At 41.2% G+C, this 57,253-nt stretch carries 58 protein-coding genes and 2 tRNA genes (2 of these 60 only partly in view); 33 read left to right on the top strand and 27 right to left on the bottom strand.

Translation table 11 applies throughout. The features are described 5' to 3' along the window. The 3 genes in view from MED121_RS13830 to MED121_RS13820 are tightly spaced (at most 25 nt apart) and all read right to left on the bottom strand, a layout consistent with a single transcriptional unit that may run on beyond the window. A protein-coding gene (locus MED121_RS13830; protein ID WP_009834337.1) for a pyridoxamine 5'-phosphate oxidase family protein crosses the window boundary here: on the bottom strand, positions 1-536 show its 5' portion. It extends 154 nt beyond the left edge of the window; 536 of the gene's 690 nt are visible here — the first part of the coding sequence; it begins with the start codon at positions 534-536; its stop codon lies beyond the left edge, outside the window. A gap of 17 nt (positions 537-553) precedes the next feature. Next, on the bottom strand, positions 554-1,141 hold the full coding sequence (locus tag MED121_RS13825; protein WP_009834336.1) for a GNAT family protein: 588 nt from the start codon (positions 1,139-1,141) through the stop codon (positions 554-556). Between the two features lie 25 nt (positions 1,142-1,166). Then, positions 1,167-1,619 carry a GNAT family N-acetyltransferase gene (locus MED121_RS13820; protein ID WP_009834335.1) on the bottom strand — a complete coding sequence of 151 codons (453 nt, stop codon included), beginning with the start codon at positions 1,617-1,619 and terminating at the stop codon, positions 1,167-1,169. A 104-nt stretch (positions 1,620-1,723) separates the two neighbouring features. Here MED121_RS13820 and MED121_RS13815 point away from each other — a divergent pair, with 104 nt between their 5' ends. After that, positions 1,724-3,271 (top strand): PLP-dependent aminotransferase family protein, encoded by a 1,548-nt coding sequence (locus tag MED121_RS13815; RefSeq protein ID WP_009834334.1) that lies wholly within the window; start codon positions 1,724-1,726, stop codon positions 3,269-3,271. Positions 3,272-3,345: 74 nt separating this feature from the next. On the opposite strand, the gene phaC is transcribed toward MED121_RS13815, so the two are convergent. The 3 genes from phaC to MED121_RS13800 form a co-directional block, all read right to left on the bottom strand. Then, on the bottom strand, positions 3,346-5,145 hold the full coding sequence (phaC, locus tag MED121_RS13810; RefSeq protein WP_009834333.1) for a class I poly(R)-hydroxyalkanoic acid synthase: 1,800 nt from the start codon (positions 5,143-5,145) through the stop codon (positions 3,346-3,348). 92 nt (positions 5,146-5,237) lie between these two features. Beyond that, positions 5,238-5,588: a phasin family protein gene (locus tag MED121_RS13805; protein ID WP_009834332.1), complete on the bottom strand. Its 351-nt coding sequence runs from the start codon at positions 5,586-5,588 to the stop codon at positions 5,238-5,240. Between the two features lie 212 nt (positions 5,589-5,800). Next, the gene (locus MED121_RS13800) at positions 5,801-6,550 is read right to left on the bottom strand and encodes an SDR family oxidoreductase (protein WP_009834331.1); all 750 of its coding nucleotides are present in this window, start codon (positions 6,548-6,550) and stop codon (positions 5,801-5,803) included. Between the two features lie 783 nt (positions 6,551-7,333). Between MED121_RS13800 and MED121_RS13795 the strand changes: the two genes are divergently transcribed. The 3 genes from MED121_RS13795 (at position 7,334) to MED121_RS13785 (ending at position 9,735) form a co-directional block, all read left to right on the top strand. Beyond that, positions 7,334-7,831 (top strand): copper chaperone PCu(A)C, encoded by a 498-nt coding sequence (locus tag MED121_RS13795; RefSeq protein WP_009834330.1) that lies wholly within the window; start codon positions 7,334-7,336, stop codon positions 7,829-7,831. A 247-nt stretch (positions 7,832-8,078) separates the two neighbouring features. Continuing rightward, positions 8,079-8,687: a gamma-glutamylcyclotransferase family protein gene (locus tag MED121_RS13790; RefSeq protein ID WP_009834329.1), complete on the top strand. Its 609-nt coding sequence runs from the start codon at positions 8,079-8,081 to the stop codon at positions 8,685-8,687. Then, on the top strand, positions 8,677-9,735 hold the full coding sequence (locus MED121_RS13785) for a class I SAM-dependent methyltransferase (protein ID WP_009834328.1): 1,059 nt from the start codon (positions 8,677-8,679) through the stop codon (positions 9,733-9,735). The genes MED121_RS13790 and MED121_RS13785 overlap by 11 nt, the downstream gene beginning before the upstream one ends. A gap of 90 nt (positions 9,736-9,825) precedes the next feature. Here MED121_RS13785 and MED121_RS13780 read toward each other — a convergent pair whose 3' ends face one another. From MED121_RS13780 to polA, 8 genes are all read right to left on the bottom strand, one after another. Continuing rightward, positions 9,826-10,830, bottom strand: a complete 1,005-nt coding sequence (locus MED121_RS13780; RefSeq protein WP_009834327.1) for a peptide ABC transporter ATP-binding protein — start codon at positions 10,828-10,830, stop codon at positions 9,826-9,828. Continuing rightward, positions 10,827-11,795, bottom strand: coding sequence for a dipeptide ABC transporter ATP-binding protein (gene dppD / locus MED121_RS13775; protein ID WP_009834326.1), 969 nt, complete (start codon positions 11,793-11,795; stop codon positions 10,827-10,829). The genes MED121_RS13780 and dppD overlap by 4 nt, the downstream gene beginning before the upstream one ends. 12 nt (positions 11,796-11,807) lie before the next feature. Beyond that, positions 11,808-12,743, bottom strand: coding sequence for a dipeptide ABC transporter permease DppC (dppC, locus tag MED121_RS13770; RefSeq protein ID WP_009834325.1), 936 nt, complete (start codon positions 12,741-12,743; stop codon positions 11,808-11,810). 39 nt (positions 12,744-12,782) lie between these two features. Beyond that, positions 12,783-13,793, bottom strand: coding sequence for an ABC transporter permease subunit (locus MED121_RS13765; RefSeq protein ID WP_009834324.1), 1,011 nt, complete (start codon positions 13,791-13,793; stop codon positions 12,783-12,785). A 114-nt stretch (positions 13,794-13,907) separates the two neighbouring features. Continuing rightward, complete coding sequence (locus MED121_RS13760) at positions 13,908-15,506, bottom strand: ABC transporter substrate-binding protein (RefSeq protein ID WP_009834323.1); 1,599 nt, start codon at positions 15,504-15,506, stop codon at positions 13,908-13,910. Positions 15,507-16,335: 829 nt separating this feature from the next. After that, positions 16,336-16,962 (bottom strand): SGNH/GDSL hydrolase family protein, encoded by a 627-nt coding sequence (locus tag MED121_RS13755; protein WP_009834322.1) that lies wholly within the window; start codon positions 16,960-16,962, stop codon positions 16,336-16,338. Between the two features lie 149 nt (positions 16,963-17,111). Next, positions 17,112-18,272, bottom strand: coding sequence for a GGDEF domain-containing protein (locus MED121_RS23765; protein WP_009834321.1), 1,161 nt, complete (start codon positions 18,270-18,272; stop codon positions 17,112-17,114). A 327-nt stretch (positions 18,273-18,599) separates the two neighbouring features. After that, positions 18,600-21,362, bottom strand: a complete 2,763-nt coding sequence (gene polA / locus MED121_RS13745) for a DNA polymerase I (RefSeq protein WP_050764588.1) — start codon at positions 21,360-21,362, stop codon at positions 18,600-18,602. 279 nt (positions 21,363-21,641) lie between these two features. On the opposite strand from polA, the gene MED121_RS13740 reads away from it, so the two are divergent. The 7 genes from MED121_RS13740 to znuB all read left to right on the top strand — a co-directional run bounded on the left by MED121_RS13740 (position 21,642) and on the right by znuB (position 26,879). Continuing rightward, positions 21,642-22,592: a homoserine kinase gene (locus MED121_RS13740; RefSeq protein ID WP_036180507.1), complete on the top strand. Its 951-nt coding sequence runs from the start codon at positions 21,642-21,644 to the stop codon at positions 22,590-22,592. A gap of 63 nt (positions 22,593-22,655) precedes the next feature. Beyond that, positions 22,656-23,222 carry a DUF1007 family protein gene (locus MED121_RS13735; protein WP_036180504.1) on the top strand — a complete coding sequence of 189 codons (567 nt, stop codon included), beginning with the start codon at positions 22,656-22,658 and terminating at the stop codon, positions 23,220-23,222. A 37-nt stretch (positions 23,223-23,259) separates the two neighbouring features. Then, positions 23,260-23,892, top strand: coding sequence for a LysE family translocator (locus tag MED121_RS13730; RefSeq protein ID WP_009834317.1), 633 nt, complete (start codon positions 23,260-23,262; stop codon positions 23,890-23,892). A 114-nt stretch (positions 23,893-24,006) separates the two neighbouring features. After that, a complete protein-coding gene (locus MED121_RS13725) occupies positions 24,007-24,621 on the top strand; it encodes a MarC family protein (protein WP_009834316.1) in 615 nt (204 codons plus the stop codon). Positions 24,622-24,757: 136 nt separating this feature from the next. Then, positions 24,758-25,261: a Fur family transcriptional regulator gene (locus tag MED121_RS13720; RefSeq protein WP_009834315.1), complete on the top strand. Its 504-nt coding sequence runs from the start codon at positions 24,758-24,760 to the stop codon at positions 25,259-25,261. A gap of 2 nt (positions 25,262-25,263) precedes the next feature. After that, a complete protein-coding gene (gene znuC / locus MED121_RS13715; RefSeq protein ID WP_009834314.1) occupies positions 25,264-26,043 on the top strand; it encodes a zinc ABC transporter ATP-binding protein ZnuC in 780 nt (259 codons plus the stop codon). Positions 26,044-26,072: 29 nt separating this feature from the next. After that, a complete protein-coding gene (znuB, locus tag MED121_RS13710) occupies positions 26,073-26,879 on the top strand; it encodes a zinc ABC transporter permease subunit ZnuB (RefSeq protein ID WP_009834313.1) in 807 nt (268 codons plus the stop codon). 62 nt (positions 26,880-26,941) lie between these two features. On the opposite strand, the gene MED121_RS13705 is transcribed toward znuB, so the two are convergent. Together MED121_RS13705 and MED121_RS13700 are read right to left on the bottom strand one after the other, a co-directional pair. Next, on the bottom strand, positions 26,942-27,454 hold the full coding sequence (locus tag MED121_RS13705; RefSeq protein WP_009834312.1) for a hypothetical protein: 513 nt from the start codon (positions 27,452-27,454) through the stop codon (positions 26,942-26,944). Positions 27,455-27,464: 10 nt separating this feature from the next. Next, positions 27,465-28,010 (bottom strand): gamma carbonic anhydrase family protein, encoded by a 546-nt coding sequence (locus tag MED121_RS13700; protein ID WP_009834311.1) that lies wholly within the window; start codon positions 28,008-28,010, stop codon positions 27,465-27,467. A 191-nt stretch (positions 28,011-28,201) separates the two neighbouring features. Here MED121_RS13700 and MED121_RS13695 point away from each other — a divergent pair, with 191 nt between their 5' ends. From MED121_RS13695 to MED121_RS13680, 4 genes are all read left to right on the top strand, one after another. Then, positions 28,202-30,232: a M3 family metallopeptidase gene (locus MED121_RS13695; protein ID WP_009834310.1), complete on the top strand. Its 2,031-nt coding sequence runs from the start codon at positions 28,202-28,204 to the stop codon at positions 30,230-30,232. Between the two features lie 104 nt (positions 30,233-30,336). After that, positions 30,337-30,597, top strand: a complete 261-nt coding sequence (locus tag MED121_RS13690) for a YheV family putative zinc ribbon protein (protein WP_009834309.1) — start codon at positions 30,337-30,339, stop codon at positions 30,595-30,597. Positions 30,598-31,248: 651 nt separating this feature from the next. Then, positions 31,249-31,737 (top strand): hypothetical protein, encoded by a 489-nt coding sequence (locus MED121_RS13685; protein WP_036180501.1) that lies wholly within the window; start codon positions 31,249-31,251, stop codon positions 31,735-31,737. A gap of 143 nt (positions 31,738-31,880) precedes the next feature. Beyond that, complete coding sequence (locus MED121_RS13680) at positions 31,881-32,633, top strand: TSUP family transporter (protein ID WP_009834306.1); 753 nt, start codon at positions 31,881-31,883, stop codon at positions 32,631-32,633. Between the two features lie 17 nt (positions 32,634-32,650). Here MED121_RS13680 and MED121_RS13675 read toward each other — a convergent pair whose 3' ends face one another. From MED121_RS13675 to MED121_RS24425, 3 genes are all read right to left on the bottom strand, one after another. Beyond that, complete coding sequence (locus tag MED121_RS13675) at positions 32,651-33,385, bottom strand: GntR family transcriptional regulator (protein WP_009834305.1); 735 nt, start codon at positions 33,383-33,385, stop codon at positions 32,651-32,653. A 200-nt stretch (positions 33,386-33,585) separates the two neighbouring features. After that, entirely contained in the window at positions 33,586-34,425 is an 840-nt protein-coding gene (locus MED121_RS13670) for a 2OG-Fe(II) oxygenase family protein (protein WP_009834304.1), read from the bottom strand. 91 nt (positions 34,426-34,516) lie between these two features. Then, complete coding sequence (locus MED121_RS24425) at positions 34,517-34,672, bottom strand: hypothetical protein (protein WP_009834303.1); 156 nt, start codon at positions 34,670-34,672, stop codon at positions 34,517-34,519. Between the two features lie 252 nt (positions 34,673-34,924). On the opposite strand from MED121_RS24425, the gene MED121_RS13665 reads away from it, so the two are divergent. The 11 genes from MED121_RS13665 to MED121_RS13615 all read left to right on the top strand — a co-directional run bounded on the left by MED121_RS13665 (position 34,925) and on the right by MED121_RS13615 (position 43,646). After that, complete coding sequence (locus MED121_RS13665; RefSeq protein WP_009834302.1) at positions 34,925-35,491, top strand: YqgE/AlgH family protein; 567 nt, start codon at positions 34,925-34,927, stop codon at positions 35,489-35,491. Between the two features lie 2 nt (positions 35,492-35,493). Next, a complete protein-coding gene (ruvX, locus tag MED121_RS13660; RefSeq protein ID WP_009834301.1) occupies positions 35,494-35,952 on the top strand; it encodes a Holliday junction resolvase RuvX in 459 nt (152 codons plus the stop codon). 49 nt (positions 35,953-36,001) lie between these two features. Further along, positions 36,002-36,496 (top strand): bifunctional pyr operon transcriptional regulator/uracil phosphoribosyltransferase PyrR, encoded by a 495-nt coding sequence (pyrR, locus tag MED121_RS13655; RefSeq protein ID WP_009834300.1) that lies wholly within the window; start codon positions 36,002-36,004, stop codon positions 36,494-36,496. A 256-nt stretch (positions 36,497-36,752) separates the two neighbouring features. Continuing rightward, positions 36,753-37,763, top strand: coding sequence for an aspartate carbamoyltransferase catalytic subunit (locus tag MED121_RS13650; RefSeq protein WP_009834299.1), 1,011 nt, complete (start codon positions 36,753-36,755; stop codon positions 37,761-37,763). A gap of 1 nt (position 37,764) precedes the next feature. Further along, positions 37,765-39,042 carry a dihydroorotase gene (locus tag MED121_RS13645; RefSeq protein ID WP_009834298.1) on the top strand — a complete coding sequence of 426 codons (1,278 nt, stop codon included), beginning with the start codon at positions 37,765-37,767 and terminating at the stop codon, positions 39,040-39,042. A 127-nt stretch (positions 39,043-39,169) separates the two neighbouring features. Then, positions 39,170-40,309, top strand: coding sequence for a GGDEF domain-containing protein (locus tag MED121_RS13640; RefSeq protein WP_009834297.1), 1,140 nt, complete (start codon positions 39,170-39,172; stop codon positions 40,307-40,309). Positions 40,310-40,541: 232 nt separating this feature from the next. Next, positions 40,542-41,231 carry a YggS family pyridoxal phosphate-dependent enzyme gene (locus MED121_RS13635; protein WP_009834296.1) on the top strand — a complete coding sequence of 230 codons (690 nt, stop codon included), beginning with the start codon at positions 40,542-40,544 and terminating at the stop codon, positions 41,229-41,231. 64 nt (positions 41,232-41,295) lie between these two features. Then, positions 41,296-42,132: a pyrroline-5-carboxylate reductase gene (gene proC / locus MED121_RS13630; RefSeq protein WP_009834295.1), complete on the top strand. Its 837-nt coding sequence runs from the start codon at positions 41,296-41,298 to the stop codon at positions 42,130-42,132. 2 nt (positions 42,133-42,134) lie between these two features. Further along, positions 42,135-42,680 (top strand): YggT family protein, encoded by a 546-nt coding sequence (locus MED121_RS13625; RefSeq protein WP_009834294.1) that lies wholly within the window; start codon positions 42,135-42,137, stop codon positions 42,678-42,680. Between the two features lie 180 nt (positions 42,681-42,860). Then, positions 42,861-43,367, top strand: coding sequence for a pantetheine-phosphate adenylyltransferase (gene coaD / locus MED121_RS13620; RefSeq protein ID WP_036180497.1), 507 nt, complete (start codon positions 42,861-42,863; stop codon positions 43,365-43,367). Between the two features lie 27 nt (positions 43,368-43,394). Next, entirely contained in the window at positions 43,395-43,646 is a 252-nt protein-coding gene (locus tag MED121_RS13615) for a YfhL family 4Fe-4S dicluster ferredoxin (protein WP_009834292.1), read from the top strand. A 123-nt stretch (positions 43,647-43,769) separates the two neighbouring features. On the opposite strand, the gene MED121_RS13610 is transcribed toward MED121_RS13615, so the two are convergent. Both MED121_RS13610 and trmL read right to left on the bottom strand, forming a co-directional pair. Next, a complete protein-coding gene (locus tag MED121_RS13610) occupies positions 43,770-44,879 on the bottom strand; it encodes a potassium channel protein (protein ID WP_036180493.1) in 1,110 nt (369 codons plus the stop codon). 42 nt (positions 44,880-44,921) lie between these two features. Then, the gene (trmL, locus tag MED121_RS13605) at positions 44,922-45,395 is read right to left on the bottom strand and encodes a tRNA (uridine(34)/cytosine(34)/5-carboxymethylaminomethyluridine(34)-2'-O)-methyltransferase TrmL (protein WP_009834290.1); all 474 of its coding nucleotides are present in this window, start codon (positions 45,393-45,395) and stop codon (positions 44,922-44,924) included. 131 nt (positions 45,396-45,526) lie between these two features. On the opposite strand from trmL, the gene MED121_RS13600 reads away from it, so the two are divergent. Both MED121_RS13600 and MED121_RS13595 read left to right on the top strand, forming a co-directional pair. Beyond that, a tRNA-Phe gene (locus MED121_RS13600) sits at positions 45,527-45,602 on the top strand. A gap of 339 nt (positions 45,603-45,941) precedes the next feature. Continuing rightward, positions 45,942-46,017 (top strand) — tRNA-Phe (locus MED121_RS13595). Positions 46,018-46,266: 249 nt separating this feature from the next. Here MED121_RS13595 and MED121_RS13590 read toward each other — a convergent pair. The 6 genes from MED121_RS13590 to MED121_RS13565 form a co-directional block, all read right to left on the bottom strand. After that, positions 46,267-47,319, bottom strand: coding sequence for a P1 family peptidase (locus tag MED121_RS13590; RefSeq protein WP_009834289.1), 1,053 nt, complete (start codon positions 47,317-47,319; stop codon positions 46,267-46,269). 11 nt (positions 47,320-47,330) lie between these two features. Next, the gene (locus tag MED121_RS13585; protein WP_009834288.1) at positions 47,331-48,350 is read right to left on the bottom strand and encodes an asparaginase; all 1,020 of its coding nucleotides are present in this window, start codon (positions 48,348-48,350) and stop codon (positions 47,331-47,333) included. Positions 48,351-48,534: 184 nt separating this feature from the next. Further along, positions 48,535-49,272: an amino acid ABC transporter ATP-binding protein gene (locus MED121_RS13580; RefSeq protein WP_278043830.1), complete on the bottom strand. Its 738-nt coding sequence runs from the start codon at positions 49,270-49,272 to the stop codon at positions 48,535-48,537. A gap of 28 nt (positions 49,273-49,300) precedes the next feature. Then, on the bottom strand, positions 49,301-50,416 hold the full coding sequence (locus MED121_RS13575; protein ID WP_009834286.1) for an amino acid ABC transporter permease: 1,116 nt from the start codon (positions 50,414-50,416) through the stop codon (positions 49,301-49,303). A 13-nt stretch (positions 50,417-50,429) separates the two neighbouring features. Continuing rightward, positions 50,430-51,581 carry an ABC transporter permease subunit gene (locus MED121_RS13570; RefSeq protein WP_009834285.1) on the bottom strand — a complete coding sequence of 384 codons (1,152 nt, stop codon included), beginning with the start codon at positions 51,579-51,581 and terminating at the stop codon, positions 50,430-50,432. Positions 51,582-51,664: 83 nt separating this feature from the next. Next, a complete protein-coding gene (locus tag MED121_RS13565) occupies positions 51,665-52,699 on the bottom strand; it encodes an amino acid ABC transporter substrate-binding protein (protein WP_036180489.1) in 1,035 nt (344 codons plus the stop codon). A 269-nt stretch (positions 52,700-52,968) separates the two neighbouring features. Between MED121_RS13565 and MED121_RS13560 the strand changes: the two genes are divergently transcribed. The 5 genes from MED121_RS13560 to MED121_RS13540 all read left to right on the top strand — a co-directional run. After that, on the top strand, positions 52,969-53,895 hold the full coding sequence (locus tag MED121_RS13560; protein WP_009834283.1) for a LysR family transcriptional regulator: 927 nt from the start codon (positions 52,969-52,971) through the stop codon (positions 53,893-53,895). Positions 53,896-54,053: 158 nt separating this feature from the next. Then, a complete protein-coding gene (locus MED121_RS13555) occupies positions 54,054-54,659 on the top strand; it encodes a LysE family translocator (RefSeq protein ID WP_009834282.1) in 606 nt (201 codons plus the stop codon). Positions 54,660-54,679: 20 nt separating this feature from the next. Next, positions 54,680-55,498, top strand: coding sequence for an AraC family transcriptional regulator (locus MED121_RS13550; RefSeq protein WP_009834281.1), 819 nt, complete (start codon positions 54,680-54,682; stop codon positions 55,496-55,498). Positions 55,499-55,789: 291 nt separating this feature from the next. Beyond that, positions 55,790-56,644 carry a hypothetical protein gene (locus MED121_RS13545; RefSeq protein ID WP_131470990.1) on the top strand — a complete coding sequence of 285 codons (855 nt, stop codon included), beginning with the start codon at positions 55,790-55,792 and terminating at the stop codon, positions 56,642-56,644. Next, positions 56,644-57,253: the 5' portion of a hypothetical protein gene (locus MED121_RS13540; RefSeq protein ID WP_009834279.1), read on the top strand. 323 nt of this gene lie beyond the right edge of the window; only the first 610 of its 933 coding nucleotides appear in the window; its start codon is at positions 56,644-56,646; the stop codon falls past the right edge of the window. Before MED121_RS13545 ends, MED121_RS13540 begins: the two co-directional genes overlap by 1 nt.

Genomic DNA, 57,253 nt, shown 5'->3' with positions numbered 1-57,253 from the left:
TTTGCAGAAGCTTCATTAATAGGAATGCGTACTAAACCTGTGGCGTTTAGTTCCTGCTCAGTAACTGGCCTTAAGGTTTCCCAACGGCCTGGTGAAACCTTATCCAGGAAGAGTTTAAGATGACGCGTTTTTTCAGTCGGATCTGTGACGGCTTCTGGGATGCCAAATAAAGTCACGGAGCGATAGTTGACCGAGTGATGCATTGCCGATCGAGCCATGACTAGGGCATCTAAATGAGTCACATTGATACACACAGGTTGAGCAAGGCTATTTTTAACATTTCGAGCCGAAGCTAAGCCATGCCAGTAAAAGTAATCACCCTCTCGCCAATGGCAGGTCGGCACGACAAAGGGCTGACCATCAATACTTTGCGCCACATGGCACATGAGCGACTGATCTAAAATATCCAGTATGGTTTGCTTATCATAGCTGGCACGTTTTGCGCCTCGTCTAACCTTACTCTTGCTGCTCTTTAAGCTATCGTTTTTTAAGCTATCGGCCTTTAAGCTGTTGTTCTCGAATGAAGTTTGGCTCATTTTTACTCCTTATACGCTTATTCTGTTTCGTATTTTGATAGCTTTAAATTAAGGTTGTTACGTACCGCTGGCCATTCGCTTTGAATAATGGAGAAACACACAGTATCTCGAAGGGAACCATCTGGCATAATCTGATGATTTCGTAAAATACCGTCTTGCTTTGCCCCTAATCGTTTAATCGCCGCCCTTGATGCATGGTTCATAAAGTGAGTTTGAAACTCCACAGCGATGGCCTGACTTTCTTCAAATAAATGCTTTAATAACAATATCTTGCATCGTGTATTAACACTGGTTCTACGGGCTTTAGGACAATACCAGGTGTAGCCTATCATGGCTCTTCTATGGCTTGCTTTAATGTCGTAAAAGCGAGTGCAACCCAATAGCTCTCCTGTGCTTTTTTCTTTTACCACAAAGCATATTTGATCCTTGGCAGATAATGCCTGTTCAACATATGAAGCGGCCTTATCCTTGTTAGGAATGCTGGTAAACCAAAGTTGTTGAGAGTCTTGGTTGGAAACCGCTTCTGCAATATCTTGTGCATGATGAGGCTCAAGCCTTTCAAGTAATAGATAAGCATCTTCCAGTTTGTTGACATCAAGCCACATATTTATTTCCTTCTGTATCTAATATTTAATTTACTGTAAAACTGTAGTTAAAGAATTTTGTCCCTTGCTCAAATCCAATTTTTTCGTATAGGGCCTGTGCCTTGACGTTATCTTTCGCCGTACTTAGATCAACACGTATGGCTTCTTGCTCTTTAGCAAAGGCTTTTACTCGGCTGATCAAGGCTTCGGCGACCCCTTTTTGTCTATGTTCTGGCACAACAAACAAATCATTTAACACAATAATCTTGCCTAAAGAGACTGAGGAAAAGCTGGTGTAATTCAGTACAAATCCCTGTGCTTCTTGGTGCTCGTCGTAGGCGATAAAAATATCTGCTTCTTGTTTGTCTAACCGCTCTTTTAAATAAGCACGGTATTTATTGGGATTAGAGGCTTGCTCATAAAACACCATATATTGATTAAACAAGGCCGTAACTTGGTTTAATTCTGCTAATGTAACCGGGCTAATTAATGTGCTCATAAAACTCTCTCTTTCTCTTGAGTCAGTATTGAAAAGGCTTGATCAGGATAAGTAAGTCTGGATATATTAAAAATATCCAGAATCGATAATAAAAGGCATACCAGTTGGTTTCTTCAAATGCAGTGCTTAGACTTTCCATTGATCATCAATCCCCTCTTGCTCGCTATCGCCAATTGCTGGAGCAATTCAAAATCTTGTTCAGGGATAAGCATTTAGGTGAAGGGGATAAATTGCCATCAAGTCGTGAACTGGCTGCCATGCTAGGCATTTCTCGATCAACCACCATCAAGGTCTACGACATTCTATTGAGTGAAGGCTTTCTTGTGAGTCAGCCTAAAAAAGGGCTTTATGTGGCGCATATGGCTTCCTTACTGCCGGGGGAGTTAGTTCACAATAAGGCGTCTATTAAGGCTCAGTCTCAACCTGACTCAGTGGCGTCTATAGAGCTTAACTCGGGCATTGATGTGAGCGCATTTCCTAATAAAGCTTGGGCAGCTTCAATGCGACGTAGCTGGCTCAACCCTGATATCGGTGTGATTCAAGGGGCATATCATGATGGTTTACCTAAGCTACAAGAGTATTTAGCTGAATATCTGGCGAATGTGCGTGGGCTTGATTGCGATGCAGAGCAAATCATTATCACTTCTGGCAATCGAGATGCTTTAAGTATTCTGAGTCATGCCTTGTTATCAGATCACCCTGAAACAGGCCGTGTTTGGCTTGAGAATCCGTGTTTTCCCGCCATGTCGCGTTTTTTCCATTGGTTAGGTCGAGATTTAAAACCTTTAGCTGTGGACCAAGAAGGAGCTCAAACCCCCTTAGCGGATTTATCTGAAGCAAATAAGGTACATCTGGCGCTGATTACGCCTAATAGACAATATCCTTTAGGTGTTGCCATGAGCTCCTTAAGACGACAGTCCTGGTTGTCCTTATTAGCCCAAGCAAATAAAGCAAGAGTAGAGCAAAACAGTGTTAAGGACGCTGGGCTTTGGGTGATAGAAGATGATTATGACAATGAGTTTTATTACCAAGGCAGGCTAGGCGTCCCCTTGATGAACCTAGATGAAAGTCGGCGTACGTTTCTTTTAGGCAGCTTCTCCAAGGTCATGTTTAGAGGTTTACGTCTAGGTTATATTGTGTCGCCAAAAGAGCATGTTAAGCGTATCAAAGAAAGTCAAAGACAGTTGGGGCCAAGTGCGTCTTTGCCCATGCAATCGGCCCTATTAGACTTTATGGAATACGGGCATTTTAATGCGCATTTACGCCGTATGAGACGACTATATCGAGATAAGCGAGATTATCTTGATGCCCAAATAGAGGCCTATTTAGGGGCTTATTGTGACTGGCAAAAACCGAATGGTGGAATGCATACACTTGTATATATTAAAGATAAATGGATACAAAAGTATTTATCGATTAGCCTCCAAAAGACGTCATATCTGGATGTGGCCTTGATGGAATCTCTATTGAAACAAACCGTTTTAGTCTCGGCCCTGAGCCCCTATTATTTTGATAAAAGCTTTGACAAAAGCTTTGATAAAAACAATGTAAAGCAAGGGTTTGTATTAGGTTTTACTGAGCCAAGTAAAGAGGACATTGAAATCGTATTAACCCATGTTAGGCAGGTATTTGAAAACTTACTCGCCGATTAATGGCATCGATTAAAAAATGGAAACGCTAAAGCGTCGAGCCGAGTTTGACCTTGGTTCGACGCTTTCGTTTATTGCTAGCTTGCTTTTTCCTGTTCCATCGCGCTTTCAACAGGTAGCTTTTGTAACACATAGCTTCCTGGTGCCGCACCAAGTGAGGCTTCTTTTGCAACCTTTCTCGCGGGTACTTTTTCCGCTGTGTCCTGCTCTTCACTCCAGGCTTGCCAGTGAGTCCACCAAGAGCCTGTATGATGCTCTGCTGACTTCACCCAAGTTTGCGCATCTTGGGCGTTGATATCACCACCTGCCCAATAGCCATACTTGTTTTTTGCTGGTGGATTAATCACACCGGCAATATGGCCTGATTCCCCTAATACAAAGGTTACCTTACCTTTTAGGTACTTACTGCCGGTGAAGGTGCTTTCCCAGCCTGCAATATGGTCATCTTTTGCGGATAAGAAATAAACCGGCACCTTGATCTTAGAAAGATCAATACCAACTCCGTCAATTTCTATGCCTTTAGGTTCTTTTAATAGGTTATTTAGGTAAAGTTTGCGCAGAATATCATTATGACAAGCGGCTGCAATATTGGTCGAATCACTGTTCCAATAAAGTAGATCAAAGTCTAAAGGGCTTTCGCCTTTTAGATAATTCTTCACATAATAATTCCAGAACAGGCTGTTTTCGCGTAATAAGCTAAAGGTAGATTCGATCAGGCGACCGTCCATATAGCCACGTATTTTATTCTGGGTTTCTATCGCTGTAATGGTTGGCTCATTGATGAAAACCCCAATTTCCCCTGGGTTACTAAACTCAAGCATGGTGGTTAAGAGCGTCATACTCTTGATACGCTGTTTCATGCGTTTACTGACCATGTAAGCCGCTGTTGTTGCAAGCAGCATACCGCCAACACAATAGCCAATCGCATTAACATGCTGTTCGCCAGTAAGGTCTTCAATTTTCTCTAGGGCAGGGATAACACCCTTGGTTGCATAATGTCCAAACTCATAATCTGCGAGTGATTCGTCAGGGTTAACCCAAGAAATCATAAAGACACTGTGACCTTGTCCAACCAGCCAACGTACTAAGGAGTTTTGCTCGCGCATATCCATTACATAGTACTTATTGATAAAGGGTGGCACGATTAAGATAGGCCGCTTAGCGACTGTATCTGTACTTGGGTGGTATTGTAGTAATTCAATGAGCTCATTTTGAAACACGACTTCACCTGGGGTGGAAGCCAGATCTGTGCCCACTTTAAAGGCATCTCTATTGGTTAAACGCACTTTTAATACATCGGCGCTTAAGGTCATGTCTTCTTGTAGTTGCTCCATCCCTTTAACTAAATTTTCCCCTTTAGATTCAAAAGTTAAACGAATTAATTCAGGGTTTGTAGAGAGAAAATTAGTGGGTGATAAAGCATTAATCATTTGGCGCGTAAAAAAGTTTAAACGTTCTTTAGTCGATTTTTCGAGGCTGTTAGAGTTATCTATCATCTGCAGCATGTTACGACTAAATAACAGGTAAGATTGTTTTAGAACATTAAATAAGACTTGCTCTTTCCAAGCCGGATCATCAAAGCGTTTATCGCCTTTTTCTATGCTGATAGCATCATCTATTTCTGGATGAACAGCTTGCATCAGGGAGGTTTGCCAAATGTTCATTTGGTCGTGCCACCATTGAATTTGGGTATCCATCATCTTGAGCGGATTTTGTGCGGCTTCTTCAACCCATTGTCCTAAATCTTGGCTATTTAGCTGGACTAATGCTTCTTGCATTGGGTTATTGATAGGCTTTTGCTGCATACTTTTTACCATGGCAGCATTGCACTCACACAGTTTTTCGAATATCTCTCCATACATATTAGGGCTGAACATTTGCACCTCCTGATTTGCTGTGCGTGCAGCGCATCTTGAAAAAGATGGCAGGCAGTAAAGTTTACTGCCCCGCCACCTACACGGGATTGGAATTAAGCAGTGGGTGCTGCTTTTTTCATGGCTGTTGCCGCTAATTCATCCAAATTACCTTTGAATGATTGAGCGATATCAGACATGCGTTTTCCGTCTTCAATTAGCGATTGGCTTAGTTCAGTGAAAGTTTCAGCTTGCTTGGTATTGAACTCAATTAAGCTTGTAACGTCCTTAACGGCAGTTGCATTCTTAATTTGATTAAGGCCAATATCAGCGTATTTTTTCATCGCTTCAAGCTGTAAGTTGGTGGTCTCTTCGATGTTTTTTACTAGCATTTCGTTATAGCTAGTAAAAGGGGACATCATGTTTTCTGTTTGTGAAGAAAAAGTTTTAAATAGTTCGCTATACATACTGAATCACTCCTAATTGCTCGTATACGATAGTTTTGATCTTAGATCACTTAAAATTTCCATAAACCGTATCTATCTCATGCATCTTACTTGTTGGGATGAAGGTGTTTCTGGCCCAGTACTTTTTTCTGATTTCTCTTAATCCTAGGTCATGCCTAGATCACACAATCAAGTAAGGCTTTGATTTGCAAAGCAAACCAAACTGGTTTCGATCAATGCATATATTGTCCACCATTGATCGATAATGTCTCTCCGGTAATAAATCCACTTTCTTTATCTGCCAAGTAGGCAACCGCAGCAGCGACTTCTTTTGGTTCCGCTAAACGATTAACCGGAATTTGTGCCGTAATGGATTCAATGACGGCGGGTTTTAATTCTTCCACCATAGGGGTTTTGGTATAACCTGGAGCCACCGCATTGACGGTCACCCCTTTACGAGCACCTTCCATTGCCAGTGCTTTAGTAAAACCTATCATGCCTGCTTTTGCTGCCGCGTAATTAGTTTGGCCAAACTGACCTTTTAATCCATTGATAGAAGAAATATTAATAATTCTGCCATAACCACGTTCACACATGGCATTAAATACTGGCTGGCTTACGTTAAATAAACTATTTAGATTGGTATCAATAACATCACGCCACTGAGAATAGTCCATCTTTTTAAACTGAGTATCTCGTGTAATACCCGCGTTATTGACTAATACATCAAAATGACCTAGTTCCTTATGAAGTTTATCCAGCTCAAGTGAACATTCTTCATTATTTGTGACATCCATAAACGCAAATTTTACTGAGTCTTTATCAATATCATAATCGCTCAACCATTGGCTTAGAACCTCCGCTGGCTTATTGCGACATATGGCGACGACTAGGTAGCCCTCATCGATTAACTTTTTACATGTAATGCTACCTATTCCGCCAATAGCACCAGTTACTAAAGCAATAGGAGTAAAGTTATTCATAATTCCATCCTTTGACTAGTTGTCAGACTGAGTTGTTTATTGATAAATCGACTGCACCATTTATACGTATAAAATATTTCAATTTATTGACATCTAAAGTCAGGCAATTTATAAGCCATTTCCAATAAATAGCGTAATATTTTATTTATATAACGATTATTTCAAGCATAAATTCTAAATAAAAACATGATGTTATGAAGATAAAAATTGTTTAAATAATTATTTAAAAATAATTTTATCTATATAAAAATCCTTATTTTAAAAATATTAAAAGGCACAATATTAGTGCATTTTAATGTATGTAAATTATTGTTTTTAAAATGAGCGTTTATTCATATTTCAATTATAAAAATTCTTTATATGAGTGAATTTAAAATGGCTGCTCATTATATTTAATTCAGATGACAATATGATTTTAATTATATAAAAGTCATGGGATATAGAGTTTGATTCAAATGATGATACTGGTTAAAAAGCACAAAAAATTACGACACTTTTCTTTTACTCGTAATAAAGCGCTTTTTAGTTCTTTGTGAAAGTGAGGGAAAATGCGAAAAAGCCCTCCCGCTTCAGCGTGTGGACAAAATCCCCTAGATTTATAGCGAGGAGCGCAACTTAATTGCAGGTTCCTTATTCTATTGATATGACTGAGAAGAGATGACTTATATCGCAGGTCTTTTTAAATAAAGTCACGCCCTATTTGAAAACTCAGTTATCATAGCATCCGCTAGTTCTTACAAGGTTCACCGCTTTTATTTAAAATTTTTTGAGGACAAAAACACTATGTTTAAGCAATTGCTTACCTTTGTAACCCTAACCATCAGTACACTACTTAGTTTTAATGCCACTGCTGCTGGGAATATGGGCCTTATGATAATGGATGCTCAAGCGAGAGCCATGCCACCAGGTGCAAAAAACAGTGCCGCCTACTTTACCCTAATGAACCATAAGCAAGAGGCGATCAGTTTAATTAGCGCTAAAAGTGATGTCTCTAAGGTCACTGAATTTCATAATCACTTGATGATTGATGGCGCTATGAGTATGCGAAAAGTGCCTAGCATTGATGTGGCCGCGGGTGAAAGTTTAGATTTTCAGCCGGGGGGCTTTCATGTGATGCTAATCGGTCTAACGAAAAACCTAAAACCGGGTGAGCAGGTGAGTATTCAGCTCAATCTAGCCAATGGTGAAAGTATGATAGTGAAAGCAGATATTGTGATGCCGGATGAAATTAAAATGCCATCAACATCAGGTAAACATGATAAGCATTCAATGAATCATTAAGACGCTACTTTATTTATGACTAATGAAGCCCTGATCCAGTCAGGGCTTTTTTTATGCTCTGAATAAGCTTGTCTTTATCTGACTATTTTTGGGCTAGATATCCCTTATTTGTTGCTAAACGAGTATGATGAGTTTGCTCTATCTCAGTCGGTGAATAAGCGCTAGATTGAGTCAGTTTTTCCATTAATACAGGCTTGTGCCACTTAATTATTCCTTCCTAGACTTGGTTAGAAAGTAGATAGTTTTCATGACAGATAAAAATCGACACTTTATTTTTGGCTATGGCAGTTTAATCAATGCCACAAGCCGTGCTAAAACCGGCGAAACAGGGCAAGTTTGGCCTGTCAAAATTGCAGGCTACCAAAGAAATTGGTCTGTTATGTCAACTGAGTTTGGCATGAGTTCAGTGGCGGTTATTCCCTTAAAAGGGGCTTACTGTAATGGGGTGCTAATCGAAATTAATGAATCTGAAATTCCGTCTTTTGATGAAAGAGAAAGGGGCTATGAACGCTCTCAAATTCAGTCTGAACAACTAAGTGCTTATCAAGGACAGGCTTTACCAAAAGGGACCATTTGGATTTACCATAGTCATGAAATTGCACAACCAACACAGGAATGCCCTATTGCTCTGAGTTATGTGGATGTGATTTTATCTGGCTGTTTGGAGCTAGGTGAAAGTTTTGTTCAAGACTTTTTATCCCTTACCCAAGGCTGGCACTCCCCCTTAATTAATGACAGGCAGACGCCTCGTTATCCTAGAGTTCAACCAGAGTTAAATACACAGGTATTAATCCCTCTGCTTGAGCCTGTAACTAATATATCTAAACAAGAGTTATCTATATCCTATGAGTCTTAATTCTACCAGCTTACTGCTTGAGCGATCTGCATCACAATTTACAGGCAAGGTATTGTTTGCCAATCCAGAGGATAGCTTCCCTCTGACCTTGCTTGAGCAAGCTGACTGTTACGCTTGGTGTCAATCCAAGACAGTGTTTAATCAATTGTCTCGCGCGGGTATGGATGAGAGCAAAATGGCTTTTGCAGCCACTTGGGAACATGACGCTGTCGATTTTGACCATATCATTATTTATCAACCAAAAGCGAAAGAGCTATTAGATTATCTGCTTGCTGCGTGTTTGCCTCTATTAAAAATGGGTGGACAGGTTTGGTTAGTTGGAGATAACAAAAGCGGTGTTAAGTCGGCTTATAAAAAACTCAATACTGGTCTAGAAAATGTTGGCAAGGTAGAAGGTGCCAAACACTGTTTATTGTATGTGGGTGATAAACAAGCAGAAGCCCCAGCGTTTAACTATGAAAGCTGGGTAAAAACCTGGACTCAAGAGGTTGCGGGCAAACGCATTATTCTTAAAAGCTTACCGGGTGTGTTTGGCCATGGTAAGTTGGATTTAGGCACCAAACTATTCTTAGAGCAGCTTGATCAACATCGATTTATGAGCCAAGTGAGTGATGCCCGCATGCTAGATTTTGGCTGTGGTGACGGTATCATTTCTATTTGGCTGGCTATGCATACTAATGCGCGTATTACGGCATTGGATGATAGTGCGTTGGCAATTGCAGCAACCAAAATGAGTTGTGAAGCCAATGGTGTGTCAGAAAAAATGACCTTCTTAGGCTCTAATGGTCTGACTGAAGTGAAAGGGAGATTTAATTATATTTTCTCTAACCCGCCTTTTCACAAGGGAACAGATACGGATTACTCGATTGCCGAGAATTTTATTTTAAATGCCAAACAACATTTAACCTTAAATGGTGAGCTGTTTATCGTTGCCAATGATTTCTTGCGTTACCCATCCATCATAGATGCGGCGTTAGGCACGCATACTCGCCTTAATCGAGCTCAAGGCTTTGCGATTTATCAAGCTCGTCAGAAGAAGCCTAAATAAGGCTTCAGGCGCTCTCAAGATATAAAAAAAGCGGTTTGCTTAAAACAAACCGCTTTTTTATTGTCCGTCATTTAGATCAGAGCTTAACTTTTAAATAAACTCTGCTAAACGGCCTTCTTCAACCGCATGACACGCAATCATTTGGTTTTCAGCTGCTTTTAAAACAGGTGCGACCTGATTGCATTTGTCATTCGCATGCATACAGCGGCCATGGAAAGCGCAACCAGCTGGTGGGTTTAAAGGCGAAGGTAACTCTCCTTCAAGCTTGATGCGAGTACGACGCTTATCTGCATTGAGTTGAGGTGTACTGGATAGCAGGGCTTGGGTATAAGGATGTTTAGGTGAGTTAAAAATATCCTCTTTCTTACCTTGCTCAACGACCTTGCCAAGATACATAACAATGACTTCATCTGCGATATGTTCAACAACAGATAAGTCATGAGAAACAAAGACATAGCTCAAGCCAAACTCTTGTTGCAAGTCCATCATTAAATTAAGCACTTGAGCTTGTACTGATACATCAAGGGCGGATACAGGCTCATCAGCGACGATAATGTTAGGGTCTAGCATTAGGCCTCTAGCAATGGCGATACGCTGACGTTGACCACCGGAGAACATATGAGGGTATCTGTCATAATGTTCTTCTTTGAGGCCTACTTTAGCCATCATGTTCAAGGCTTTGGCTTTACGCTCTGCTTTGCCCATCTTGCTATTAATTACCAAAGGTTCTTCGAGAATCGTACCGATTTTTTTCCTTGGATTCAGTGAGCCGTAAGGGTTTTGGAAAATAATCTGAATTTTTTGACGCAGTTTTTCTTGCTCAGATTTATTCAAGTTAAGTAGGTCAGCCCCTTCAAAGTCGATCTCGCCCGCTGTGGGTGTTTCTATCATAGTCAGCATGCGACCTAGAGTTGATTTACCACAACCTGATTCACCAACAACAGCCAGTGTACGCCCTTTTTCTAAGGTAAAACTGACGCCGTCTACTGCTTTTACGACAGCATCATCTTTAAATAAGCCCTGTTTAACTTGGTAATGTTGCTTTAATTCGCTGGCTTTAAGAATGACCTCAGCCGATGTATTTAACTGGCTCATAGACTTGGTCTCCCTTCTTGATTTAGAGGTGTGTGACATTTAACTTGACGATCCAGATCCCCTTGGGTCGCAGGTTCAATCTCACGACATTCTGCATTAGCATAAGGGCAACGTGGGCTTAATAAGCAACCTTTAGGTCTGTCATATTGGCCTGGTACGACACCTGGTAATGCCTCTAGTCGAGAAGCACCACTTGATGATTCTGGTAACGACTTTAATAGCGCTTGAGTATAAGGATGCTTTGGGCTTTTAAATACTTCACTCGCTGGACCTGACTCAACAATTTGACCGGCATACATCACGATAACCTTATGAGCCACTTCAGCAACCAGAGCAAGATCGTGGGTAATCAAAACCAAGCCCATTTTCTTTTTGCGTTGCAGATCGATAAGCAAATCAATGATTTGCGCTTGAATGGTGACATCCAAGGCTGTAGTTGGCTCGTCAGCAATTAAAAGCTTAGGGTTACAGGCAATTGCCATGGCAATCATAATACGTTGGCTCATACCACCTGATAGTTGGTGTGGGTATGCACTTAAACGTGTTTCAGGAGCAGGAATACCCACTTGAGTAAGTAGTTCTATGGTACGTGCTTTAAGCTCTTTTTTACTGCCACCCTGATGGGTTTTTAATGCTTCCATGATCTGATAACCCACGTTAAAACAAGGGTTTAGGCTTGTCATAGGGTCTTGGAATATCATAGCAATATCTGAGCCAGTTAACTGACGTCTTTTCTTCTCAGGCATGCTGAGTAGATCTTGTTGCTGAAAGCTGAGCTCTTTCGCTTCTACCTTACCTGGGAAGTCAATCAAGCCCATGATAGATAGAGAGCTGACACTTTTACCTGAGCCAGATTCTCCTACTATACCTAATACTTCGCCTTCTTCTACTTTGTAACTAATATTGTCTACCGCTTTGAATTTACCAAAGGTGACGGAAAGATTTTCGAGTTGTAACAGTGACATACAAGCAACCTCCTACTGTTTCAACTTAGGATCAAGAGCGTCGCGCAAACCATCGCCCATGAGGTTAAAGGCTAATACTGTGATCAGTATCATAAGACCTGGGAAGGTAACGACCCACCAAGCACGTTGTACAAACTGCAAGGCATCCGCCAGCATGCTACCCCATTCTGGAATAGGTGGCTGTGCTCCTAGACCTAGAAAGCCAAGGGCTGCCATATCAAGAATGGCGCTGGAGAAACCCAGTGTTGCCTGTACGATTAAAGGTGCTAAGCAGTTAGGTAAAACGCATACAAACATAAGGCGAAGCGGACTTGCGCCTAATACTCGAGAGGAAGTGACATAGTCTTTACTCATCTCAGCTAAGGTTGCGGCACGCGTTAACCTGACATAGTGAGGTAAAGAGACCACCGAAATGGCTAATGCTGCGTTGACTATGCTGGGCCCTAAAACCGCAACAATAGCGATTGCTAACAGTAAGCTAGGCATCGCCAGCATAATATCGACGATACGCATAATGGCTGTATCGATAATGCCGCGGTTATAACCGGCGATTAAGCCAAGAAAGATGCCGACAACCAAGGACGCCGATACTGCAACTAGTCCGACAGAAAGTGACAATCTGGCACCATGCATAAGACGCGATAAAATATCACGGCCAACGTCATCAGTACCTAAGATATATTGCCAGTTTCCACCTTCAAGCCATGCGGGAGGCAGTAGTAGCGCCGAGCGGTTTTGTATGGATGGCGTGTGGGGCGCGATCCAATCGGCAAAAAGGGCCATAAAACAGATAAAAACAATAAAGATAAAACCAGCGAGTGCGCCTTTGTTTGCACTGAAATAATGCCAAAACTCTTGAAATGGCGTCATAGGTGCAGGTGCATTATCGTAAGCTGCGTTTTGTTCTTTTGTGCTTGCTCTGTCAGATGTTTGTGTTTGATTCATCATTTATTCCTAGTGACTTTTCCTAATTGCATTGATGAGTAATTAATTACTGTGTCGAATGCGCGGGTTAATGATGCCGTAGGTCAGGTCGACTAACAGGTTAACTATGATAATGATGGTGGCAACGATCAGTATGCCCCCTTGAACAACGGGATAATCACGACGTCCAATAGACTCAATGAGCCATTTACCAATACCTGGCCATGCAAAAACGGTTTCTGTCAAAATGGCACCACTTAATAGAATACCAACTTGAAGACCGATAACGGTTATCACAGGAATAAGGGCATTACGTAAGGCATGTATAACGATCACACGCCAAGGCGCGATGCCTTTAGAGCGAGCGGTACGGATATAGTCTTCGCTTAAGACTTCAAGCATAGAAGAGCGTGTCATACGGGCGATTACTGCCATAGGAATCGTGCCGAGTACGATACTAGGTAGTATTAGATGAGAAACGGCTGAACTGAATGCGCCTTCTTCATCCGATAATAGAGAGTCAATCAACATAAAGCCGGTGACATCTTCAATCCAAAAAACGACATCTATTCGCCCCGATACAGGGGTCCAGCCCAGATTAACGGAGAAAACCAGCATGAGTAGCAGTGCCCACCAGAAAATAGGCATGGAGTACCCGGTTAATGAAAATGTCATCACCGAGTGATCAAATAGGGTTCCTCGTCTTACCGCCGCAATAATGCCTGCTGGTAATCCGACTAAGACAGCAAAGATAGCGGCACAAAAAGCCAGCTCGACTGTGGCGGGAAATAGGGTTAAAAATTCACTTAAGACGGGTTCACGGGTTACCAGTGAGTTGCCCAAATCACCCTGAAATATGCCTTTTACGTATTGGAAGTATTGAATGTAGAGTGGCTGATCTAAGCCTAATTCTGCACTCAAAATGGCGTGTCTCTCCGCTGAAACGCCACGCTCTCCAGCCATCACCTCAATAGGGTCACCTGGAATAAGTCGAATAAGAGTAAAAGTCAGTAATGTAATACCAATAAAGGTTGGTATGACTAAGCTGAGTCGTTTGAAAATAAATTGGAACATAGTGAATCTCTAGATGGTGAGTTTCTTTGTAAGAAACAGATCTCTAAGAAAAGGAGGGGTAATAAAAAAACTGGAGAACCAAGCCCCACGCCTGATTCCCCAGAATTCTTGCTACTACTTCTCTAAACTAACGTTATAGAAGTGGTGACCGCCAAGTGGGTCGATTTTGTAGCCTTTAACTTCTTTGCGAATTGGTTCGTACACAACAGAGTGTGCCACTGTGATCCAAGGCGCTTCTTGCTTGAAGATTTGTTGCGCTTCTTCATAGTAAGCAGTACGTTGAGATTGGTCAGAGGTTTTCTTCGCTTTGATCAATAGGTTGTCAAAGTCAGTGTTACACCACTGCGCACGGTTAGAGCCCCCTACGCCGTCACAACCAAGTAGTACATATAGGAAGTTATCTGGATCACCATTATCACCAGTCCAACCTAGTAGTACGGTATCATGTTCACCTTTCTTAGAGCGGTTTAGGTATTCACCCCACTCGTAAGATTTGATTTCAGCTTTAACGCCAACTTTAGCCCAATCTTCCTGTATAACTTCCGCCATACGACGCGCATTTGGGTTATAAGGACGTTGTACTGGCATAGCCCAGATATCTGTGCTGAAACCATTTTCATAACCCGCTTCTTTCAACAATTGCTTAGCTTTAACTGGGTCATAGTTGTAATCAATAACCTTGTCATTGTAAGACCACATTGTTGGTGGCAGTGGGTTTTTCGCGATTTTACCAGCACCTTGGAAAACGGTATCGATAATCGCTTGTTTGTTAGTCGCATAGTTCAATGCTTGACGTACTTTCGAGCTGGTGAAAGGTGCTTTTTGTGTATTAAAACCTAGGTAACCAACGTTTAGGCCTTCTTGGCTCATCAAGTTGATGTTTGGATCATTTTTCATTTGATCCAAGTCAGCCGGGTTTGGATAAGGCATAGCGTGACACTCGCCCGCTTTCAGCTTAGCGTAACGCACAGATGCATCCGGTGTAATGGCAAACACTAGACGATCAATTTGTGCTTTACCTTTCCAGTAGTCTTTAAAGGCGGTGTAACGAATCAAAGAGTCTTTTTGGTACTGAACTTTTTGGAAAGGACCCGTCGCAACAGGGTTGATGTCTAGTTGCTCTGGTGTGCCTTTTTTCATCAAGTAATCTGCTTGTTCAGCAGAGAAGATAGAGGCAAAGTCCATGGCTAGGTTAGCTAGGAAAGGCGCTTCTGGCTGGTTAAGCTCAAATTTTACTGTGTAGTCATCTACACGAGTAATATCTTTGATCAGGCTGTCCATACCCATACCTGTGAAGTACTCATAAGAGCCGCCAGATACTTTATGGTAAGGGTGGTTTGTGTCCCACTGACGTGCAAATGTGAAGATGACATCATCAGCATTAAAGTCACGTGTTGGTTTGAATGTTTTTGAAGAATGGAACTTTACACCTTTACGTAGGTGGAAAGTATAGGTTTTACCGTCCTCAGAAACTTCATAACTTTCAGCAAGACCAGGCTCTGTTTGAGTGGTACCTAGTTTAAATTCAAGTAAGCGGTTGAACATGCTTTTTGATGAGGCATCAAAGGTTGTGCCGGCTGTGTAAAAAGCGGGGTTGAAACCTTCTGGGCTACCTTCAGAGCAATAAACAAAGGTAGATGCGGCATTTGCTGATGTTGAAATTGCAGAGGAGGCTAAAATAGCCAGCGACAATGCTGTTAACCCTTTTTTCATTTTCTATCTCCAAAACTTATTGTTATGCGAAAAACGAAGAAGTCGAATCAGGTGTTACTTTTGATATGTAATTTTTATAGAAGGAAGTTCGGCCTGAACTTAAACTGAAGCACCCTACTTCGCACTTCGACATACAAAGTAGGGTGGTAAAGTTCTCATCCTTGAGCCCTCTTTAGCTCAGATCTAACCTCTCCTATGCAGAGATAAGATCTAAAGCCTGTTCGAAGACTACTCAAGCCCATCGCCAAGACCAATCGAAATAACGATATGCGCTATGCACATAATGAATAGGAATAATGAATAGGTCAGTTGTAAGTAAGAGATTTAAAGGCTTAAGAGGAAATTGAAAAAACATAGAAAGTGTCTAAATTTATTCAGTTTTTAGTCAGTTACTGCCACTAAACAGAAATATTTGCTCTAATTTCATGTTTTTCAACAAACTTTTAGTAGCTGCTTGATCTCTTGAAATGTGTTTTTTAGAGCATGGATTGAGAATTTTAAAAGATGTTCTCGCTTTATCATGTTTTTGTCATCATGTCGGTATCAGATGATTTTTCACTCAGATTGTATGGTCAAGCCTGTGGATAAAAATGTTAACGAAATAATCCGTTCGTATAAAAAATATACACAAAACGAATGCTGACTTGTTGGGAGGTAAAAAGAGGTAGAAGAGATTCTATCGGCAATTAGCTAAAGGTAAGTGCTTACTTATAAGTAAATCTTAACCTATATAATAAAGGTTTATATTGATGCTAAAAAAAATGAATGAGAACTAAAACTTATTAGGTCTAGCTCTCATTAACTTTTTTCTAACCTTTAAAACAAGGGCTTAGCCCTTAAAACTGTCAGACACAATAGAGCAAAGCGCTGAGGCTAGTAGGCTATTCCCGTCTGTATCAAGGTGAACCCCATCTTGTACGCTGGGCTGTAGGAGTCCGGCTGCATTGACAAAAAGGCAGTCATTTTTAATGGCTACCTTTTGGTAGGCTTGATGTAAATCACGTGATTTTTCTACGCCACCTTTAAACACCTCTGCGGCTTCGCCTTTTGGGGATAAAATAGTGGGAGGCGCAACTATGAGGATTTTAGGGGTTGGAAATTCATGCTCATTGGGTTGTCTCACTTTTTTGATTATTTGCTCTACCCCTTTAGCCGCTTCATACGCGCTAGCATTAAAGTAGCGTTTTAAATCATTTGTGCCCAGCATGACAATGAGAAGGTCAACGGGCCCAAAAATTTCCATGGCTGAATTGACGTACTTGGCCCCATTTCGACCCTCGTTAAAAGGGTCGTCCCACATGGTGGTTCTTCCTGGTAGGCCGAAATTGATAACATTATGATGATTGCCTAAAAGCTCGTTGAGTATTTCTGGCCATCGGCAATGGGGTGGAAAACGGCCACCATAGGGTGATCCACCCCAAGTAAGCGAGTCGCCATAGCATAATATTGTTGCCATACCTTACCTCCAAACTGCAATTATCTAATTGTTCTTTATAGTGTAGCTAGCAAATTTGAACTGGGTAAAATAAAAGCGTAAAAGAATAGGCCTAATGGCGGGGAGCCTTCATGATACAGGCATTTTGAAGGTTAGTTATTGGCTTGCTATTAGCTAGATAAGGATAGCTCTGAATGGCATGAAACCTGATTTCGACCATTGCTTTTAGCATGATATAAGGCTTGATCTGATTGATTAATAATATCCTCAATCTCAACATCCTCTATTGCTTGATGGGCAACACCAAAGCTGAGCGAAAGGTTAAAGTTTTGTCCATTAATCTGGTATTGGTTGTGATAGATGGACTCTCTTAAAGCGTTGGCGATGAGGTTGGCTTGGTTAATAGAGCTATCAAAAAGTGCAATGACAAACTCCTCCCCTCCCCATCTAGCAACCAAGCTCTCTTTGCTAAAATGTGCTTTTGTATGCTGTTTAAGCTGAAGGGCAATTTTTTCTAAAACCTGATCACCATAAATATGACCATGATTATCATTAATGGTTTTGAAATAATCGATATCGCAGGAGATAACGGCAACCTCTTTATAACGGGTCGATTTATTTTGATAGAGGCTAAAAAACCCTCGACGGTTTAAAAGGCCGGTTAGAGAATCCTGTTTGCTGAGGTTTCGTATGGCTTTGTAATGGGCAAAGCTAAAAGCCGTCATTATGCCGACACTATTAAGGATAATCGCTATGGTATGGGCCACGACTAAGAAGCCAAGGGCCAAGATAGGCTCTATTTTATCAATCAGTAAATACAGTCTAAAAGCTTCAGAGATTAGGATAATAGTGTGAGCAACAACACAGATAATATGGCCAAAGTTGTTACTATTTCTAAATGCTTTATAAAAGATAAAGGCGAAATAGCCATAAACTACGCTGGTCATTAAGGTTTGGGCGTAGCTACGTAGACTCATACTATCACTGGCACCGGGTGACCAATAAATGATTAAGTAGGAAATTACAAAGGCGCTTAAAAAGTAGATATTAGGTCGTTTCTTTAGAAACTGGCAACTGGCAACATAGTAACTCAACATACCCAGATAAAAGAGCAAGGCCGCAAACGCTATCGGCGCGTTTATAAAGCCAAAAACCCTGCCAATATAGAGTATCCAAGCAGCACCAAAAATCAGGAATGAAATGCCATAAAGACTTAAACTGTCTTTTTCATCACGATAATAAGCGATAACATTGATGAGTATGATGTTGGCAAAAATAATGATGCCTGTTCCTAACGTCATACTGATAGAGATGAGGTCTGAAAGCGTCATTTAAGCTCCCGTTCGAATCCTACTATAGGGACTTATTGCACTGTTGAAGTAGATTGAATGTCTCTCATCGTTTTTGTTAAGAGACGAAAGTTTGATCAAGGTGCTATAACCAATAAGGATATCATGTTGTTATTTTATCTCTACAGGTTATGTTTTTTTATGTATCTAAACAAGTAAAAGTTATTATTAATTTTTACTTAAACTCACCTATTTTCAGTGGTTAAAAAACTTTCATAATGTGGTGTTTATTGGGCGTAAAAAAGCCGGACGCATCCGGCTTTTTAATAGTATGCATTTTAAGCTTCTTATGAGGCTCAAAAAACTAAACTAGTGTGCTTGATCCCAAGTGTCACCAATGCCAGCCTCTACTAAGAGAGGCACATCAATGGCGCTGGTATTTTCCATTATGTCTAAGATCTTTTCTTGTGCTGCACTTAAGTCGCTTTCTTTGACTTCAAAAATCAATTCATCATGTACTTGAAGAATCATTTTGATATCAAGGTCTGTGTCTTTTAACCAAGCATGCATCTCAATCATGGCGCGCTTAATAATGTCGGCTGCGGTACCTTGCATTGGCGCATTAATCGCGGTTCTTTCAGCCGCTTGGCGCATCATGGCATTGCTGGCTTTAATATCGGGTAAATATAAACGACGGCCAAATAGGGTTTCGACATAGCCTTTTTCACGGGCCATTTCGCGGGTGTTTTCCATATAGGTTCTCACCCCTGGGTAACGCTCAAAATATCTCTGTATGTATTTTTGAGCCTCAGGACGACCTATACCTAACTGTTTAGCAAGGCCAAAAGCAGACATACCATAAATCAAACCAAAGTTAATGGCTTTGGCTCTTCGTCTCTGCTCACCCGTTACCTCATCTAGTGCCACTTCAAAGACTTCAGCTGCTGTGGCTTTATGCACATCCTTGTTATTTGCAAAGGCTTCAAGTAACCCTGGGTCTTGGGACAGGTGCGACATGATGCGTAACTCGATTTGAGAGTAATCGGCTGCGATCAGCTTATAACCTTCTGGTGCAATAAAAGCTTGGCGAATACGACGTCCCTCTGCAGTACGAATAGGAATGTTCTGCAAGTTTGGATCCGTAGAAGATAAGCGACCTGTTGCGGTCACTGCTTGATGATAAGAGGTATGGATACGGCCCGTTTTTTGAATCATTTCAGGTAACTTGTCCGTATAAGTCGATTTCAGCTTAGACAGACTTCTGTGTTCCATGATTATACGAGGTAGCTCATAGTCCAAAGCCAACTCTTGTAGAATAGGTTCGGCGGTAGAAGGTTGGCCCTTAGGGGTTTTCTTTAATATTGGCAGCTCTAATTTCACAAACAGAATTTCTTGTAACTGTTTTGGTGAGCTTAGATTAAATGCTTGCCCTGCCATTTCATGGGCTTTAATTTCTAGCTCTTCGAGGCGAGTGGCTATTTCGCTGCTTTGCTCATGTAGCAGGTCTGGGTCTATCAGTGCCCCAGTTTGCTCCATCTTAGCTAGTACTGGGACGAGTGGTAGCTCTATCTCTTTAAAAATGGAAACTAGCTCTGGTGTCTTCTCTAGCTTGGCCCAAATTGCCTGATGCAATCTAAAGGTGATATCAGCATCTTCTGCTGCATAAAATGCCGCTTGTTCTAGCTCTATTTGGTTAAAGGTTTTTTGTTTAGCGCCTTTACCTGCGATTTCTTCAAAGCTGACAGACTTATGGGAAAGGAATTTCTTCGCCAAGCTGTCCATATCATGGCGATTCGCAGTCGAGTTAAAAATATAAGACTCAAGCATGGTATCAAACTCAATACCTTTGAGCTCAATGTCATAATTAGCTAAAACATTGGCATCATATTTTAGGTGCTGACCGACCTTTAATTGAGACGCATCTTCTAGCACTGGCTTGATCTGTTCTAAGACCCAGTCTCTATCAAGCTGCTCAGGCGCACCTTCATAATCATGGGCAACAGGGATATAGGCGGCTTTACCGGCTTCAACACTGACAGAAAAACCAACGAGTTCAGCTGCCATATAGTTAAGGCTGGTGGTTTCTGTGTCGAAGGCAAAAAGAGGCGCTTGTTGGATCTTATCTAACCAGATCGCAAAGTGCTCTTTATCTAATACTGTCTCGTAGCTAATTTCGACGGCTTCAATTTGAGTTTCTTCCGTTTCTGCGTCGTTTTCATCTGCGGTTGGTTTATCTAGCTCTTTTAACCAGGTTTTAAACTCTAATTTAGTGAACCATTCTTTTAATTCTGCTTTGTTTTGTGGTGCGTTACATAGAGCTATTGAGTCAAAGTCTAATTCTACGTCACATTTAATGGTTGCCAGCTGGTAGGACAAGAACGCCATGTCCTTGTTGTCTTCCATTTTTTTCGACAAGGTTTTAGCCCCGCGAAAACTCAACCCAGCAATTTCATCAAGACGTGAATAGATGCTTTCTAAGTTACCTAAACCCTGAAGTAGGCCCAGCGCGGTTTTTTCACCCACCCCTGGCACCCCTGGAATGTTATCAACCTTGTCTCCCATTAGAGCAAGGAAGTCGATAATGAGCTCTGGACCAATACCAAATTTGTTTTTAACTCCCTCAATATCCATAAGGGTATCTGTCATGGTATTTACTAAGGTTACTTTATCTGTAACCAATTGAGCCATGTCTTTATCACCGGTGGATACGATGACTTCTCGTCCTGTTTCACCAACGATTTTAGCAATGGTACCAATCACATCATCCGCTTCTACCCCGCCGATACTAATCAGCGGCAAGCCCATAGCTTTGATAATGCTATGGATAGGCTCGATTTGAAGACGTAAGTCATCAGGCATAGAAGGACGTTGCGCCTTGTATTCAGGGTACATGTCATCGCGGAAGGTTTTACCTTTAGCGTCAAAAATAACCACAATTGGAGAATCGGAATAGGTCTTCACCAGACTCTTAATCATGCTAGTCACACCGCGGATGGCATTGGTGGGTTGTCCATCACTTGTACTTAAGGGTGGTATTGCATGGAAGGCTCGATATAAATAAGACGACCCATCAACAAGTATCATAGGGGCTGTGGTATTTGCGGGCTTAGTGGTTTTGTCTTCGGCCGACATGGAAGCTGTCTCCATCAGGGTGCTAATCAAAAAGAAAATATTCTAAAAACTTGGTGCTTAGATTAACACAGGCACGAGGGGAAGATGTAACAGCTTATGGGATAATTGGCTTTTATAATAGGCAAAGGATAAAGCAAATTTATAGGCAATATGGCAGAGGAATTACCGCTTCTTGATTGACCTTTACGGGAAGATTGTGGAGCATAGGCAGCTTCTTGGCGCTGGCTCACTTTTTGTGGCCAACACCACCCATATATATCCGTATTAATAGGTAACAAATTGGCTGTTTACACTTCCCTCACGCAAGATGACATGTTGGCCTTATTGGCAGAGTATGATTTAGGTGATCTAGTATCATTTAAGGGCATTTCGGGAGGCGTTGAAAACACCAATTACTTTGTAAATAGCACGCAAGGTAAGTATGTACTAACTATCTTTGAAGAGTTTGAAGCAGAGGAAGTTCCTTATTTTTTAGATGTGGTTGCTCATTTCAAAAAAGCAGGCTTTAACGTGCCCGCTGCTATTTTTGATCAGCAAGGGGAACGTTTAAAAAGTGTAAAAAATAAACCTGCCATCATGGTGGATTGCTTTAATGGAGATGAACTAGTCAGTACATCTGCCAATGCCTGCCAACAAATGGGTAAACAATTGGGGTTGCTACATAAAGTCGGTCAGTCTTTTCCTGATCAAAGACCTTCTCATCGGGGTGTGGCTTGGTGGCAAGCAACGAGCCAGTCTCTGAATGCCCAGTTACCTGAAGATGAAGCAGAGCTTCTAGCTGAACAAGTCGCTAGTTTCGATACCTTTTTAGAGCAAGCAAATACCTTACCTATGGGTACTATTCATGGTGATTTGTTCTATAACAATACTTTATTTGATGGCGATTCCCTGTCTGCCATCATTGATTTCTACAATGCATGTCATAGTTGGCTCATATATGATTTAGCTATCGTGGTCAATGACTGGTGTACCGATAGAGCAAGCGGCAACATTGATATGGATAAGTATGAGGCGTTGATCACGGCTTACCGAGCTGAGCGCAACTTGTCTGAAGAAGAGATACAAGCTTGGCCACATATGCTTAGAGTGGCAGCGATGCGTTTCTGGTTGTCTCGTTTGGAAGCTTGGTATGGTGCCATTAATGACCCTGAGCGACTTGCACAACAGCACGACCCTAAAGAATTTAAACGTATTCTTCAGGCTCGTTGTGAATCAACACCTGCACTTTAGTTTTTGACTCACTAAGATATTGGGTGCAGTAAGTAGAATATAATAAATAAAGGATACAAATATATGTTCCGATATTTCTTACTCACTGCCCTGATATGCTCTTCCTCATTAAGTTCTATTGCCTCAGCTGACCCTTTGATGACACTGGGGTCGGGCTTTGATATCAAAGTTAATAAAGCTCAAATAGATGCTTTTGAAATAAGTTGGCACTTTGATAAAAATGCCAGTACCAGTTTGTTGATTGCCTTTGATACTAACTCGGATGGCCAATTTAAAGGGCAAGAGAAGCTTGATCTGATTCAAATGTTACAGCAGTTTGAAGATGAAGATTACCTTTTACAGGTTCAGAAAAATGGCATTAAGCTTGAACCTGAATCCATTCAAGCGATAGGGATTCAAGTGTCTGATGCTTTCGTCTCAGTTAACTTTGGTGTTCTGTTAAAAGAGGCTGTAGACCTGCAAAAATCAGGTATGCAATTAGCCTTTGTTGATAATAACAGGGTTGGTGTAGATCAAAATGCGATAGTCCCAAAGATTGGGGGTATGCTTGCAAAAAATTGTGATGTAAAAGTGCTCGAAAAGAAGGCCTTAGAGAGTCATAATTGGCATTATATTTTCTGCACTAAATAATTTTACTGATGAGTGCCTAATTAATAGAGAAGTACCTATGTTAGAACAATTTCAATGGCTGCCCTTTCTTGCTGCAATCACCTTACTGACGATGAGCCCAGGGGTCGATACTATTATCGTGATGCGAAACTCTGCAGTGGCAGGGTATCAAAAAGGATTATTAACCAGCTTTGGTATATGTCTAGGGTTATTTGGACATGCAGCGGTTTCTGCTTTGGGGCTATCTGTTATTTTATTAGGGTCGGCCAGCATGTTTACTGCTTTGAAATTAGCGGGTGCTGCTTATCTGGTTTATTTGGGTTATCAAAGTCTTAAAAGTGCTATGCGACCCCAAGGCTTGGTGGTATCGCAAGATGGAATAACGGGTTTAAGCCACATGGCTGCCTTTAGACAAGGGCTTTTATCTAATGTGTTAAACCCTAAGCCCATCATTTTTTATATGGCGTTTTTACCTCAATTTATTAACCCTGAGTATTCGGCCTTACAACAATCTTTGTTTATGGCATTTATGCACTTCTCCATCGCTATGATTTGGCAAGGTGTGTTGGCATTACTGGTCCACAGGGCGAAAACTTGGTTAGCAAAACCACAGGTCTCTCGTGTTATTGATGGTTTGTCAGGTACCTTATTACTTGGTTTTGGCACCCGTTTGGCTTTACAAGAAGCTTAAGCTTGAATCAACAGACTAGACTATCCGTTTAGTCTGATTTCATGGATGAAATACCCTTTATATATAGCCATAAGCTAGATATGTATTTTATGAAATTCAAAATGAGTTGTTCGAATGAGTTTGTTGTTTGCTACCTGGATTAAGTTCTTTTTCCTGTTTGCGCCCTTTTTTGTGTTGTCCATGTTCTTAGCTTTAACCCGAGGTGAAACGACCCAATCTAGAAGGCAAGTTGCTAATAAAGCGATTATTGCTGCTGCGGCGATTTCTGTTGTTTTGATATTTTTTGGTGGCAGTTTGTTCTCTGTACTGGGGATTACCTTAGATTCATTTCGAATTGGTTCTGGTATCTTGCTGTTTATGTCGGCTTTAAGTTTGGTCAAAGACGGGACTCGAAATCACGCCACAGGCATGCCAAAGGAACAAAGAGAAGATATCTCCGTGGTGCCTTTGGCTGTGCCAACAATTATTGGCCCTGCCACCATAGGTACTATCTTAGTTTATGGTGCTGATTTTCATGGGTGGGATTTATTAATTGGCTTGTTGGGGCTTTTCTTAGCCTTGTTGTCACTTGGGGTGATTCTTTATTCTGGTTCTTTGATTGAAAAACTATTAGGGCCGACAGGGTTAAATATCTTAAGTAAAATAACCGGACTCATTTTGTCTGCTATGGCCGCTCAAATTTTTATGGGTGGTGTAATGGGATTCTTAACCCCCCTTACACAAAGTTAAGTGACACTTTTAACGCTTAGTTAAAGCCTGTGGTCTTATTCACAGGCTTTTTCTTGTGGCTTAAATTGTTATCTTATAACATTGCAAAAAACATTTTACTAATGCCCCTTGATGACTGGGTGGCGGAGACTCATCTATGGCAGAAACTCACAACCATAATCATGGCGAATGCATTGAATCTGCGTTAGCAACAGCTGAGGCCTTGTGTAAAAATCAAGGTCAAAAACTGACTAAAGTAAGACGTCGTTCCCTTGAACTTATTTGGCAGAGTCATAGGCCGCTAGGGGCTTATCAACTCTTAGCTAAACTTGCCGAAGAAGGTTTCAACTCAGCTCCTCCCACTGTCTATAGAGCGTTAGACTTTCTATTGTCGGCTGGTCTCATTCATAAGGTTGAATCTATGAATGCCTACCTAGGATGCGCTCATGCAGACAAGGCTCACAAAGGTTACTTCTTGATTTGTGATGCTTGCCATAATGTGATGGAACTTGAGTACCAGGATATCCATACCTCCTTATTGGCCAAAGCAAAGCAGCATGGGTTTGAGATTAGAGCCAATACCATAGAATTAACTGGTTTATGCGCCGCTTGTTTAGAGCAAGAGAATAGTGCTGATCAGCTGCAAGATAAGGCGAATTAATCATGCTGACTCCTGCTACCAATGCGCTGGTGAGTTTTGATAATATTGGTATCGAATTTGATGGTAGAACCTTACTCAGTGATATCAATATGACCATACATCAAGGTGAAATAGTCACCTTGATTGGTCCAAATGGCAGTGGCAAAAGCACCCTGATTAGAACCTTATTAGGCCTACAGCAAGCTACGTCAGGACGTATTCAGCGTCATGCGCAAATGCGTATTGGCTATATGCCCCAAAAACTTCATATCGACCCTACCCTTCCTCTTACGGTTAATCACTTCTTAGGCTTGGTAAAAGGGGTAAAAAAACAAGAAATTCCTGCTGTATTGGCTCGTCTTGGTATTAATCAACTAGCTAAAAAGCAAGTGCATTTTTTATCTGGTGGAGAAACCCAGCGAGTATTATTGGCACGCGCCTTATTAAATCGTCCTAGCTTATTAGTCCTAGATGAACCTGTGCAGGGTGTTGATGTCAGTGGCCAAATTGAACTTTATAACCTGATCGCATCCATTCGTGATGAGCTGGGTTGTGGTGTACTTATGATTTCTCACGATCTACATTTAGTGATGGCAAAAACCGATACTGTGGTATGTATTAATCAGCATGTTTGCTGCTCTGGCTCTCCTCAACATGTGAAAGAACATCCTGAATATCAAGCTATGTTTGGTGTTCCTGGGGCAGAAGATTCTCTCGCTATTTATTCTCACCATCATGACCATACCCACGATGAAGAGGGGAAGGTGATGCCGAATGACTCACACTCCCACTGTAATCATTGAGATTGTCTCTAAATTTGGAATAACTAACTATGTTCGATTTGTTGTTTAGAGCCCTTTTAGGCGGTTTAGGTGTTGCTGCAGTTGCCGGCCCTTTAGGTGCTTTTGTGGTTTGGCGCCGAATGGCTTATTTTGGTGACACCTTAGCTCACTCTGCGTTATTAGGGGTTTCCTTAGGTTTTTTGTTTGAAATTAACCTTAACCTAGCTGTTATCGCCCTGTGTGTCGGGTTAGCCTTAGTATTAGTCACACTGCAAAAGAAACATATTATTGCTACGGATACCTTATTAGGGATTCTTGCTCACTCTTCCTTATCATTAGGCTTAGTGGCTGTTAGCTTTCTGGATAATATCCGCATCGATCTTATGGCTTATCTTTTTGGTGATTTACTTGCCATAGGGACGCAGGATTTATATTGGATTTATAGTGGTGGCTTATTGGTATTGGCTTTATTAGCCCTCTTTTGGAAACCATTATTAGCAGTGACGGTAAATGAAGAGTTAGCCAAGGTGGAAGGTTACCCTGTCGAGGCGATTCGCCTTTTACTCATGTTGTTAGTTGCCTTGGTGATTGCTGTGGCGATGAAAATCGTGGGTGTATTACTGATTACATCCTTGATGATTATCCCTGCTGCTACTGCTCGTAAGTTGTCCCGTTCACCGGTGCAAATGGCCAGTGTTGCTAGCTTGCTAGGTTGTTTAGCGGTTTCTGGTGGTTTATTGGCTTCTTTTCAATGGGATACACCAGCAGGGCCTAGTGTCGTTGTATGTGCCGCCGTTTTGTTTCTTTTAGCTTATAGTTTGCCTCTAGGTAAATCAAAAAACCTAACTAGACCATAGAGATAAAAGGCTCCTCCTATTGGTGAGCCTTTATTTTATTCGTTTGATTTATGGTTTCTTTTTCATTGATTGAGGCGCTTATCTAATGCTTGCCAATGGGCGAGGTTATAAGGCGCAATGATACTGCCTGCAAACTGCCCTTTTGGATTTATCAATAAGATACGATCAAAATGTTGGCTATAGCCAGGTGAGCGAATGAGTGATAAATACTCTTTGTACCCACTTATTTGATTATTAATAACCTGTATCTCAAGGTTGCTTGTTACCTTTGCTACTTTAGCATCAAGCTCAATTTGCTCGAGTTGAGCTAATGTGCGTACACATAAGGTGTCACAATTTTCTGGCTCAACATAAAAGCTGGTCCAGCTTTGGCTTTTAAGGTTCTCAATTGGCTTCATATTGCGCGGAAATTCTAATAAATCGATGCCTAAACTTTCTTGCTCCGCTGGGGTGATTTGTATTTGATTAAAGTGCTTCTGGTAGGCTTTATTGATAACCCAAGCGCCAAGCAATACTAAAGCGATAAAAAAGAATAAAAAGCGGCCTCGTGAAACGATTTTGTAAGTATCTATCATGACTTGTCTTCTATTTGCCTGCTGCTTGCTCTGCTAGGTATTCATCTTTCAGTTTGACATAGTTAAGGCCAGCGTATTGAAAGTAGGTGATTTCAGACTCTTTCAAGGCTCTCACTTTTTTCACGGGAGATCCTAAATACATAAAGCCAGATTCTAAGCGTTTGCCTGGTGGTACTAATGAACCCGCGCCAATAATCACTTCATCTTCAACCACTGCCCCATCCAGAATAGTGGTTCCCATACCCACTAAAACTTTATTACCGATTTTACAGCCATGTAGCATGGCCATATGGCCGACAGTCACATCATCACCAATCTCTAATGGATGTCCTTCAGGCTTGTAACTGCTGGCATGTGTGATGTGCAGGCAAGAGTTATCTTGAATACTGGTGCGTTCGCCAATACGAATACGGTGCATGTCGCCACGAATTGCCACGAGTGGCCAAACTGAGCTGTCTTTGCCTATTTCAACATCGCCAATAAGAACGGCAGATTCATCCACCCAGACTCTTTCTGCAAGCTTGGGGGTATTACCACGAAAGGACTTCATCACCATGTTAATTGTCTCTCTAATAAAGGGTTCTAGCGCTTTCTGTCTCAATATAAAGAGCAGATTGCCATTCTTGACTATGATTTTAAATCACCCTAGCCGTTGAAAATAGAAAATTATCACCAATCTATCTTAGATAATGAATTTTTACATATTGCCTTAAGGCGATAAAGCCAAACAAATAAGGATACCTGTTTATGTCTGTATCAGTATGGGATGCAACTAAGTTACCTGAGTTTTCAAACATTGAACTGAGTCGTGTTGAGGCCGAACTAGACACCTTGCTTAGCAAGAATAGAGATAAGATTAAGGCGTTAACAAAAACGGATCTTGCTCAAATCAACTGGGCCAATTTTGCTGCGCCCATGGAAACCCTAAGCGATGAGCTTAATCAGTTTTGGTCGCCTTTTAGTCATCTCAATATGGTGCAAAATACACCTGAATTAAGGGATGTTTATAACGCCTGCTTACCTAAACTCACTGAGTACTTTACTGAATTGGGTCAAAATAAAGCCTTGTATCAGGCATATAAAACCTTAGCAGAACAAGATGAAGGATTAGATACGGCACGAAAAGAAGCCCTAAGACAAAATATTCGCTCTTTTGAGCTTTCCGGTGTGGCGCTAGAAGGTGACGAAAAGCAAAGATATGGCGAAATTAGCACGCGCTTATCTGAGCTTAGCAGCAAGTTTGGAGAAAACGTCCTAGATGCAACTCGAGCATGGACTAAGTTGATCACAAATGAGGCGGAACTGGCTGGTTTACCTGAGTCTGCTCTGGCACAAGCTAAACAAATGGCGCAAGCAAAAGAGTTAGATGGTTGGCTGTTTACCTTAGATGCACCTTCTTTTATGCCTGTCATGAGTTATGCGGACAATCGCGAGCTAAGGTTTGAAATGTATCAAGCTTTCTCTACTCGTGCCTCTAATCAAGGGCCAAATGCTAACGAATTTGACAATGCGCCCCTTATTGATGAAATGCTGGCGCTCAAGAAAGAAAAAGCAGGCATTCTAGGTTTTGATAATTACGCTGAATTATCGGTAGCAACTAAGATGGCGGATAATGGTCAGCAAGTTATCGATTTTCTTGAAGATCTAGCCGTTAAATCTAAACCCGCTGCAGCACAAGATCTAGCTGAGCTAAGTGCCTATGTGAAGGATGAATTTGCTGTGACTGAGTTAGAAGCCTGGGATGTAGGTTACTACTCTGAGAAGCTTCGCGAGCATAAATACGCTATTTCCCAAGAAGTACTAAGACCTTACTTCCCAATTGATAAGGCGTTAGCTGGTTTATTTAAAGTGGCTAATAGCCTATTTGATGTAAAAATACGTGAAGAAGCTGAATTTGATACTTACCATGAAGACGTGAAACTCTTCACCGTAAGTAAGTCTGGTGTCGATGTGGCGCGCTTCTATCTTGATCCTTTTGCCCGTGAAGGCAAACGTGGTGGTGCTTGGATGGATGATTGTCGTTGCCGATACCGTATGGAAGATGGTCGCCTACAGTTACCTGTTGCTTATCTTGTCTGTAACTTTACCGCGCCGATCGATGGCAAGCCTTCTTTACTGACACACAATGAGTTAACGACTTTGTTCCATGAATTTGGCCATGGTTTACATCATATGCTGACACAAGTGGAAGTATTAGATGTGTCTGGTATTTCAGGGGTGGCTTGGGATGCGGTTGAGTTACCCAGTCAGTTTATGGAAAACTGGTGTTGGCAGGAAGAAGCGTTAGCCTTCATTGCTTGTCATCATGAAACCGGTGAAACCCTACCCGCAGAACTGCTTGAAAAAATGCTGGCAGCGAAAAACTTCCATGCAGCCATGCAAATGGTGAGACAGATAGAGTTCTCTCTTTTCGACTTTAGATTACACAGAGAATATCAAGAGGGTACAGATGTTCAGAGCTTGTTAGATGAGGTGCGTTCAAATGTGGCTGTGGTTAAAGCGCCTGCATTTAATCGTTTTCAAACAGCCTTCTCTCATATTTTTGCTGGCGGTTATTCGGCCGGCTATTACAGCTATAAGTGGGCTGAAGTGCTCTCTGCGGATGCTTTTTCTAAGTTTGAAGAAGAAGGTATTTTTAACGCTGAAACAGGTTTAGCCTTTAGAAGCACGGTACTAGAAAATGGAGGTTCTCGCCCTGCTGCAGAGCTTTTCGCTGCTTTTAGAGGCCGTGAACCTAGCATAGAGGCATTGCTGCGTCATAACGGTATTGCGGCCTAGATTTACTATTAATAAGGGCTAATGATCATATTAGCCCTTTTACTTTCTGTCCCTCGACTGTGTTAATATATTGTTATCCTTGAAATGCTCTTGAGAATAAACCTATGACGATAAAACGTTTTATTGCGGGGGCTGTTTGCCCACGCTGTAGTGAGATGGATAAGATGCGCGCTTGGCGTGATGATGAGTTGGAAGTTCAATACCGCGAGTGTGTTTCATGTGGTTATAGTGATGAACAATCTACTGCCATTCAAGCGCAACCAACAGAGCTTGAAACCCGTGTTAATCGGCCCCATGTTAGTGAGCCAGACGCAGAAGCTTCTGTGATTCAGTTCGTGCCTAACCCGAGTACCACTAAGCACTAATTTACCCAGGGAAACTGCGATTAAGTCTCCTATTCTCAGTCTTATCAGAAAAAGTAACAAGCAAGGCGTCGCTTTGAAGTAATGTAGGTACCTTTCGAGAAGTGACAACGCAGGGTGTTATTTTTTCTGAAAGGCCCGAAGGGCGTGGTTTAAAAGCCCTATCTTTACGTTAAGGTCCTTATCAATAGAATAACTATTAAGTTGCGTCCCTTGCCATAAATCTAGGCACTTTTATCCACACGCTGAGGCGGGAGGACTTATTCGCAGCTTCCCTAGGGGCTGTTCTGCCCCTTTATGTCACTTTTCCTAAAAGAACAAAGCGGCCTTGCATCAATTCTTATTTTATAAGATGCTAAATCCTTACAAACAACTTACATAATGATTGCATCATTTTGAGATTTAATTAGCTTTTTCATTATTAATTCATTGATTTTAAAAGCTAAGTTAAAGTTTTGTGGTTAGTTAAGCCGTTTCTGAATATGGACTGAATCAGACCTAATGCTGTCCATAAAGAGCAAAAAACATGACAAACGACTAGTTTTAAGAGAGAAATTAATTCATTGGAGGAGGCGAACTCGTATGTCTTTTTCTACATTTTCCCGCTTTATAGCGATCACAGGAGTGACTTTTTTACTAATAGGATGTGTATCGGTGCCCAATTTTGAAGGCATGTTTTTACCCTATAAAAGTGCCAAGCTAGAGGGTGAAAATATCAAAATTGAAGCCGAGGATGACTCATTTGAAATTTTACCTGGCCAATTTGAACCCCCTTTTCAAACTTCGCCTATGTCTCCCATCATCTGGACCTCAATTTACAGTGAAACCCTACCTGATGGTTCTATTTATGATATTAGATTAGCGGACTCAGCCAATCATGCATTAGTCTACGGAGCGAAGAAAGTGAGGCTTTACCACCCCATAATAGAGAAGCCTTTGTACGGCGTGTTACTTTTAAACCAAAAGCCTGTGACAGCCGTGGGCCCCGCTGCTAATTTTTATTCCATTCAAATACCTGAAGATAAAATAGAAAAAGTTAAACAGGGTTCTGTTCAGGTGTTATATGAATCTGTTGATCGCACTGACTACAGCATTAGCATGTATGCTTGGGTGCTATGGGTGTCTGATAAACCCTTTGAATAAATCCGTTTATTTTTCTAATTTTTTCAGATCTATTATCGAACAAATCATGTCTATCCGTTTCTTTAGCGCGTATAGTGTCAAATTAAGTCTTATATAAGACTTAATTTGACGAGTAATACTTAAAAGCGAATTAGGGAAGAAACATGCTATTCGATCTCAATATTTTGTTTTTGCTGGTGGTATTTGCACTAGGAAGTTATGTTCAAGCAACAACGGGCTTTGCTTTTGGCCTCATTGTTATCAGTAGTATTTCTGCTCTGGGTTTAGCGCCAATTGAAGTCACAGCTTTTGTGGTGAGTTTTCTCAGCTTATTTAACTCTATGATTGGCTTACAAGGAGGGCAATGGCGCAAAGCTAACTTCAAGGCCATTCTATGGTTTTCTATTCCCTGTTTACCTGCCACCTTTTTAGGAATTTGGCTGCTCGGATTTCTTGGTGAGAATGCTTTAAATTTACTCCAGCTTATTTTGGGTTTAACCATAGTCGTGAGTAGTCTGTTAATGATGTTACAGACAAACCTGGCTAAACAAGGATCGAGTATTCCCGTCTTTCTCTTAGGGGGAATGTCCTCTGGAGTGATTGGTGGACTTTTCTCAACTTTTGGCCCGCCATTAACCTATATTATGTATCGTCAGCCGGATAGCTTAAGAACAATCAGAATTACCTTATTATTAGTGTTTGCTTTGACCTCAATAATGCGATTATCTTTTGTGATATTAACGCAAGACGTTAGCATGCAAACTTATTTGCTTAGCGCTATCGGCTTTCCGGCCGTTATTCTTGCCGCTATTGCCGCTCGTTATTATCCCCTTCCAATTTCAGCGAATGCTATGCGACGCTTTGCCTATGCTATCTTGCTTGCTTCTGGGGTGAGTTTGATCATTCAAGGCTGGTAATTTATCAAAACAGTAAGCTAATTAAGATCAACTAGATAGTGAAGCTGTTCACTATCTACCCTACTGATACGATATTCAACTAAACGCCCGTCTAAGGCTCTTGCCCTGCGAGTGACTTCTAGCAAGGGGTTACCTGGACGAACCTTGATAAGGGCTTGGTCAGACTCATTAGCAATGACAGCTCGTATTTTATCGGCAGCTTTATTGATGGTGATGTTAAAGCTTTCTTGGTAATAGTGATAAAGGGAGTTTGGCAAACTGTCATTGATATCTAGTTGAGTGAAAAAGTGTTGGGGTAAATATATCTGCTCTGCTATGCAAGGTTTGTCAGCTAGCTTACGAATACGAATGATTTTAATGACGCCATCCCCTCGGGTAAGCTCTAGTTCGCTTGCTATTTCAGGCGATGCATCGATGAGTTCAATATCAATGAGTTCAGCACTTGGAAGCCCTTTATCTACACCATCATTGGCCTTGTAATGAAAGAAATGGAATAACATATCTTTTAAGGTGTTTTCAGACACAAAGGTACCCACCCCTTGGCGACGATAAACCACATTTGATTGAGTTAATGCTTCTAAAGCTTTTCGTACCGTACCTTGGCTAACACTTAATAAGTCAGCTAATTGAAACTCGCTGGGTAGCATGTCACCAGGGCCCCATTCACCAGCAATTATCTTATTGGTAATCGCCTGTTCTATCTTTTGATAAAGGGGTTTAAATGCATTGCGACTTTGTTCTTTAGGGGTCATCTTGCTAGACAGTCTCTAGGTTAATTTAGTTGAGAGGAATAAAGTATAAATAAGTTTTTGGGCTTTAAATACCGTGAAAGATTGAGCCTTTAATCCGATATAGGACAAACACATCATTCCAGTAAATTAAAAAGCCCTTTAATACACAGTACTAAAGGGCTTGGTAGACCTGTGAAGGTGATGAAACCTATCTAATAAAATTAGATGACACCTAGTTCAACTAGGCGCTCATGAAGGTAGCTGCCTGCGGTGTGGCGTTCAGACAAGACAACTTCAGAGTGAGGGTGTAAGAACAAAGGCAAAGAAATACGAGATCTTGTCTTATCCGCACCTTCAGGGTTAATTACGCGATGCGATGTGGATGGGAAGTATCCGTCAGAAGCCTCTTGCAGCATGTCACCAATATTGATGATCAGTGTTCCAAAGTCACAAGGTACATCCATCCAACTACCATCTTGAGTTTGAACCTGTAATCCTGGCTCGTTAGCAGAAGGCAAAACCGTTAGCAGGTTAATATCTTCGTGGGCACCCGCTCTTATGGCTCCCAATTCCTCATCACCTTTTAGTGGTGGGTAATGCAAGACTCGCAATAGAGTCTGTTCACTATCTTTAACCATGCTCGATAGGTTTTGAGAGTAGTTTTTAGCGACATCTGCAGGAGTATGCTTTTCTACCCAACTCAGTAGCTCCCCTGCGAGTTGGTTTGCTTCTTTGTAATATTGAGCAAGTTGATCTTTTAGTTCCGCTGGACATTGGCCCCAAGGGTAATAATGGAAGTATTCTTTGATGTCCTTCTTGCTATGACCTTTGGCTGTTTCTGAAACATCTGGTGGAAAGTAACCATCTTGAGTGCCGACGTTATAGCGATAGTCATGTTTTTCTTGGCTATCAAAAAAAGCCTGCCAAGCTTGATATATTTTGCTTACAAGTTCTTGTTGTATAGGGTGATTTTTTAAAACGCCAAATCCTGTTTTATGAAGAGATTCAACAAAGTCTTGCTGTGCTGTAGCACTGGTATAATCAACGGCTTCTAATTTCATGGGGTAGATCCTAAATTTTCAAAACAAGTTATCACACGTAACACCCATTAGGTGACGTGAATCATGGTTTAACTCTAGTTGAAATAAGGCTTTAAGATGACCAACCGCTATGAAAGAACATCCGCATGTCGATGGCTTCAGCGAAGTAATGACGTTGCCAACTTGCTAAATCCACCGCATCTAAGCGTAGGTTAAACAGTAAAGACTGACCTTGCCTCGATGTTGGGATGAAGTCTGCGATTTTCATTACGGAATTCCTAAAATGGGGTAAAAAGTGGAATTTTTTGAGATTACTTCTGGTAAGTGTACCTTTAGGTAAGTTAGTTTTAAAGCGCTAGTTTAGGAAAAAAATCATTTCAAGTCTGGGGAATTGACAGACTTGGCCTATACTGCAAAAGTTAATATCGAGAGTTTACTCAAGCTGTTAGCAGTTATTGTTTGCTAACTTCGGCTTGTTTTATGTCTGATTTTTTATTGTTAAAAATAAGAGGGTCGTATTATGAACAATGCATTTGAGTCCCTGAAAAATCACTTTTTGATTTCCATGCCCCAGCTGAATGATCCAAATTTTCAGCAAACGGTTACCTACATCTGTGAGCATACTGCAGAAGGTGCCATGGGGATTATTATCAACCGTCCATCTAAAATAGACTTCACTGAATTAGCAAATCACTTAGGCATACAAATTAATACTCCCCACCTAGCTAATGAGCCAATATTTAGTGGTGGTCCAGTTGAATCTGAACGAGGCTTTATCTTACACACGAGCGATAAAACTTGGGTTAACACACTACCCGTTACAGAGGAGGTTGCGTTATCTGCTGCACTTGAGACCTTAGAAAATATTGCCCATGGTGAAGGTCCTGAATCTTTTTTAATTAGTTTGGGGTGCGCTGGCTGGCAAGCAGGCCAATTAGAGGAGGAAATAAGTAATAATGTTTGGCTGGTATGTGAAGCCGATTTGGACGTATTATTTAATACACCAAGTGATCTTCAATTCTCAGCAGCCACCAAGGTGTTAGGGATTGATATGAATTACCTTTCATCGGATGTAGGACACTGTTAAGTATGAACGCAACGTCAACCAATGACGTCAACACCAACACAGCTCGAACCCTGTTAGGGTTCGATTTTGGCACCACACGAATCGGCATTGCGGTTGGACAAGAAATAACCGCAACAGCCACTCCAATCAATCCTATCAAAGCCCGTGACGGTATTCCTAATTGGGATACCATTGCTGAGGTGGTAAAAGAATGGCAACCTGATGGTTTTGTCGTCGGTTTACCCCTTAACATGGATGGCACTGAAAATGAGATGTGTCAAAGGGCAAGAAAGTTCGCCAACCGTTTACATGGACGCTACAACAAGCCTAGTTATATGATGGATGAAAGACTGTCCTCTTATGAAGCTAAAGGGCAAGTGATAAAAGAAGGTGGAAACCGTAACTTTAAAGCTAACTCGGTTGATGGTTTAGCTGCCCAAATGATTTTAGAATCTTGGTTTTTAGAAAATCAGGGAAAATAATTTAATCGTGATGCAAGACGTGTCATAGCGAGCAAGTAGAGATTAACCCATGAACTTGGATATTGAAGCGACTTTAGGGCAAATGTCACAGGCTCTAGTAGCATATTGTGATGAGAAAAAAATAGAAAACCCCGTGGTTGTGGGTATACATTCCGGCGGTGTTTGGGTCGCAGAGCGCCTCATTAAAGCTTTGTCAACGAATGTGCCATTAGCGACTTTGGACATCACGTTTTATCGAGACGACTTCACCCGCGCGGGCTTACACCCAAAAGTAAAACAAACATCCCTCCCCGCGATTGAAAACCAACATATTATTTTAGTGGATGATGTGCTTATGTCGGGAAGGACCATTCGTGCTGCCATGAATGAGATTTTTGACTATGGTAGACCTGCCAGTATTAGTTTGGCGATCCTATACGATCTTAACCAAGGAGAGCTGCCCATTAAGGCTGATGTGGTTGGGCAGGTATTAACGCTTAATCCTGACCAAAGGGTTAAGCTATCTGGGCCTGATCCGATCAAAGTTTCCTTAATTGAGACATAAACTTAGGCTTTCACGCTTTCTTTTTAATGCTACAAGTACGACAATTAGAGTATGGCGCTAGCTTAATTTGCGCAAAATAATTCAGTTATCTATGGCACTAAGTTTGAGTTATAAAAGACGTAAATTTAGACATTATCATTAAAGAGTTCACGTCAATTTAGTCATGCCCAGGGTAGTTTCTACACTGGGCATTTTCCTATCATCTTACTAGGTGATTAGAATAAGGCGGGATCGTCTTCCAGTTGAGGACTTAACCATGATGCGCTCCGAATCTCGGGCATTACAATTAACCGATCAAGGTCAGCTTAAGCACTTTTTAACACTTGATGGATTAGATAAATCCATATTGACCGAAATTCTCGATCGAGCCGACTCTTTTTTAACTATGGGTGAACAGTCGGTAAAAAAAGTCCCCTTATTACGAGGGAAAACAGTCGTAAACCTCTTCTTTGAAAACTCCACTCGTACCCGCACTACTTTTGAACTGGCTGCAAAACGTTTATCTGCCGATGTCATTAACCTTAATATAGAAACGTCAGCGACATCAAAAGGTGAGTCTTTACTGGATACTCTACAAAATCTAGAAGCTATGCAAAGTGATATGTTTATTGTGCGTCATGCCGACAGCGGTGCACCGCATTTTATCGCAGAGCATTGTACGCCTAATGTTGCCATCATTAATGCGGGAGATGGTCGCCATGCCCATCCAACCCAAGCCATGCTAGATATGTTGACAATACGCCGTCACAAAAAAACATTTGAAGGATTAAATGTTGCCATTGTTGGAGACATTCTGCATTCACGTGTTGCTCGCTCTCAAATACATGCGCTAAACACCCTAGGTGTGAATGAAGTGAGGTTGATTGGTCCAAAAACTTTGGTGCCTGAATACTTCAAAGAAATGGGGGCTAAAGTTTGTCATGAATTAGAAAACGGTCTTGAAGATGTGGATGTCATCATAATGTTGCGTTTACAAAAAGAGCGAATGCAAGGCGCTTTGCTACCGAGTGAAAGCGAATTCTATCGCCTATATGGTTTGACCCAAACCTCCCTTGCTTGGGCAAAACCTGATGCCATAGTCATGCACCCGGGCCCAATTAATCGAGGTGTAGAGATTTCCTCTGAGGTTGCTGATGGTGAACATTCCGTTATTTTAAATCAGGTAACCAATGGTATAGCGGTGCGAATGGCGATTTTATCCATGGCCATGAGTGGTCAGTTGCAAGAAAAAGAGCAGCAAACCTCAGCCGCAGGAGAAATGGTTTAATATGAAAACGTGTATTAAAAATGGCCGTATCATTGATCCTAGCCAAGGGTTGGATGCGGTACAGAATCTTTATATTGAAGATGACAAGATTATTGCTTTAGGTGATGCGCCCGAAGGCTTTGTCGCAGATGAAACAATAGATGCTGCTGGTTTATGGGTCTTACCTGGTCTAGTCGATTTAGCTGTGTCTTTACGTGAGCCTGGTTATTCTCAAAAAGGCAATATCGCATCAGAAACATTGGCTGCGGCATCTGGCGGTATCACGACCTTAGTGTGCCAGCCAGATACCAGCCCTATTGTCGATACACCTGCTGTTGCAGCTTTAATTCAAGATAAAGCATTTGAATCAGGTCGGGCTAATGTACTTCCTATCGGAGCATTGACCCAAGGTCTTGAAGGTGAAAAGTTAAGCAATATGGTGGCTTTAACGGAAGCAGGTTGTATTGCTGTCTCAAACCATAGAAACCCTATGGCCAACACCAAGGTGCTGTCTCGTGCTCTAGAGTATGCGGCAACCCATGACCTTCTCGTTATTTTTCATCCAGATGAAACCAGTTTATCAGATGGCGGCTGCGCCCATGAGGGGGTTATTTCTACCATGCATGGTTTAGCTGGTATCCCAGAAACGGCAGAAACCATTGCCCTAGCAAGAGATTTAATGCTGGTGGAAAAAACCAAGGTTAAAGCACACTTTGCTCGCTTAAGTTCGGCAAAATCCATTGAGCTTGTAGCTGATGCTAAAGCGGCTGGCATGGATGTCACGGCGGATGTGGCCTTACATAACTTACTTTTGACTGATCAGGTGTTAAGTGAATTTGATGGTCATTATCATGTATTACCCCCGTTAAGGTCAGAAGAAGATAGGTTAACCTTAATTGAAGGCATTAAAGCAGGTGTGATCTCAGCAATTTGTTCTGATCATCAGCCCCATGAAAAAATGGCTAAGATAGCGCCTTTTGCTGCTACAGAGCCTGGCATGGCCAATCTCGAAGTATTATTACCATTAGCCATGACGTTAATGGATGAGGGTGACTTAGATTTTAATTTGTTGTTAAGCTGCTTAACTCAGGGGCCAGCTTCCTGCATAGGTATTGACGCAGGCTCTTTAGCTGTGGGAAGTTATGCAGATATTGTGTTGTTTGATAGTACAACTAGGTGGGAATGGTCTCAAAACCATCGTAAAACCAAAGGACAAAACTCACCATGGATAGGTGAAAGTTTAATAGGTAAGGTGGTTTCTACCTATTTATCAGGTCAAAAAGTATTTCCTATCAATTAGTTACCTCGCACGTGTGGTTACTTTTTGTAATAGAAATAAATAAAAGCTTACGCTTGATTGCTTTACTTTTAACTGCGTAGAGTTACTCTAGCTTAGGGGATAGATTTAACCTAACGGCCAGGATTACATGACAAACGAATTATCAGAGCATGAGATGCAAGTGAAAATAGCCCAGCTAGAACAACAACTGGATCAAGTGCGTAATGAACGCGATGCAATGTCGCTCATTTATGACTCTAGCTATCAAATTTTACACTACATTGCAGAAGGTGCGCCCACATCAACCATTTTTGATGGCATGATGGATCAAATTGATCGCTACTTTCCAAGCTACCAAGCCTGTCTTATGTTGGTTGATGAAACGGGTGCACAGTGGCGTATTGAAGCTGGCACTGGTATTGAGCATGACCTGGCGACACCTTCTGGTGTGATTGAAGACTATCCAATGCAGTACTTCACCTCCCATCTAGAGCAATCAAAGGAATGCTTACTTTTTGTTCCTAATCTGACCCAAAACCCTAGTTGGAGTGATTGGAATAAAGTCCTTAATCAATATGATGTTGATGTTTGTATTGCGCAGCCGTTTGAGTTTAAGGATGAAGGCCTTCTAGGTTATATGGTGGTTTTTGCACCTAGTTCAGAATCACAAAATATCAATGTCTTTAAGCGCTTATTAGATTGCTTAATGCATATGCTTAATTTGTCGAATCTACGTCAAAATGCTCAAACTCGTTTGTTAAACTCGGCTAACCATGACCCTTCTACTGGGCTTGCGAATCGTTATAACTTTAATACTAACTTCTCCATGATGCTCAAAGATGCTAAGCGTCATTTTCAGCGTCTTTCTGTGATTGTTATTGAAGCTAATCAAGCGAAAGATTTCAGCGCGCCTGCAGCAGAAGAAGTAAAAGATAGCATGCTAAAAGTGGTGGCTAAAAGGTTACAAAAAAGTGTGCGTGATAATGATTTACTTGCTCGCTTTACCGATTCTGAGTTTGTGATGGCATTACGCATTAAGCACCTTGAAGACTCTGAAATCATTGCCAATAAAATTTTGCAAAGTATGGAAGAGCCTGTCGTGATTGATGGTCAAAGCTATAAAATTTCTTTGTCGTTAGGGATTAGTTACTATCCAGAGCATTCAAGCTTTTCTGAATTGTATTCGGCGGCGAATAATGCCAAAAATAATGCAACCGAAACGCAAAAATACTGTATTGAATATCACGGTCGTTTTTGTCGAAACAGTGCTGACTTATACGATTTCTAACGCTAGTTTCCCTAGACCCTTTATCGCTAAGGGTTAATGCACTAAACAGTTCGATAGGCTTACTCTTTTTTGCGATAAGCCTTCGATTTACAGTTGAATTTCTCGCTCGTATGTTCAATATTAATGAGCGAATTCAATGATTTTAGAAACATTCTCAAATACTAACAGGAAGGCAGATTCAAGCCCTTCTCAATATATACAACTACATACTCGTTAGGAGATAGTCCCCTCCATGGCAATTGCCGAAAATATTGAAAAGACCCAAGCTGAAATAACGTCATTTGAACAAAAATATCAAAGAGCATTGGGTAGCGTAAAATTATTAGCCGTCAGTAAAACCAAACCCGTCAGTGCAATTGAAGAAGCCTACGCACAAGGACAACGTTTGTTTGGTGAAAACTATGTACAAGAGGCTGCGGATAAAAGTCAGCAATTGACCCACCTTAAGGGAATAGAATGGCATTTCATCGGTCCAATTCAATCGAATAAGACCCGTATCCTTGCACAGTCCATGCATTGGGTTCATACCTTAGAAAGAGCTAAAATTGCACAACGTTTAAATGAACAAAGACCTGCTGATTTACCTAAGCTCAATGTGTGTATTCAAATAAATATCAGTGGTGAAGAGTCTAAATCAGGGATTTCTCTTGCAGAATTAGACGAACTTGTTGAAATTGTACGCAATCAGCCCAATCTTATTCTTCGTGGCTTGATGGCGATACCAGCGCCACAAGTCTCCTTAGCGGACCAACTCGCCACTTACCAGCCGCTTTACGAGGCTTATCATGCTTTGGCTGAATCGGTTGAGACAGTTGATACCTTATCAATTGGTATGTCTGGTGATATGGAAGCTGCCATTGCGAGTGGTAGCTCTATGGTTAGAATTGGCACCGCAATTTTTGGCGCAAGAAATTACGCTTAGATTAAACAAATTTGTATTATCATGGGTGCCAAATTGGCCTTGATGAAGAAGATTAGGAAGTTACATGCAACAAAGCATTGCGTTTATTGGTGTCGGCAATATGGCTGGGGCTATCATTCGAGGTTTGATTGAAACTGGCTATCCTGCTGATCAAATTACAGGAACCGCTCGTAATGACGAAAAACGAGCGGCTTTCGCCCAAGAGCTTGGCATTCATATGACCCATGATAATGCCGCAGCGGTGAGTGATGCTGATGTGGTTGTATTGTGTGTTAAACCGGCTCAAATGGCAGAGGTCATTGCAGGATTCAAACCGATGGTGAGTTCTGACCAAGTGTATATCTCAGTAGCGGCGGGCCTAGGTTTAGACAGCTTGGCTGATTGGCTCGGTGATGTTGCCATAGTTCGCAGTATGCCTAATACACCTTCACAACTAGGCTCAGGTATGACAGGTCTGATTGCCAATGATAAGGTGAGCGATGCTCATAAAGATTGGGTAACTGAGCTCTTTGCCAGTGTCGGCGACTCCCTTTGGGTTGATGATGAAAAGCAAATGCATACTGTCACCGCGCTCTCTGGCAGTGCGCCTGCTTATTTCTTCCGTTTTCTAGAAGCCATGATCAAAAGTGGACAAGCGCAAGGTTTAGACGAAGCATCTTGTCGTAAATTAGCATCTTATACCATGTTAGGTGCCGCTAGAATGGTGACCGAAACCCCTGAAAATATCGCCCAATTACGAAAAAATATCACGTCTCCAAATGGCACAACAGAACAAGCGTTATTGTCATTTGAGGGGAGTGACATAGATAAAATTGTTGATCAAGCAATGCAGGCATGTATAACAAGATCGAATGAAATGGCGACTTTATTTGCCTCAACAACTGAGAAAAAGGACTCATAAACATGACGTCAGATCCGATTGTTTTTTTACTTAAAACCTTAGCGAATATTTATCTATTTGTTGTGTTATTAAGGTTAGTCTTACAATTGACCCGTGCTGATTTTTATAACCCAATTAGCCAAGGCATTGTAAAAGCGACAAACCCTCTAATTTTGCCTATTCGTAAGCTTGTGCCTTCGATTGGGCGAGTTGATTCAGCTTCAGTAGTCTTAGCTTTGCTCGTGCAGCTAGTCACAGTGGCGGTGGTATTTTTACTTAAAGGGTATGATGCGAGCCCGGCTCAGTATCTGATTTATACTGTGATGGGAACCATATATCATTTATTAGATCTTTATTTCTGGGCGATGCTGATTTCGGTTATTTTAAGCTGGGTTGCCCCTAATGCGAATCATCCCGGAGCCTTATTAGTGTTCCAAATTACCGAACCTTTATACCGTGTGGTAAGAGGCTTTGTGCCTAATTTGGGGGGGTTAGACATCTCACCAATTTTTATTTTCTTAGGTATTTCCTTTGCTAAGCAAATGCTGTCTGGCTTTGGTGGTATCTAAGTTTCGTCGGGTTATGCTTTGTAATTAATGACAGGTATCTAATCAGGTGAATTGAGTACCGAGGCGTAATTCGATATGATGCGCGCCTTTGATGGAAAATATGTGTAGAAATAATGCCTGTAGAAAACACAGTGTGTTATTCACTTTTTCCTCCTTTAAATATAAGTTCGGATGAGTGCTATGAGTGCAATTGCGGTTTACCCAGGAACATTTGACCCTATTACCAATGGCCATGCCGACTTGGTTGAAAGAGCTGCACGTTTGTTTAGCAAGGTTGTGGTTGCGGTCGCAGCGAGCCCTAAAAAACGTCCTGTTTTAGATCACGATGTACGTATCGCTCTAGCACGTAATGTATTAGGTCATTTACCTAATGTAGAAGTCGTTGGTTTTGATAACCTGTTAACTGAGTTTACACGCTCAGTAAATGGTCAGGTTGTTGTGCGTGGTTTACGTGCCGTCTCTGATTTTGAGTACGAATTTCAACTTGCCAACATGAACCGTGTTATCGCCCCAGATGTGGAAAGCTTATTCTTAACGCCTTCAGAAAAACACTCTTATATTTCATCTACACTAGTAAGAGAAATTGCCTCATTAGGGGGTGACTTTGGCCTGTTCGTACATCCAGAAGTAGAATCAGTGCTAAAAGCACGTTACTTGAGTTTAAAAGCGGAAGCCGCTGCTAAATAAGTGGGTGGCTAGCGTTAGGAAGTTATTATGTCTCTAAAAATTACAGACGAATGCATCAATTGCGATGTGTGTGAGCCAGAATGCCCCAACGAGGCTATTTACCCTGGCGAGCTCATCTATGAAATAGAGCCTGCAAAATGTACCGAATGTGTGGGCCATTATGATGAGCCCCAGTGTCAAATTGTCTGCCCTGTTGACTGTATTCCTCTAGACCCTAATCATAAGGAAACAGAAGAGCAGCTAATGGAAAAATACCTGACCTTAACTGGCCAGCTATAACACCATTTTAGAGCGCGACAAGGTGTACAAAAAAGCCAGTCTTGGAAACAAGACTGGCTTTTTATTTTTGCGTGTATCTCTTTATGAAACGCCTCGGCCTGAAGCGTCACCTAAGCATAAGAGTTACAGCTCAGTATCAAAGAGTGCTTGAAGACTTTGGCTATCTGGCAAGTCAATATCTTCATCAACCATCACAATTAAAGAATTGGCTTGAATTAGCTGTTTGGCTTTTGGTTGAGTCACGATTTCACCTTTTGTATCCTCAAAGCCTAAAGCTGTCCCTATGCCTGCTTGCATCAAGGTGATAACAACCTCGGCCCAGCTTTTATCTCGAATACTGACCGTGAGTCTTACCGTATGATCACCTTGATGACGGAATAAGTCTTCCAGTACCTGTTCTGTACCAGGTGCAATTAGAGAACGCACCAGCATCTCAGGGTAAGCTCTTACTGGGCGAATCACAGCATTTGCTCCTGCTGCTTTAAATCTAGCGCGATTATGATCGTCGACAGCCTCTGCTAAAACATAAGCCGTGCTATTCAATGCTTTAATACGATGTAAGGTGTCAAAGACGAGACTGTCACTGTGAGCGTTTTGGCTATCAGGGCTTAGCACAACAATAAATTTTGCTTTATCTGCGCTACAGGCTTCTAAGGCACCTTGATTAGTCGCTTCGCCTGTTTGGTGAACCGCGCCATAACTGCGTAAGCTTAAAGGCAGGCCTTCAGGGAAGTCAGGGGTTAAGAATTGAATTGGCGTATGAGCAAGGTCTGGCGTATTGCAAATTTGATCAACCAAGCGCTCTAAATAAGACTCTGTATACAGGGTCGGGGTATTAATAATTAATAAATGGTCATGCATGTTTTCCCACTCCAATTGGCCTTTAATGCCCATTTCTTTTTTTTGAATTCTAAGCTCAATATAGTCACTGGCAATCTGTGCTAGTAAGGCAATGCCTAAACCATAAATGAGCACGATAGTGGCTGCTTGTCCCCAAAAACTGGCGGCAGAAATGTCACCATAACCAGTAGTACTGGCTGAGGTCATGGTTAACCAAAATGCCTGCCACCAATTCATGTCTTCAAACATGACCATGGCGATACTATGGGCTGCTAAAACCAGCGCTAATAATAAAAAGCGGGTTTTTAAATCTCGACTAGCGTGCATATAAACCCGCTTACGAAAATCCTTACGCCCCTTCTTTTTTCTGAACTTTGTCCATAATGAATTCATCTTAGTGAACCACCCTTCTCACTGATTACTCAATCTTAAGGTTTATTCAGCCTCTAAAGGCATTGCATAATCTAGCTGACGCCAAGATTCATACACCATGATAGCAACTGTATTTGATAGGTTTAAGCTACGACTATTAGGTTGCATTGGTAACCTAAGTCTTTGTTCTGCAGGCAAGGCTTCAATAAACTCTATGGGTAAGCCACGGGTTTCAGGGCCAAACACCAAAACATCATTGGCTTCAAATTTAGCCTCGCTTGGAACCTTGCTGCCTTTCGTTGTTAACGCATAGACCTTGCCAATCTCTTGCGAGTCGACAAAAGCTTGCCAGTCTTTATGGCGCTTTACACGGGCAAGCTCATGATAATCTAAGCCAGCGCGACGGACTTTCTTTTCGTCTAAATCAAACCCTAAAGGTTCGATTAAGTGAAGTTTATAGCCTGTATTGGCGCACAGGCGAATCACATTGCCTGTATTGGGTGGAATTTCTGGTTGGTATAAAACGATATTAAGCATAAATCGGGCCTCTTTATATGCGGATCATTTTATCAGAATTATTACCCTAGCTAAGTCATTGTTAAAAAAATCAAAATTAATTTAAAAAGTGGTTGACGGCTTCTGCTTCTCATATATAATACGCCGCACTTGCCCTGATAGCTCAGTCGGTAGAGCAGAGGATTGAAAATCCTCGTGTCCGTGGTTCGATTCCGCGTCAGGGCACCATTATTTCCGAAAAAGGTCAGCTTTAAAGCTGACCTTTTTTCGTTCAGTCTTTCGCAAATAGAGCAATTTGCAAAAGCAAAAAGCCCCATAGGCCTTGGTCTGTGGGGCTTTTTTATTATCTGGCTTTCTGATCTTATGAATTGGTGTTTTGATTATGATTAGCAGTGCTGCATTTGCTTTTATCTTTGGTTTGTATAAAAAATGAACGCTTTTAAAATTCAGTCTGGTGCACGGACAGAAATGCCTGACTCTTTATTTTGAAGCAGCGCTTCATCTTAAATAAGATCCTGAAAATAAGTTAGCGATTCAATAACTTATCCTATATAATGCTTCGCGATTGCCCTGATAGCTCAGTCGGTAGAGCAGAGGATTGAAAATCCTCGTGTCCGTGGTTCGATTCCGCGTCAGGGCACCATCATTTAAAAAGGCCAGCTTTTATAGCTGGCCTTTTTTGTTTAATTTACGCCTTTTAGGCGTCGCATTATTTGTTATCGCCATGACAGTATAAGGAAGAGGCTAAGCTTTATTAAAAAAGCGTACGGCATTAAAGTTGTGTGGGATTTTCACCGTACGCAAGGGCTTAAAAGGGATAGATTAGTTCATAGGGTTTTGGAGTGAGTAAATACCTGTGTATTGGCCTTTAAAGTCATCTAAGTTTTACTCTTTAGTTGTCAAACAAGTGGGCAAATTCTGTTAGTGAACTTCTTGTATGACCATGACGTCCTGTTGTCCTTTTGGCGGTAATCATAGAGTTAAGAATGGCTTCTTCTGTTGACTCTGCTGCTGCTCTAAATAAAAGATCCAGCTCTTTTTCATGAATACGATTAAAACTCTCTATTGTGGCCTGTTTGTAATGGGAAACTGAATTTTTTGTGGTGAAAGCTAACACCACTTCACCGCTACCGTTACCTATATAAGAGCCTGTTCTACTTAAGCCAAGGATGGCCCTTTTTGCAACTCGTTTTAATTGCCGTTCGGTTAAAGGTAAGTCTGTGGCGAGAATAATAATAATCGAGCCTTCATCTGGCTGTTTATCATCACCATCAGTATTAATGATGTCTTGTCCAATCTGCTTTCCTGCGATTGTTAAGTCGCGTTTTTGTCCCATATTTGTCATCACTAAAGCACCTAGATGACCTTCTTCTTCACCCAGTTTTATGCGTCGTGAAGCCGTGCCAATACCGCCTTTTAGCTTATAGCAAGACATGCCAGTAGCTGCGCCAACAGAGCCTTCTTTAAAGTCTGAATCAGCGTTATTGAGTGCATTCATGACATGTTCTGGTTTGATATGACTACCCCGAATGTCATTCAGATAGGCATCATTGCATTCAAAGACCATAGGATTAACCGTACTGGTTGTATCGCCGATATCCTTATTTTGATCGAGCATATACTGAATAAGTACATTACTGGCGACTCCTATGCTTAAGGTATTTGTGAGTAGAATAGGGGTTTCAATAACCCCCATTTCCTCAACTTGCATTAGCCCCATCGATTTTCCAAAGCCATTGATAACATGAACCGCAGCGGTTATTTTATTTTGGAAAAGGTTTCTATCCTGGGGAAAAATTGCTGTTACACCCGTTTGAGCTGACCCATGGGACACTGTTGTGTGTCCCACCTTAATGCCTTCAATATCTGTAATTGAGTTTTTAGCACCTGGCTCCATCTCACCTATGGTGATACCAAAATCGCGGATACGTTTTTGTTCTAGCATAGTGGCAGACCTTATTTTTTACTCATTAGCGGGGCCGCTGGGCGAATTTCCCCTACTTTTTCGTTTCGAGAATTTAAAACGTCTGGTTTGATATGCTCTTGCAGTTGCTGTTTATGTGAATCAGACAAGACACCTAGCTGATCTAAAATAGCAAGCAAGGCCACACTGCGGCCTCTAGGGTTGCCGTCGGAAATTTTTAGTGCAACTCCCAAGCCTTGTTCTGGTAAAGCGGCAACAAAAACACCTTCTGCGCCATTCTTAGCGAGTACTGTACCTTGAGTGACCTCGATTAATTCACTCGCTGTTGAACCATGACCTGCGATATAGAGGGGCGCTTGTGCTAACGCCTTGTGTATTCTTTTAATTGCTTTAGCACGATCATCAGATAAATCTACTGGATTGGCAAAACGAGCCATAGCAGTACCAAGGCTTTTCAGTGGAAGTGTTATGGCTGGAAAGCCACATCCATCTACTCCGATAGGGTGGTTATGCGGGTCGAGCTGTGTAAGATCGGCAATAATCTCAAAGGAAAGCTTTTGAACCGGGTGATCGAGTTGATGGTAATTCTCTACCGGTTGCTTTAGATATTGCGCGGTTGTAAGAAATCCCGCATGTTTTCCTGAGCAGTTATGATGTATTCGACACGGGCTCTGATCTTGCGCCAATAACTTATGAGCACTTTCTGTGTGTGAAGGTAGTTGAGAGCCACATGCTAGATGATCTTGATTGAGACCAAGGCGGTCAAGCCATTCTCTTACTACGTCAACATGGATATCTTCACCTAGATGAGAAGCACAGGCTAGGGCGATTTCTGCATCGCTAAGCTCATACTGGCTACTGGCACCACTTTCGACCAAGCCAATTGCTTGTATGGGTTTAAGTGCTGAGCGTGGGAAGACTAATTGGTCAATATCACCCCATTGGTGAAGAATATTTCCTTTATAGTCACAAACAACAGCGGCCCCAAAATGGCGGCTTTCAACGGTATCTCCGCGAGTCACTTCAGTGAAAAGCTCATATAGTTTGTTCATGATTTTCCTCGGTTTTATTTAGAGGTGATAGGCTAGTAAGCTCAATTGATAACTGTTTATGAGCTGTGATTACCAAGCTATCACCTGTTTATTCATTTAAATGAGATAAGCGTATCCACTCCAATTGTTAAACAATAAAAATTGGAGGTACAAATCACTTGCTTTTTTTAGGCTGTTTTTGAAATCAGTGTTGGAGTATCTGGCTTAGGAAGTCTTTACCACGTTGTGATTGAGGATTAGCAAAAAAACTATCTGGATCTGCTTCCTCAACGATTCTTCCGGCATCCATAAAAATGACACGATCTGCTATCTTCTTGGCAAATCCCATTTCGTGAGTAACACAAAGCATGGTCATGCCTTCTTCAGCGAGCTCAACCATGGTATCAAGCACCTCAGAAACCATTTCAGGGTCTAATGCAGATGTGGGTTCGTCAAATAACATGACTCTTGGTTTCATACAAAGTGCCCGAGCAATAGCGACCCTTTGTTGCTGACCTCCAGATAGTTGTCCAGGGAACTTATTGGCATGAATATCAATATAAACACGTTTTAAAAACTGCATGGCGACTTCCTTTGCCTCTTTTTCTGGCATCTTACGAACCCAGCGAAGGGCAAACATACAATTTTCTAGTACCGTCATATGGGGAAATAAATTGAAGTGTTGGAAAACCATGCCTACTTCACTGCGGACAGCTTCAATATTTTTAATATCGTGAGTTAGCTCAATATCGTCGACAATAATAGAGCCTTCTTGGTGCTCTTCTAGGCGATTTAAGCAACGTATCATGGTTGATTTACCTGAGCCTGAAGGGCCACAAATGACGATTTTTTCACCTAATGAGACGTTAAGTTCCACATCTACTAGAGCATGAAAGTCGCCGTACCACTTGTTTAGTTTATTTACTTTAATGATAGATTCCAAAATACTTTTCTCCTCTGAGGGCACTTAATTAATGACCAGTCTCAAGCTGCTTTTCCAGAGTTAGGGAGAACCTGGAAATAGTAAATAAAATGACAAAGTAAATCATTGCCACAAAAATATAGACTTCAATACCGTATTTACCCCACTCGTCACTATTCATGGTTGCCATACCGACCGATAAGAAATCGAGCAAACCAATAATGGCAACCAAAGAGGTATCTTTGAACATACCGATAAATGAATTCAACATAGCGGGAATAGACACCTTTAGTACCTGAGGCATAATGACCATTGACATTGTTCGCCAGTAACCCACACCTAAGGCTGCAGAAGCTTCAAACTGGCCTACAGGGATTGCCTGTAATCCGGCTCGAATAATCTCTGCTTTACTTGCCGCAGAGACAAGTACAAGGATGAAGACCACACGTATCATCTTGTCGACTTCCATGCCATTAGGTAAAAATAGCTGTAACACTAACGCGCCCATAAACAGCCAGGTGATCATTGGCATAGCACGAAATAGCTCGATCACTGAAACACAAAATATACGAATGACAGGGCGTGTTGAGCGGCGACCTAAAGCGAGAAAAATACCCAAGGGTAAAGAAAGAATTGACCCTATTAACCCAAGAAAGATAGTGATGATTAATCCACCAAACTTGTTACTTGAAACACTGTCTAGGCCAAATACACCGCCGTAAAGTAAGACAAAAATTAAAGCGGGTAGGAATGCGACGATATAAACGAGTTTCAGTTTCATACTGATACGTCGCCATACTAAGACAACTAAGGTGAAGAAGCTGGCCGCAAAGACTAGATTGACGCGCCAAGTTTCCGTCTCAGGATAAAAGCCATAAACAAATAGGTCAAAGCGAGCTGCTATAGGTAACCAACAAGCACCTGCAGCGACTTCACAAGCTTCTTGGGTGCTACCTATAAAAACGGCATCGAAAATAGCCCATTGTAATAATGGCGGCAAAATTAAGATAAAAGCGATTATGACACTGAGAGTTAAAAAGCTATTGAGCAAATTTGAAAAGTATCGCTGACGCGCTTTTTGGAGCAAGGTCATTTTGTTTTGGGGACGTGCCCGACTTTCAGGTGGTGTTAAGTTCACTTTACTGAGTGTTTTATGTGTAGCCATTTTTTATCTCCTATTAGCGCTCAACAATGGCGACGTGTTTATTAATTTGGTCCATAATAGCGGCAATGATAAGGCTAATAATGCCGTAACTAACCATCATCAACAGTATGCATTCGATGGCTTGTCCTGTGAGATTTAGCGTTGTTCCACCTGTTGTTGCTGTCATTTCTGCGTACCCAATCGCTACACCTAATGAGGTGGTTTTTAGGATGTTTTGATACACATTTGTAAGTGGTGGCACTATGACTCTCATCGCTTGAGGTATCACTACCATTTTCATGGTAATTGAGTACCTAACTCCTAAAGCTGAGGCCGCTTCAAATTGACCTTTGGAAACTGATTGAACACCACCTCGTACTAATTCAGCCACATGTGAAGAGAAGTAAATGGAAAGAGCAATCCAAATAGCAAATAGCTCAGGTGCAATGGTAATGCCACCATCAAAATCAAACCCCGACAGCGTTGGAGCCTGCCAAGTAATGGGTAAACCAAATAATAGATAAGCACAGATAGTTCCCCCCCAAATGATTAAAGTATTAGATAAAAAGGTGGCTTGATATTTACCTGTTTCACGCATCAACTGCTGGGCTTTACGCTTACGAAAAAAAGCGTATGCGAGCAGGCAAATAAATAGAAATAAAACCCCCCACATACCTGATTCAAAGTTTGGATCCGGAAGATAAATCCCTCGATTGCTGATGAATACTGTGTTGTAAATATCAAAGCTTTGGCGCACTGGTGGCAAATGTAACGCAAGTGAAAACCAAATTACGATATGAACAAGAGAAGGGATATTTCTAATTACTTCAATGACATAACGAATAGAGTTGGTCATCAAAGGGTTAGGGCTCATTCTGAGAATACCAATAATAAAGCCCAGAATGCTGGCTGAAACAATAATAAGAAATGTCGCAAGTAGGGTGTTTAGCAAACCAACAATATGAGCTAAGGCATACGAATCGGTATCATCAAAATCGATTAAAGCACCGCCGATTTGATAACCAGCTTCTTGCCATAAGAAGCTAAAGCCAGTAGAAATGCCTAAGCGGTTAAGGTTCTCGATTAAATTGGCGCTTAAGTAATAGATGAAAGCACTAACAATGACTAAAAAAAGCACTTGGTCAAAAATGGCTCTTTTTCGTTCATCTCTTAATATCATCAGCATAGTTTGGGGCTACTCAAATTAAGTTATTAGGTAAATTGAGCAGACAAACGTGGTTTGACTGCTCCTTTGAATGAGTGGAAGGCTTAACGGAACGGAGGTGCGAAAACAAGACCGCCGTCATACCATTGTTGATTGAGGTTTCTTGTTAAACCCATACGAGTTTGTTCGCCAACATTTCGTTCAAATATCTCACCATAATTACCTACCGCACTAATAGCATCGTGAGCCCAAGTATTCGGTAAACCTAGCATTTCTCCATAGGCTCCTTTTGCACCTAATAGACGGGCTACTCTTGGGTCAATCGGGTGTTTAGCATGCTGCCCTACATTTTCTTGTGTTATCCCTAGCTCTTCTGCTTCCACAAGTGCATTACGGGTCCAAGTGATGACATCTTTCCAACGGCTATCATTTTGACGTACGTAAAGGGAAAGAGGTTCTTTTGCAATATTGTCTTGCAATACAACAAAGTCATCTGGGTTTGTGAACTTCTGTCGATCAGAAGCAAGCGCAGAAAGGTCATTGGTTATCACATCACAGCGACCTTTTTGTAATGCATCAAGGGTTTCAGGGCCTGCCTTAATGACAACTGGCTTGTACTTCATGTCATAAGTTCTAAAAAAGTCGGCGACATTTTTTTCTGATGTGGTGCCAGGGGAAATGCAAATTGTTGCACCATTAAGTTGTTTTGCAGATGTAACGCCAAGTTCCTTTTTGATTAAAAAGCCTTGTCCATCAAAGAACCAATAGGCAGCAAAATCGACACCGAGTTTTGCATCTCGAGAATAAGTCCAGGTTGTGCCTTTGACTAGTACATCAATTTCGCGTGATGTTAGTGACGTGAAGCGAACTTTAGAAGTAACAGGTACTACTTCAAACTTAGTCTCATCTCCAAAAACAGCACTAGAGAGTGCTTTACAATAATCGATTTCCATCCCTTGCCATTGGTTATTGTCGCCAGGCATAGCAAACCCTGCTTTTGCCTCACCAGTCCCGCAACGAAGAAAGCCTCGTTTTTTGACGTCATCAAGGGTGTCAGCAAACACAGGAGCAGTGGCACCCATTCCTGTAAGAAGCGTGACACTTGTAATCGCTGATAATATTGTTTTTATTTTGATCATTATTAACCTCGTCTAATAAGTTTCGCTGTGAACGAAGAGGGTAAGGCAAATGATCCTAACTGCTGATTTCATTTGGATTCTTTATCAGAAACGCTGACTTACCCTCTGCGTTTCACTTAACATTAAGCTAGCCATTTGCTTGAATCCAATGCCGTTATCAATGTGACTCATGCAAAATATGCATTGTTTGAGTTTGCTCTTTAACTTTCTTATACTGATTTTAGGGCTAACCACCTCCTACCTTCCCTAGAGCATAGAGAGTTTTATTGATGGAAATTAAGTTACTCGAAGATTTTCTCAGTTTATGCAACTCAGGTAATTTTCGTATTTCTTCAGAACAGCGCTTTGTTTCTCAGCCAGCTTTTAGCCGCCGTATTAAAGCATTAGAGACTTGGTTAGGTGCAGAACTAATAGATCGTACGAGTTATCCTGTTCAACCGACTGAAATAGGAAGAGAGTTTAAAACGACTGCTCAACAAATTGTTCGCCTTGCTTATCAGGCGCGAAATGATATAAGGGCGCAAACAAGAGGTAATGAAGAGAAGCTTTGCATTTCTACTTTAAATACCCTTGCTCAGTTTTTTATTCCTATATGGATAAAAGAGCTTAATCCTTATATAGATACAGAGTTTTTAAGTGTGAGGACGGATTTTAGAAGCGTTGATGCCTATTTAAGTTCTTTAGATGAAGGTATCGTTGATTTTTTTATCAGCTATGAAGATAAATATCAGTTTAATTTGATTGATAAAGAAAAGTATCCATCATTACTTCTTGGAAGAGAGTCTTTAGTACCAATTGTAAGTCCTGATGAAAATGGTAACCCTAGTTGGCTGCTATCAGGTAAAAACACTCAGCCAATACCCTATCTACAATACAGTGTGAGTACTCAGCTTAACCGTTATGTAACACATAAGCTTGAAACGAGTTATAAAAATTTAAAGCTAAAGCCTTCTTATGAATCTTCTGTGACAATGAATTTAAAAGCGATGGCACTTGAAGGTTATGGCGTCGCCTGGTTACCGCTTTCAATCATAAAAGATGAATTAAAAGATGGCCGTTTAATGCGAGCCGATGAAATATCTGAGGATATTCAAATGATGATTAAAATTTTTAGATATGGTGATAGTACTGAACCAAGAGTAGATAAAATTTGGCAAGTACTCGTAGAGAGAATCGCTCTTCATGATGAGTATTAAGATCAAGTTACTATAGGTGAGGCCAGCTTTTATAGCTGGCCTTTTTTCGTTCTAAGCACTAACAAAATTTAAAGCGCAATAACGTTCAATCTTTTCAAATGAGGCTGACTTAAGCTGCAGGCATTCATATTGTGTGAGAATCGTTTGAGGATGCTTAAATGTTTGTAGTCGTTATTTCTATGATGTTGTTTGCTCTGATAGGCGCAATTTCCCCAGGGCCTGTGAATATTATCGCGACAGGCACTGCCGCAAGTTTTGGTTTTAGACGTACCCTTCCCCATGTGATTGGCGCGACTTTGGCGTATACCTTGATTGTATTTTTAGCGGGTATTGGTTTAAGCCAACTGCTGTTTGCCTTTCCTAGCTTGAGCCAAGCGTTACAGGTGTGTGGCTCTGCTTTTCTGCTGTATATGGCCTATAAAATTGCCTCTGCACCTGTGCAATCCATGGAAGACGATACCCAGAAGCAATCACCTCCTAGCCTATTACAAGGGGCTTTAAGCCAATGGCTCAACCCTAAAGCTTGGTTAGTCTCTATGTCGGGAGTCGCTGTATTTGTTAATGTGAATAACCCTTACTATCTGTACCTCTTAGCTTTTTGTCTTGTCTCATTCTTTATGTGTTTTATTGGGATTGGCTCTTGGGCCTTGATGGGCGATGTGATTCGACGTTTTTTATCTAACGCTAAGCAGCAGGTGCTATTTAATCGACTTATGGCCATCTTGTTAGTAATCTTAGTTGTCTTAATGACGGTTAGTTTTTAACCAAAGAAAGGAGGTAGTAAATGGCTCAAGACGATACGGTCTTTTTTAAAAAAAGCCCCTTGCTGCCCTATGCCGAATTGCGTCGTGCCAATGGTTCAAGCGCTTGTTATCAAACCCATAGCCATGATGAATTCTCTTTTGGTGTTATCGACAAAGGTAGGGCTAACTACCAAAACCTAAATAAGCACAATGACATCATTCAAGGGGATACGGTTACCATAAATCCTGGGGATGCCCATTCCTGTAACCCTGCCGATGGCGAGTGGTCCTATCGTATGCTCTTCATAGATGCGAATTATATGGGCCAGCAACAACACGAGATTTTCAAAGGAGATACATGGGATTTCTTGCCATTTGATGATAATTACCAGAGAGATAAGAAAAGCTACCATCTTTTCGAACAAGTCTTTAACAGTCTTTTATCGCAAAATGACTTGTTGGCTGCCGAGTGCTTGTTACTAGACTATATACAGCATGCTTTTGAAGCTAAATATGCCATACACTCAGACCTGATTCGCCCTGATATTAATCGCGTCAGTCGTGTTAAAGACATGATAATGGATGCCCTAGAGCAAAATATCACCTTAGATGACTTCTCCCAAGAAGTAGGTTTGAGTCGTTATCATCTGGTGCGCAGCTTCAAACAGGCTTATGGTCAGTCTCCCCATGCTTTCCAGCTCGACCAACGTATCAAAAAAGCCAAACTGTTACTGCAAAATGGCCGTAGTCTTATCGATACCGCAAGTGATTTAGGCTTTGCGGATCAAAGCCATTTTCAACGACATTTCAAAAAACGCATGGCCATCACCCCAAGGCACTACCAGTCTTTTTTTGTGTGAATATTATTATTTAGTGCCTTTGCTGCAGGGTTAGAAATAGCTCCCTAACAAAAGCCGAGGCATAGGAGAAATAATGGGGTTAATTCAAAGTACACTGCCCCAGCAAAGCGGCAAGACAAAAGGCCAGCTAACGCCCATTGGTTAGTTAACCTTAAGCATTACAAAGCCCTTTCTATAGAAATATAGAAAGGGCTTTTTTGTTTCAAAACAACGGCCTACTACCTTGACTCAAATAGCTAAAACGTTTCTGATAGGTTGCTTTAGTAACTACCAAAGCTTTCAGGGATGAATATGCGGTCAAAAGAACATTTATGGAATTTACGAAGCTTTTGGGTAGCTATCTGCGTTCCTGTCGCCTTAGCATGTTTTGTGTGGGGAGCAATGTACCGTAGTGGCTTGCCTGACCTTTGTTGGTCGCCTGATTGCTTTAACTACGCTTTCGAATTATTCAAAGTGCCTTTAGCTATACTAGCGCTTATCTTTCCGGCAGTAGCTTTAGTCGCTTCACATCATAGATCTGTACAAACAGCTGCTCAAATTGAAAAGGCTGAATCCCAAATTGTTTTAACTGAAGCAAAAAACAATTTTGAAAATTACTATAAGCATCAGGAATATTTCCACGAATATATTAATAATATTAAAAATAGGCAAACGGTAGAATTTGAGTTTTTTAATATTTATGGTCTATATAAAAAAATTCATCCAAAAAATAACATTAATAAATTTGAAACCTTTGTTATTGATGATGGAGTTTTGAAACAAGTTTCATTTTTTGTTTTCCGCTTTGAAAAACTTCTTTCTGAAGACAGTTTTGATGAAATAAATTCAATGGAATGCTATTCAAATATCTATCATATTTTTAATTTATTAAATATAAATAAAATCAGAGTTTTTTCTGATAGTTGTTGGCTAGAATTTATAACTAATGAAGGGTTAAGTGTTAAAAATGAAAGCGAAATTGATAATTTTATAATTGTCATGAGAAATTATATTGTTATCATTTTAAATGAAATTATCTCTTTCTTTTCACCTGATGACGTATACATTACAGACCTATCTTCTGGTTTTTCTACTGCTTATATTACTTGGTCAAAAGAACAAATTATTAAGCAAAGACTTCTTGAAGTTGAAAAGGAAAATTCTTAATGCCACACTCTCAAAAACTAACCGAACTAAAAGAGTTTAAGTGGGCACTATGGGGGCCGCTTGGCGCTGCTTTTATCGTAGCGATTGTCATCACTTCTGCAGACTACTACTCACCCGAAAGCCTTCAACTTTTCTTAACTTCTGAGTGTTTTAATGATGCGATTAAAAGGCATAAATTTAGTTTAGGCGTAGCTGCGTTAGTCTTTCCGTTAGTTGCACTTGTAGCTTCTAATCACAGATCTATTCAGACTGTTGCACAAATTCAAGCGACAGAGCAAAAAAACAGTTTTGAAAATCATATTAAACATAAAGAAGTATTCAAAAGTAAAATTGAAACGCTAAGCAAAAAGTATGGTTATGAAAAAGTAGATGTTGAAGAACTTTATAAAGCAATATTTGTAAAGAATAGCGCTAGTTACTTTGAGCCATATGTTGATATAAACCATAAAACTCTTTTGAATTATTTAGATGAATGTTTTATAAATATTTCCTTTTCGCAAAAGGAAAATACTCACTTAAGTTATCTTTATTTTTTAGAGTCTATTTTTGAAATTAACAAGCTATTATCTCCTTACTATGAAGATTCAGATTATCGTCTTACAAATATTG

The sequence above is a fragment of the Marinomonas sp. MED121 genome (assembly GCF_000153025.1).
Lineage (GTDB): Bacteria > Pseudomonadota > Gammaproteobacteria > Pseudomonadales > Marinomonadaceae > Marinomonas.
Note: the sequence above shows the minus strand (reverse complement) of the source record. Positions and strands in the feature narration are given on the sequence as shown.

Coding starts and splice junctions, on each gene's coding strand:
- dppC (WP_009834325.1), bottom strand. CDS start 12,743: ATGATGAATCAAACACAAACATCTGACAGAGCAAGCACAAAAGAACAA.
- MED121_RS13625 (WP_009834294.1), top strand. CDS start 42,135: ATGACGTCAGATCCGATTGTTTTTTTACTTAAAACCTTAGCGAATATT.
- MED121_RS13705 (WP_009834312.1), bottom strand. CDS start 27,454: ATGATAGATACTTACAAAATCGTTTCACGAGGCCGCTTTTTATTCTTT.
- MED121_RS13795 (WP_009834330.1), top strand. CDS start 7,334: ATGTTTAAGCAATTGCTTACCTTTGTAACCCTAACCATCAGTACACTA.
- MED121_RS13825 (WP_009834336.1), bottom strand. CDS start 1,141: ATGTGGCTTGATGTCAACAAACTGGAAGATGCTTATCTATTACTTGAA.
- MED121_RS13590 (WP_009834289.1), bottom strand. CDS start 47,319: ATGCTAGAACAAAAACGTATCCGCGATTTTGGTATCACCATAGGTGAG.
- trmL (WP_009834290.1), bottom strand. CDS start 45,395: ATGCTTAATATCGTTTTATACCAACCAGAAATTCCACCCAATACAGGC.
- MED121_RS13730 (WP_009834317.1), top strand. CDS start 23,260: ATGTTAGAACAATTTCAATGGCTGCCCTTTCTTGCTGCAATCACCTTA.
- MED121_RS23765 (WP_009834321.1), bottom strand. CDS start 18,272: ATGACGCTTTCAGACCTCATCTCTATCAGTATGACGTTAGGAACAGGC.
- MED121_RS13635 (WP_009834296.1), top strand. CDS start 40,542: ATGGCAATTGCCGAAAATATTGAAAAGACCCAAGCTGAAATAACGTCA.
- MED121_RS13555 (WP_009834282.1), top strand. CDS start 54,054: ATGTTTGTAGTCGTTATTTCTATGATGTTGTTTGCTCTGATAGGCGCA.
- MED121_RS13570 (WP_009834285.1), bottom strand. CDS start 51,581: ATGCTGATGATATTAAGAGATGAACGAAAAAGAGCCATTTTTGACCAA.
- MED121_RS13675 (WP_009834305.1), bottom strand. CDS start 33,385: ATGACCCCTAAAGAACAAAGTCGCAATGCATTTAAACCCCTTTATCAA.
- MED121_RS13575 (WP_009834286.1), bottom strand. CDS start 50,416: ATGGCTACACATAAAACACTCAGTAAAGTGAACTTAACACCACCTGAA.
- MED121_RS13755 (WP_009834322.1), bottom strand. CDS start 16,962: ATGGCAACAATATTATGCTATGGCGACTCGCTTACTTGGGGTGGATCA.
- MED121_RS13665 (WP_009834302.1), top strand. CDS start 34,925: ATGAACAATGCATTTGAGTCCCTGAAAAATCACTTTTTGATTTCCATG.
- MED121_RS13560 (WP_009834283.1), top strand. CDS start 52,969: ATGGAAATTAAGTTACTCGAAGATTTTCTCAGTTTATGCAACTCAGGT.
- dppD (WP_009834326.1), bottom strand. CDS start 11,795: ATGTCACTGTTACAACTCGAAAATCTTTCCGTCACCTTTGGTAAATTC.
- MED121_RS13800 (WP_009834331.1), bottom strand. CDS start 6,550: ATGAATAACTTTACTCCTATTGCTTTAGTAACTGGTGCTATTGGCGGA.
- proC (WP_009834295.1), top strand. CDS start 41,296: ATGCAACAAAGCATTGCGTTTATTGGTGTCGGCAATATGGCTGGGGCT.
- MED121_RS13700 (WP_009834311.1), bottom strand. CDS start 28,010: ATGGTGATGAAGTCCTTTCGTGGTAATACCCCCAAGCTTGCAGAAAGA.
- znuB (WP_009834313.1), top strand. CDS start 26,073: ATGTTCGATTTGTTGTTTAGAGCCCTTTTAGGCGGTTTAGGTGTTGCT.
- MED121_RS13615 (WP_009834292.1), top strand. CDS start 43,395: ATGTCTCTAAAAATTACAGACGAATGCATCAATTGCGATGTGTGTGAG.
- polA (WP_050764588.1), bottom strand. CDS start 21,362: ATGTCGGCCGAAGACAAAACCACTAAGCCCGCAAATACCACAGCCCCT.
- MED121_RS24425 (WP_009834303.1), bottom strand. CDS start 34,672: ATGAAAATCGCAGACTTCATCCCAACATCGAGGCAAGGTCAGTCTTTA.
- znuC (WP_009834314.1), top strand. CDS start 25,264: ATGCTGACTCCTGCTACCAATGCGCTGGTGAGTTTTGATAATATTGGT.
- MED121_RS13785 (WP_009834328.1), top strand. CDS start 8,677: ATGAGTCTTAATTCTACCAGCTTACTGCTTGAGCGATCTGCATCACAA.
- MED121_RS13790 (WP_009834329.1), top strand. CDS start 8,079: ATGACAGATAAAAATCGACACTTTATTTTTGGCTATGGCAGTTTAATC.
- MED121_RS13640 (WP_009834297.1), top strand. CDS start 39,170: ATGACAAACGAATTATCAGAGCATGAGATGCAAGTGAAAATAGCCCAG.
- MED121_RS13695 (WP_009834310.1), top strand. CDS start 28,202: ATGTCTGTATCAGTATGGGATGCAACTAAGTTACCTGAGTTTTCAAAC.
- MED121_RS13805 (WP_009834332.1), bottom strand. CDS start 5,588: ATGTATAGCGAACTATTTAAAACTTTTTCTTCACAAACAGAAAACATG.
- phaC (WP_009834333.1), bottom strand. CDS start 5,145: ATGTTCAGCCCTAATATGTATGGAGAGATATTCGAAAAACTGTGTGAG.
- MED121_RS13565 (WP_036180489.1), bottom strand. CDS start 52,699: ATGATCAAAATAAAAACAATATTATCAGCGATTACAAGTGTCACGCTT.
- ruvX (WP_009834301.1), top strand. CDS start 35,494: ATGAACGCAACGTCAACCAATGACGTCAACACCAACACAGCTCGAACC.
- MED121_RS13610 (WP_036180493.1), bottom strand. CDS start 44,879: ATGAATTCATTATGGACAAAGTTCAGAAAAAAGAAGGGGCGTAAGGAT.
- MED121_RS13735 (WP_036180504.1), top strand. CDS start 22,656: ATGTTCCGATATTTCTTACTCACTGCCCTGATATGCTCTTCCTCATTA.
- MED121_RS13585 (WP_009834288.1), bottom strand. CDS start 48,350: ATGAACAAACTATATGAGCTTTTCACTGAAGTGACTCGCGGAGATACC.
- MED121_RS13550 (WP_009834281.1), top strand. CDS start 54,680: ATGGCTCAAGACGATACGGTCTTTTTTAAAAAAAGCCCCTTGCTGCCC.
- MED121_RS13645 (WP_009834298.1), top strand. CDS start 37,765: ATGAAAACGTGTATTAAAAATGGCCGTATCATTGATCCTAGCCAAGGG.
- MED121_RS13680 (WP_009834306.1), top strand. CDS start 31,881: ATGCTATTCGATCTCAATATTTTGTTTTTGCTGGTGGTATTTGCACTA.
- MED121_RS13725 (WP_009834316.1), top strand. CDS start 24,007: ATGAGTTTGTTGTTTGCTACCTGGATTAAGTTCTTTTTCCTGTTTGCG.
- MED121_RS13720 (WP_009834315.1), top strand. CDS start 24,758: ATGGCAGAAACTCACAACCATAATCATGGCGAATGCATTGAATCTGCG.
- MED121_RS13765 (WP_009834324.1), bottom strand. CDS start 13,793: ATGTTCCAATTTATTTTCAAACGACTCAGCTTAGTCATACCAACCTTT.
- MED121_RS13690 (WP_009834309.1), top strand. CDS start 30,337: ATGACGATAAAACGTTTTATTGCGGGGGCTGTTTGCCCACGCTGTAGT.
- MED121_RS13670 (WP_009834304.1), bottom strand. CDS start 34,425: ATGAAATTAGAAGCCGTTGATTATACCAGTGCTACAGCACAGCAAGAC.
- coaD (WP_036180497.1), top strand. CDS start 42,861: ATGAGTGCAATTGCGGTTTACCCAGGAACATTTGACCCTATTACCAAT.
- MED121_RS13780 (WP_009834327.1), bottom strand. CDS start 10,830: ATGAGCCAGTTAAATACATCGGCTGAGGTCATTCTTAAAGCCAGCGAA.
- MED121_RS13760 (WP_009834323.1), bottom strand. CDS start 15,506: ATGAAAAAAGGGTTAACAGCATTGTCGCTGGCTATTTTAGCCTCCTCT.
- MED121_RS13545 (WP_131470990.1), top strand. CDS start 55,790: ATGCGGTCAAAAGAACATTTATGGAATTTACGAAGCTTTTGGGTAGCT.
- MED121_RS13820 (WP_009834335.1), bottom strand. CDS start 1,619: ATGAGCACATTAATTAGCCCGGTTACATTAGCAGAATTAAACCAAGTT.
- pyrR (WP_009834300.1), top strand. CDS start 36,002: ATGAACTTGGATATTGAAGCGACTTTAGGGCAAATGTCACAGGCTCTA.
- MED121_RS13650 (WP_009834299.1), top strand. CDS start 36,753: ATGATGCGCTCCGAATCTCGGGCATTACAATTAACCGATCAAGGTCAG.